This window comes from Actinoplanes sp. HUAS TT8 (assembly GCF_051380535.1).
Classification (GTDB): domain Bacteria; phylum Actinomycetota; class Actinomycetes; order Mycobacteriales; family Micromonosporaceae; genus Actinoplanes.
In genome coordinates, this window is record NZ_CP195646.1 from 6,545,344 (window position 1) to 6,603,014 (window position 57,671).

A 57,671-nucleotide genomic window follows, 5' to 3' on the forward strand; every position below is an offset into this window, starting at 1 on the left:
CGTCGCCGACACCAGGAAGATGATCAGCGACTCCCAGCGCGCCATGCGGTGCAGAACCCGCAGGTGGCCTCCGGCGAGCCGGAGCAGAGCGAACTCCCGCGTCCGGTTGGCGGTCGCCATCACCAGCGTGTTCACCGCGGCGATCACGGTGTAGAGGCCGATGACGGCGGCAAGCAGATAGTTCGTCCAGGCCTGCGACTGGGCGCGTTTGACGACCGCGTCGTAGACCACCGACTTGCTCTCCGGATGCACGCCCGGCCACCTGGTCGCCAGCCCGTTCACCGCGGCGGCGAGCTGACCGGCATCGGTCGCCGGCCCGGCCCGGACCAGCAGCTGATCGCCGCTGCCGGAGGCGAGGTGTCCTTCGAGGGCATCGCGGGGAAAGACCGCGTCCCCCAGGCCGGAGACCTGGTGATAGACGGCGCACACCGTGAACGTGACCGGTGTCCCGTCGCCCAGGCGCAGCGTCACCTGATCGCCGACCCCCCGGCCGATGACGGCGGCGTGCTTGTCGGACAGCGCGATGCCGTCGGCCGGCAGGCTTCCGTCGATGGTCCCGGAGCTGATCGGCAGGTGGAAGGTCGAGTTCAGCCCCGCGGCCGACACGGCCCGGGCGTCCCACACCTTGGACCGGCGCCGGTGCGGCCCGTCGAGATAGTCGGTCACGATCGACGTCCGCGTGATGACGGTGACGGTCTGCACGCCCGGCAGCTTCCGGGCGTCGTCGGCGGCGGCCAGAGGCATCCCGCCCGCGGAGGAGACCAGCACCTCGTCGGCGGTGATGACACCGGCGGCCTTGCGCGCGGTCGAGTCCACGTTCGTCGTCTGCATGAAGATCATGCTGAGCAGCACCCCGGCCGTCATCATCAACGGGACGCAGGCGGCCGCCAGCCGCGCGTTGTTGCGCCGCGAGTTGGTCACGGCCAGCCGGGCGGAACCGCCGAACCGCGTGATCAGACGACCGGACAGACCGGTGACGATCCGGCCGAAGTACGGCGTCAGCAGCACCCCGGTCATGATGGTGATCATCAAGAGGGCGATGGTGAGCTGGAACGTCTGATCCGGGCGCAGCCGGGCCAGCGCCACCGCCACGACCACGCCGAGGCCCGCGCACACGACACCCGCGGACAGACGGAGCCAGCCGACGCGGCGGGGTTCGACCGCGGCGGCCGACAGCGCCTCGATCGGGCTGGCCCTGGTGGTCGAGTGGGCGACGAGCAGGACCGTCAGCACCGGGACCAGGACGCAGACACCGAACGCGACGACAGCCGGCAACGGGCCGGACCGCAACTGCAGGTACTCGGGGACGACGGACAGCGACCGCAGGCCCGCGAACATGATCCGGGCGACCAGGAATCCGAAGCCGACACCGATCAGCGAGGCGGTCGCGGAGATCAGCACGGCCTCGCCGGCCACCATCCGGCGGATCCGGCTCGCCCGCGCGCCGATCACCCGGAGCAGCCCGATCTCGCGGCGCCGCTGGTTCAGCGAGAGCGCGAACGTCCCGACCACCACGATCATGGCGATCATCAGGGACAACCCGCCGAACACGGCGGCCAGCGGGATCAGCCGGGTGCCGGTGTCGGCGCCGGGGAACTCCAGGGAGCCGCGCGCCGGGCCGGTGACCGCCCGTACGGAAACCTCGTCGGCGATGCGGCCGGCGAGCTCCTCCGGATCCACGCCGCCCGCCGGTGACACGGCGAACAGGTCGGCCTTTCCGCCCTGGCCGGCCAGGCGGCTCGCCTCGTCCGAGGTGAAGAACAGCGCGTTCTGCTGCCGGAGATCACCGGTGACGATTCCGGCGACCTGGAACTGCTCGGTGGTGCCGGCGTGGTCGCGCACCCCGACGGCGTCGCCCGGACGCAGACCGCCGCGGGCCGCGGTGGCCGCGTCGACCACCACCTCCCGCGGCCCGGCGGGCTCGCGCCCGTCGGTCAGTCGCAGCGGAGCGAGGGCCGTCACCGGCCACGCGTGGCCCCAGGAGGCCGCGGTCGTCGCCAGCAGGCGGCCGTCCTTGACGGCGACCACCGGGAACCGGGTCTCGGCGACCACGGAACCGACCCCGGCGACCGCCTTGATCCGGTCGGCCACCGACGGGTCCAGCGGGACCGGCCCCGGCAGGTCGATCGCCTTCACGCGACCACCGGCCTCGGGCGGCGGCGGGGTGTACTGCTGCTTGTCGGTCACCAGGATGGGGGCGGCCGCGTACAGCTCCGGGGCCACCGAGCCGCGGATGCCGGTTTCGAGCAACACCCCGCACGCCGTGACCAGCGCGGATGAGATGAGGATGGCGGCGAGGGCGGCGACGAAGGCGCCCTTGCGATGGCGGATCGTGCGCCTGGCGAGCCCGATCACACTCCACTCTCCGCCCACGCGCCGAGGGTCATCATGCGTTCGGCCACCGCGTCCACGGTGGGTGCGGTCAGGCTTCCGGCCACCCGGCCGTCGGCCAGGAACACCACGGTGTCGGCGTAGGCCGCGGCCACCGGATCGTGGGTGACCATGATGACCGTCTGATTCGTGCTGTCGACGATGCTGCGGATCAGACCGAGAATCGTCCGGGCGGTGCGGCTGTCCAGCGCGCCGGTCGGCTCGTCGGCGAAGATCACCGACGGCTTGGTGACGAGGGCGCGGGCGATGGCCACCCGCTGCTGTTGCCCGCCGGAGAGCTGGCTGGGCCGGTGACGGACCCGGTCGGTCAGGCCGACCCGGGCCACCACCTCGGTGATCCACTGCCGGTCCAGCCGGCGACCGCCGAGCACCTCCGACAGCGTGATGTTCTCGGCGACGGTGAGCGAGTCGAGAAGATTGAGGCTCTGGAAGACGAACCCGATCCGGTCGAGCCGCAGATCCGTGAGGGCCCGTTCCTTGAGTGTCGTGAGGCTGATGCCGTCCAGTGCGACGTCGCCTGAAGTCGGATGTTCCAGGCCCGCGGCACAGTGCAGAAAAGTGCTCTTGCCGGAGCCCGACGGGCCCATCACCGCGGTGAATGTTCCCCGTTCGAAATCGGCACTCAGACCGTCCAGGGCAACGACCTGACCCCGCCCGGTGCCGTAGACCTTGCGAATATCTTTGAGCTCCACCGCGAACCGGCCGAGCCTTTCCCCGCGCTCAACCATCGCGAACCCCCCGGTCAAACATCACTCCCGGCCACGCTATCGAGGCCGGCTGCCGTTGACGATGGTGCAGACCCCCGAACCGGGCTGTACCTAGCTACAGGTACTCCGACCCCACGCGCCTGAACTGCCTGGTCACCGCACCTGATGGTCCCGGTCCTGGCCCTGGCCGTAGCTGCGGCGGAAGGCGGCCAGCCGCTCCTGCACGGACTCCTCGGCCAGCCGCTCGCGGGCGAACGAACGGACCAGCTGATGGAATACGTATCGGGCCAATGATTGTTCCTGCGGGCTCACGGCCTGCAGCAGACGCGCATCCACCAATTCGTCCAGAAGGTGCTGCGTCTCCACCAGACTCGCATCGAGGGTGACCGCGGCATTCCATAGAACGAAGTGCGAGGAATACGGCATCGCCAACAATCGCATTGCTTTGGCGGCCGGACTCGAAAGCGAGCGATAACTGCGCGCCAGACTGTTCCGTACACCATGGCCGGAATACGAGAGAAGGTCGAGCTTCTTTTGTTCCGTTCCCAGTTCCTCGGCGAATCGCGCGAGCGTCCAATGCGATTTGCCGGTCAATTGTGCGGCCGCGGCGCTGACCGCGAGGGGCAGGCTTCCGCAGAGCTCCACGATGCGGTCGGCCGACAGCGGATCCGTGCTGACCCGGGGCGCCCCGATCAGGTTGGACAGCATGCGCATGCCGTCCATGTGATCGAGCACGCCGAGGTCGATGGTCGGCAGGTTGCCGACCGACGCCAGCCGGGTCCGGCAGGTGACCAGGAGACCACCGTTGGCCGTGTTGGGCAGCAGGGGCCGGACCTGCTGCCAGGACTCGGCGTTGTCCAGGACCAGCAGCACCCGTTTGCCGGCCGACCAGCTCCGGTACAGCTTCTCCTTGTCGCCCAGCGCGGCCGGGATCCCGCGGGCCGGCGACAGGAGCGTCCGCAGCACCTCGGCCACGGCTTCGTCGGGCGTGACCTGGGCTTCGCCGTCGCCACGGAGGTTGACGTAGATCTGCCCGTCCGGGAAGTCGTCGCGGAGCCGATGCGCGGCGTGGATGGCCAGCGCGGACTTCCCGACCCCGGCCATACCGACGACCGCGATCGCCGGCCGCACGGTCTGCCCGGAGGTCCGCATCAGGGCCAGCACCTGCTCGACCTCCCGGCGCCGGCCGACCAGCTCGGCGACGTCGGGCGGGAGCTGGGCCGGCGTCGGCCCGGCGCCGGCGTCGTCGCCGGGTTCGTCCCGCGGTTCCGAGCGCAGGATCCGCTGGTGCAACTCCTGGAGTTCCCGGCCGGGTTCCAGGCCGAGCTCGTCGGCCAGCGTCCGGGTGTACTCGCGGTAGTTGGCCAGGGCATCGGCCAGCCGGCCGGCTCGGCTCAGCGCCACCATCAGATGGCCGCGCAGCCTCTCCCGCAGCGGGTTCTCGGCCACCAATCCGATCAGTTCCACGACCAGGGCGGGACCCCGGTCGAGCTGCAGGTCCAGGGCTATCCGCTCTTCGAGGACCTCCAGGCGGGCCTCTTCCAGCCGCCGAGCCTCGGCCAGCCGGAGCTGTTCGGTGACCCCGCCGAGGGCCGGCCCGCGCCACAGGCGCAGGGCGACCCGGAACTCCTCGGCCGCGCGGTCGATCTCCTTGTCGGCCGCGGCCTGCCGGGCCGACGCCGCACGCTGCTCGAACTCGTCCAGGTCGAGGGTGTCGGCGACCAGGTTGAGCAGGTAGCCGGGCCGTTGCCGGCGCAGCTCGATGCCGGGGAACTTGCCCCGGATCCGCGAGATGTAGGTCTGGATCTGCGCCTCGGAGGTCGCCGGTGGTTCGCCGTCCCAGAGCATCCGCGCGATGGCGGTGTCCGACACGATGCGACGCCGGGAGATGAGCAACATCGCCAACACGGTCCGCAGCTTGGTGGCGCCCAGGTCGACGTCCCCCTGCGCGCCACTGACCCGCACCGGCCCGAGGACCTCGAACCTCATCGCTGCGCGCCGACCGGGTCGACGATCCGGGCCGAGGGTGACCAGCACCGCAGTCGTGAGATCGGGTCGAGTTCCTCGTAGACGACGTCGAGCAGGGTCGCGGTGAAGAGCTCCCGGGTGAGGGCGGCGGTCAGCACCCCGCGGTGATCCTGCAGGCTGCCGGGTGACACGAAGACGACGCCGTTGAGCGCGACGCCCACCTTCATCTGCAGGTTGCGGCGGATCTCCAGGGCCAGTTCGGGCAGTCCGGCCGTGCCCCGGGACGGGGAGAAGACCTCGCTGACGACGATGGCACCGTCGTCGTCGTCCGACAGCGTGAACGCGGTCGCCGCGCTCCCGAGCAGCGGCGAGTCGAGCCCGCGGATCAGCGCGAGCACGCCGGACAGGGAGTAGATCCGCTTGCGGATGCAGAGCCGATCGGCGAGCGCCCCGTGGAAGACGAGCTCTCCGTCCTGCAGGGAGACCAGGTCGCCGGTCCGGCAGTAGCCCGGCCCGGCACCGTCGATCCGGGCGTCGAAGAAGGCGGCCGATTCCTGGGCCTTCCCCCAGTACGAGAACTTGAACGAGTCTCCCCGCACCCACAGCTCGCCGATGTCGCCCGGCTCGCACTCCCGCGAGGTGACCGGGTGGACGATCCGCCACTGGATCCGCGGGCCGGCCGGCAGGTCGACCAGGGGAACCGGCAGCTGGCTGGGGATGTGGAACGGGGTCGGTGCCCCGGCCGGGGCACCCCGGCGCACCAGCGCGCCGGCGACCTCCCGGAAGGATCCGCTCCAGTCGAGGACGCCGGCCCAGCGCAGCGACGTCAGGTCGGCGCCGTCACCGGCCGGGTGGCTCAGGTACTGCGGCAGCGAACCGACGCTCACGTCGATGCGGTGCCGGGCGACGTGTTCGGCCAGGCCGGCCGAGGCGTCCTCGTCCAGCAGGAACGCGGTGCACCCCTTGGACAGGGGCAGGAGCAGGTAGATGATCAGGCCGAACCCGCTGCGGCAGAACGCGCCGCCGAAACGGTCCCCGGCGCGCAGGGCCATCGATTCCGTCAGCTGGGCGCAGAGCCGCTCCAGCGTCTCATGATCGATCGTCACGCCCCGCGGCTCGTGCGCCCGGAGTCCCCGATAGCTGATCAGGGCCGTGGTGGGGGCTTCGGTCTCCGGGTCGGTCCACAGATCGGCGTCGTCCGGCAGGTCCTCGGTCAGCAGACAGGTGACCCTGGTCAGTCCGTCCTGGTGGGACCACGAGATCACGTCGGGCATGCTGGCGACATCGTGGAGCGCGATCGGGGCGTCGGCGTCCAGCACCACTCCGGTGGCCCAGCTCAGGTGGCTCCCGGCGCCGACCGGGACCTTGGCCGAGATGGGGACCATTCCTCCGTAGAGGCAGCCGAGAAATGCTTTGGCCAATTCGGCCCCGCTCGAATGGAGAAGGAGCACTCGACTGCCCACCGCGGCGTGACGCTGGAGAAGATTGGCGATGGCTCTCGCATCTCTGTCCAACTGGGCGTACGTGATGAGCCGCTCCGTATCGGAGGATCCCTCGGTGAATCTGATGGCGGTGCGATGTGGCTCGGTAACCGCCAGGTCTCGTAAGACGCGTACAATTCGATTCATTGTTCTCCCCGTGATCAATTCACCCGATCGGTTGGTGATGCGGTTCCACGACTCCCGCCGGCGTCGGTACTGTGCTAAACCTTTCGGATCGAGACATCCCGCTTTCGAGAACAGCGATGGATCAACGTCGGTAAAGCAGATCTACAGAGAACTCCCCACGCTCTTCGCCATCAGGCGGTGGACCGGACCGTGCTGAGAAGCCGCCGTCGGCCGTTCGCTTCCTTGCGACGGCCGGCCGCTCCGGAGGGCACGTGCTGAACGACGGTGTGACGCCTCGGGCGCCTGCGAGCCAGATGCTAAACGCCCCGGCCGACCTCAAGCTACCCCCCGCCGCAGCTACCAGCCGGTATGGAGTCGGTCGGTATCAGGCGGGCCGGGCATCGCGGAGCCATCGATCACACACCGTTGCCTTGGCGCCAAAAGACCAGGTCCTGGGCTTGACTCGCGAGTTTTCCACCTTGCACCGGGTCGATCCGGCCGGCGATTGACCGCAGCCGTGGCCGCAGCGGCGTTCGGGCGCCCATCCCTCGGGCCGGGCGAGCACGTCTCGGCTGGTCGCGCGTCCGGCCGCAGACCCGTCACACCACCGGCAACCTGCACAAACTGGTCGGCACCGACCGCGCCGAGCCGCTGCGGCGGCCATCCGGGCCACTCTCATCCACGTCCACATGGTGGGATGCGGCGGAACGAACCAGAACACCGAGGAAAAGTCATATTTCTGTCCCTCGGGCGCGCCGACTGTGGAGTGTGGACACTGAACGCCGCCTCAATCAGAGGCTCGCCGACGCCCCAATAGGCGGCAAGGCGAATAACATTCATCTCCCGGAACGGGGCGGGCGACACAACTGTGTCGAGGGCTGTTACCTTCGATCGGACACCATTGCGGTCGCCACCGAGGTGACCCGAAGTGAAATAAAAGATGGATAGACCCGGCCGCGATTGTTCACCAGATTTTCCTGCGGCCGACTGTCGCATCACGACTTTTTGTCCCCTCGGCGCCGGTGCACCACAAATCGTGCGAACGCGGGGAACGAATCGCGGCCGAGCCGGGAACCCACGGCGCGATCGGCGCACCCGGTGGCCGGGTGCGCCGATCGACGGTCGTCAGAAGAGCTTGGCGGCGGTGATGGCGGTCTGGATGATGCCGTAGCCGAGGAGGACGGCGACCAGGAGCCAGGACAGGGCGAGCCGGGCGTTCACGCGGCGGCCTCCTCGGGGACGGCGGCCCCGGTGGCCGCGGGCTCGTGGAGGGCCGGCGGGACCGGGCGGATGAGCAGGTTGGCGATGAAGCCGACGGCCAGGACGCCGACCATGGTGAGCAGGGCGGGCTGGTAGGCCGACGACGTCAGGGTGCCCGGCTTGCCCTGGGCGTCCAGGAAGCCGTTGACGATCAGCGGGCCGGCCACCCCGGCCGCCGACCACGCCGTCAGGAGGCGACCGTGGATGGCGCCGACCTGGTAGGTGCCGAACAGGTCGCGCAGGTAGGCCGGAACCGTGGCGAAGCCGCCGCCGTAGAACGACAGGATGACGCCGGCCAGCAGGACGAACAGCGGGATCGCGGAGTCACCGATAGTGGCCAGCAGCAGGTACAGGATCATGCCGACACCCAGGTAGACCATGTAGATCGGCTTGCGGCCGATCACGTCCGAGGTCGACGACCAGGCGAAGCGGCCGGCCATGTTGAACAGGGACAGGACGCCGACGAAACCGCCGGCCGCGGCGACGGCGACCGCGGAGGTGCCGTTCGAGCGGAAGAAGTCCTGGATCATCGGGCTGGCCTGTTCGAGGATGCCGATGCCGGCCGTGACGTTGCAGAACAGCACGATCCAGAGCAGCCAGAACGAGCGGGACCGGATCGCGTTGGCGGCCGACACGCTGGCCGTGGTGACCATCGGTTTCGCGGCGACGGCGGACGGGTCCCAGCCGGCCGGGCGCCAGCCGGGCGCGGGCACCCGGATGTTGGCGACCCCGAACATCATGATCAGGAAGTAACCGATACCCAGGGTGAGGAAGAGCAGCACCAGGGCGTGACCGTCGGCCACCGAGGTGGAGACGTTCGGGTTGTAGCCGGAGTCGTAGTACGACAGCAGCTGGCGCGACGCCGGGCTGGCGATCAGTGCGCCGCCGCCGAAGCCCATGATGGCCAGACCGGTGGCCAGACCGGGACGGTCCGGGAACCATTTGATCAGCGTGGAGACCGGCGAGATGTAGCCGATGCCGAGCCCGATGCCGCCCAGCACGCCGTACCCCAGATAGACCAGCCACAGCTGTCCGGTACCGATGCCCAGGGCGCTGACCAGGAAGCCGGCCGCCCAGAAGCAGGCCGAGACGAACATGGCCTTGCGCGGGCCGTTGCGTTCGACCCACGTGCCGCAGACCGCGGCGGAGAGGCCGAGCATCACGATCGCGATGCTGAAGATGATGCCGATCGAGGTCTGACTGCTGTCGAAGTGGGCGATGAACGAGTTCTTGTAGACGCTCGTGGCGTACGCCTGGCCGATGCAGAGGTGCACGGCGAGCGCGGCCGGTGGGATCAGCCACCGGCTGTAACCCTCGGGTGCCACGGTGTGTTTGTGATCGAGCGCGGATAACAGGGACATTTTTGACGCCTCCCCTCAGGCGCCCATCATCGAACGGGTTCGATCCCCGGTGCAACTATCCACGCGTCAAACTTCAAGAAACCGATCAAAATCGGTCCACAGTACGGGCGGGAGTGGCGAAAACCACACCTGTGAATATCTACCGTCCGCCGGGGCGCCGTGGGGCGGATATCCGCAGGTCGGCCTCGATCGCGGCGGCCGCGGCCAGCAGCGGAGGGAGCAGACGCGCCCGTATCGTCTCGACGGTCGCCCGGGCCGCGTGCACGGAGATGTTGAGCGCCCCGGCGGCGGCCCCGGAACGGTCACGAATCGGCGCCGCGATCGCCCGCAGTCCCTCCTCCAACTCCTGGTCGACGATCGCGTGCCCGTCCGCCCGTACGCGGGAAAGCTCTTCCCTCAAAGCATCGGGAGAGCTGATGGTCCGATCGGTGAGCGGCTTCAGCTCGGCCCGGTCCAGATACGCGTCGAGCTCGGGCCCGGGCAGCGCGGCCAGCAGCACCCGGCCCATCGACGTCGCGTAGGCCGGGAAGCGTGTGCCCACGTTGATGGCCACCCGCATGATCCGGCTGGTCGGCACCCGGCTCACGTAGACGATGTCGTCGCCGTCGAGAACGGACAGCGAGGAGGACTCCCGGACCTCGGCGACGAGGCGTTCCAGGTGCGGCTCGGCGACCTCGGGCAGGGTCAGGCCGCCCAGGAACGCATACCCCAGTTCGAGCACGCGGGGCGTCAGCGAGAACAGCCGGCCGTCGGTCCGCACGTAGCCGAGATCGGTCAGGGTCAGCAGAAACCGGCGGGCCGCGGCCCGGGTCAGTCCACATTGGCGGGCCACGTCGCTGAGTGTCAGTTCGCGGTGTTCCGCGTCAAATGCACGGATCACCGCGAGCCCTCGCTCCAAGGATTGGACGTAGTACGGTTCCCGCGTCATCGGATGATCGATCCAAATCGTTGACGTGACACGAGCCACATCTTAGCGTTCTCTCTGAGAACTTCCGTTCGTTATGCGCACAGATTTACGGAGGAATAGATATGCGGCGGCGTTTGATCGCGGGCCTGGCGCTGGCACTGGTGGCCGGCTCGGTCGCGGCCTGCGGCTCGGACAAGGACTCAGGCGGCTCCGGCACCTCGTCCGGCGGCGTGGACAACGTGACGGTCGGTGTCATCCCGATCATCGACGTCGCCCCGATCTACCTGGGCCAGTCGAAGGGCTTCTTCAAGTCCCGCAACATCGAGCTGAAGCTCGAAGCGGGTCAGGGCGGCGCGGCCATCGTCCCCGGTGTGGTCAGCAACCAGTTCCAGTTCGGGTTCTCCAACCTGACCTCGCTGATGATCGCCCAGACCAAGAACGTGCCGATCAAGGCGATCGCCGCCGGTGTCGCCTCGACCGGCGAGCAGGGCAAGGACTTCGGCGCCGTGGTGGTCAAGGGCGACAGCCCGATCAAGACGGCCAAGGACCTGTCCGGCAAGAAGGTCTCGGTCAACACCCTGAAGAACATCGGTGACACCGCGACCCGCAACTCGGTGCGGCTGGCCGGCGGCGACGACAAGACCGTCAACTTCGTCGAGATGCCGTTCCCGAACATGCAGGCCGCACTCGAGGGCGGGCAGATCGACGCCGCCTGGGTCGTCGAGCCGCAGCTCTCCGCGATCAAGGCGGCCGGTGGCCGGGAGATCGCCTCGACCTTCGTGGACGCGGCGCCGAACCTGACCATCGCGGCCTACTTCACCTCGCAGAAGCTGATCGCCGACAAGCCCGACCTGGTCAAGCGCTTCACCGACGCGATCAACGAGTCGCTGACCTACGCCGACGGGCACCCGGACGAGGTCCGGCAGATCCTGACCACGTACACCAAGATCGACGACAAGACGCGCGCCGCCGTGGTCCTGCCCAAGTGGCCGACCACGATCAACAAGGAGTCCGTGCAGAAGATCGCCGACCTCGGCACGCAGGACGGCATCTTCACCAGCGCTCCGGACCTGGGCAAGCTGCTGCCGTGACATCCGCTCGTCGTGGCAACCCGGTTCTGCTCGGCTCCGCCGGGCTGGCCGGGTTGCTTCTCATTCTCGAACTGGTGCCGCGGCTCGGGCTGGTGAACGAGCGGTTCCTGCCGCCCACCAGCCGGATCGCGGCCGCGCTGGCCGACGAGGTCAGCACCGCCGGGTTCTGGCAGTCGCTCGGCGACACCCTCTACGCCTGGGCCGTCGGCCTGCTCATCGCCGTGGTCGCCGGAGTGCTGGCCGGTCTCGTGATCGGCTCGGTGCCGGTGCTGCGGGCGCTCACCGCGTCGACCGTCGAATTCCTGCGGCCGATCCCGTCGGTCGCGCTGATCCCCCTCGCCGTGCTGCTCTACGGCACGGAGTTGGGCTCGACCCTCCTGCTGGTCTGCTACGCCTCGTTCTGGCAGGTCCTGGTCCAGGTCCTGTACGGCGTCGCCGACGTCGACCCGGTCGCCGAGGAGACCGCGCGCAGTTTCCGGTTCTCCGCCTGGGGCCGCGTGCGCTACGTCCTGTGGCCGACCGCCCTTCCGTACGTCTTCACCGGTTTCCGTCTGGCCGCCTCGGTCGCCCTGGTCCTGGCGATCACCGCCGAACTGGTGATCGGCGCGCCCGGGCTGGGCAAGGAGATCGCGACCGCGCAGGCCTCGGACGCCGTCCCGGCCATGTACGCGCTGATCGTGGTGACCGGCGCTCTCGGCGTGATCATCAATCTGCTGACCCGTACCGGCGAGCGCCGCCTGCTCGCCTGGCACCAGTCGGTTCGCGGCGAGGTGAGCCTGTGATGGCCGTACTGAAGAAATTGGGTTTTGTCCTGGCCCTTCCGATCGTGCTGTTCGCGGGCTGGTACCTGTTCAGCGACGGCAGCGAGAATTTCTACTCGCCGCCGCTGCGCACGATCCTGACCGCGTTCGGCGACACCTGGACCCTCGACCGGCTGCGCACCGACGTGGCGCCCAGCCTGCTCCGCCTGCTCGCCGGGTACCTGCTGGCCGCCCTGATAGGTATCGGACTCGGCGTGGCCATCGGTCTCGACCGGCGGCTGCGTGCGGTCCTCGAACCGGTCCTGGAGTTCTTCCGGGCCATCCCGCCGCCGGTGCTCGTCCCGGTGATCATGCTGTTCGCCGGGATCGGCGACGGCATGAAGGTGATCGTGATCGTGTTCGGCTGCATCTGGCCGATCCTGCTCAACACGGTGGAGGGGGTGCGCGCGACCGACAGCGTGGTGCTGGACACCGCCCGCGCCTACGGCGTGACCGGCCCGGCCCGGCTCACCCGGGTGATCCTGCCGTCGGCCTCACCGCAGATCGCGGCCGGCCTGCGTCAGGCGCTCTCCATCGCGATCATCCTGATGGTGATCAGCGAGATGTTCGCGTCCAGCAACGGTCTCGGCTTCACCATCGTGCAGTTCCAGCGCAGCTTCGCGATCCCGGAGATGTGGAGCGGGATCATCCTGCTCGGCCTCCTCGGCTTCGCGCTCTCGCTGCTGTTCCGGCTCGCCGAACGGTGGGCGCTGCGGTGGTACGAGGGGCTGCGCGCGGCGCAGCGCCGGGCCGGTTAGGAGGGCCACGATGCTTGAAGTCAAAGGACTGCGGAAGGTCTACAGTTCCGGCAGCCGGGAAGTCGAAGCGCTTCGCGACCTCACGTTCACGGTCGACAACGGCGACCTGGTCTGCCTGGTCGGCCCGTCCGGCTGCGGCAAGACCACCCTGCTGCGCTGCATCTCCGGCCTGCTCACGCCGACCTCCGGCGAGGTCAAGGTCGGCGGCCAGGCCGTCACCGGGCCGCCGCCGGGCATGGCCGTCGTCTTCCAGGAGTACGGGCGCAGCCTGTTCCCCTGGATGAGCGTGCGCGACAACGTGGAGCTGCCGCTCAAACAGAAGAAGGTGGACCGCGCCCGCCGCAAGGAACTTGTCGACACGGCACTGGACGCGGTGGGACTCAGCGGCACCGCGTCGGCGTACCCGTGGCAGCTCTCCGGCGGCATGCAGCAGCGCGTGGCGATCGCCCGCGCGGTCGCCTACGAGCCGTCCACGCTGCTCATGGACGAGCCGTTCGCGGCCGTCGATGCGCAGACCCGGGCCGATCTGGAGGACCTGGTCCGGTCGCTGTGGCAGCGGCTCAAGGTGACCGTACTGTTCGTGACCCACGACATCGACGAAGCGGTCTACTTGGGCCGGCGCGTGGTCATGCTGTCGTCGTCGCCCACCGTCGTGCAGGACGAGTTGGTGGTGGACCTGCCGGCCGAGCGGGACCAGCTGCACACCCGGGCCGACCCGAAGTTCGTGGAGTTGCGGACCCGGGTCTACGAGCAGATCCAGCTCGCGAAGAAGGCCGCGGCGCGCTGACCGGCCGCAGGCGAGGGCGGCCCGGACCATCTCGGTCCGGGCCGCCTTTTACTTGATCGGCTCGGCGGCCGGCGTCAGCGTGCGACGGCGGCCCGGATGACGTCCCGGGCGCTCTCGCCGGTGCCGGCCTTCTTGCTCAGCGTGCTGAGCGCGGTCGGGTCCGGCTGCGGGACGGGCGCGCACTGCTTGTCGGAGCGGTTCCCACCGACCCGCTTGGGCAGCGCACCGGTCGCGAGGTAGTTCGCGATCGTGTCGTCGGTGCAGGCCACGCCGCTGAGCGAGCCGGCGTGGGTGGTGCCGCCGACGCCCTCGATGAGCACCGACCGGCCGAAGCGCTTACGGACTTCCAGGGCTCCGGCGTACGGCGTGGCGGCGTCGTTCGTCTCGCTGATCAGCAGGATCGACGGCGCCTTCCGGCCGTTCACGGTCACCGGGGTGCCCGGCTTGGCGCCCCAGTTGATGCAGGGCGCATTGTACCAGGCGTTGTTCCAGGTGATGAACGGGTACTTGGCGTAGGTCTTCCAGTTGTCCCGCTGCCACGTGGACCAGTTGGTCGGCCACTTCACGTCGGTGCACTGGGTGGCCAGGTACATCGCGTAGTTGTTGTCGGCGCCGACGGCACCCGGCTCGGCGTAGTTGGCCAGCAGCAGCGTGGCGTCCTTGTCGTTCACCCACGCGGCGAACGCGTCGGCCACGTCCTGCCAGCCGTAGACGTAGTAGCCGGCCGAGACGAAGATGTCGTTCCACTCGTCCGGGCCGATCTTGCCGGCCGCCGGGGACTTCCGGAGCTGGGCCAGCGTCGCGTAGTACTTGGCCTTCACCGACTTACCGGTCGTGCCGAGGTGGTAGACCGCGTCGTACTTGGCGATCCAGGCGAAGTAGACGTCCATGTTCTTGTCGAACTGGACGTCCTGGTCGAGGTTGGCGTCGTACCAGACGCGCCGCGGGTCGACCACGCCGTCAAAGATCGCCCGGCGCACCCGGTCCGGGTGCAGGGTGGCGTAGACCTGGCCGAGGTACGTCCCGTACGAGAAGCCGTAGTAGTTGATCTTGTCGGCGCCGAGCGCCTTGCGGATGCTCTCCATGTCGTTGACCGAGTCGGTGGTCTTGACGTGGTCGAGCAGGGCGCCGCCGGCCTTGTCGCACTTCCTGGCGTAGTCGGCGGCCTTCTTCAGCCAGGTCCTCTCCAGCGACCTGGAGACCGGGACGTAGTACGGCCGGTCGTAGCCGGCGTAGTTCACGTCGCAGGACAGGGCGGGCACGCTGGAACCGACGCCACGCGGGTCGAAGCCGATCCAGTCGTAGTAGTCGCCGGCACCGTCGGGCACCGTCTCGCCGATCACCGGCAGGCCGAGGCCGGAGCCGCCCGGGCCGCCCGGGTTGGTCAGCATGACGCCCTGGTACTTGTCGGCGGTGGACTTGTGGTTGATCCGGGACACCGCGATCTTGATCTTGGTGCCGCTCGGCTTCGCGTAGTCCAGCGGGACGACCAGGAAACCGCACTGGGCGTTACGGGCCTTGAGGCTCGCCCGGGTGCAGGTGCCCCAGTCGATGGGTGGTGGCGTGTAACCGCCACCGTTCGGGGAGGTGTGGGCCGACGCGGCCACCGGGATCGTACCGGCGCCGAGGAGCAGACCCACCGAGGCGGCGAAGGTGGCCGCCAGGATTTTGCGCATCCCTTGCCTTCCGTTGTCGAGACGCCCGACCGGCCTTTGGGCCCGGGGCGATCTTTCGCAGACTAGCCATTCAGACATGGAGATGCGGCACATCCGTTACGACAAATTTCCGGCCGGATCAGACCCATGACAAACGTCATGCCCGTCAATACTGATTCGTCATCGGCGTACGTGGTCGGCGCGCAGGATCGAGTACAGCAGGACGTCCCGCCACTCCCCCTGACGGAACTGGGCGGCCCGGACCCGGCCCTCCCGGGTGAAGCCGCACTTCTCCAGCGCCCGCTGCTCGGCGTGGTTGTCGACGTCGGTGTGCGCCTCGATGCGCCCGACCGCGTCCGTGGCGAACAGGTACGTGACCAGCAGTTGCTGCGCCGCGGTGCCGATGCCCTGGCCACGGAGTTCGGGCAGCAGCGAGATGCCGAGGTTCCAGCACCACCAGGAGTCGACCCCGTAGGTGACCCTCCGCCAGCTGACGTCACCGGCGGTCCGGTCGTCGGCGATCACAACAAGGCGCCCGCCGGACGCGTCGATCTTTCCCCACCGATCCAGTTGCGCGTCATTTTCCATGATCAATTTGAAGCCCGACCAGTTGAACGAACCGCCCACTTCCGGATCGGCCGCCCTTCGCCGCGCCAGCCAGAGATCATCGACAATGGCCGGGCGAAGACGAACCCGGCCGCCCGCTGCATCCGCATTCATGTCGGCATTGTGTCGAATTCCTGGATTTCGGCCAAGGGAGGTCCCCTTCCGGAAAACGGCGATCGGCGCGCATTGCCAGGAAAACGCATTCCGGCGGCCGGTGGCCGCCCCCGGGCTCCGGCGCGCGACCATGGACACCGAGGACGTGACCACGGAAGAGGTGCGGGGATGCGGCGTGGCGTAATGGTGGCCGGCGCTCTGGTGGCCGGGGCGGCGGGCGCGGCCTGGCTGTGGCGCAACCAGGCCGAGATCCTGACCAGGCGGCCGGTCAACGAGTGGACGTTCACCCACATCTCGACCGTGCTCCCGCACGAGCCGGTCCCCCGCCCGCCGATCCCCCGCCCGCTTCCGCTGCGGCCTCGGGAACTGACCTTCACCTACGAGTACGGGGGTGCCCGGCGCACCCTGGCCGACCTGCACCGGCGCACGTTCACCACCGGGTTCGCGGTGCTGCACCGGGGCGCGCTGGTGCACGAGTCCTATCCCGGGCGGTTCGCCTCGCCGCGGGCCCGCTTCCAGCTGTTCTCCTTGACGAAATCGGTCACCTCGATCCTGGTCGGGATCGCCGTCGAGGAGGGCGCGCTCGCGCTCGGCGAGCCGGCCGTCACGTGCTGCCCGGAGCTGGCCGGCAGCGCCTACGACGGGGCGACGATCGATGACCTGCTGCAGATGAGCAGCGGCGCCGCGTTCTCCGAGGACTACGACGACCCGGATTCGTCCATCGGGCAGTTCGAGCGGGCGGTCACGGCCGGCGGGTCGCTGCTCGACATGGCCCGGTCGATGCCGCGGGCCGCCCCGCCCGGCACCCGGTTCAACTACTCGACGATGGACAGTCAGGTGCTCGGCTGGGCCCTGGAGGCGGCGACCGGGATGTCGCTGGCCACGTACACCGCGAGCCGGCTGTGGGCGCCGATCGGGGCCGAGTACGACGCGTACCACCTGCTCACCCGGCGGCCACGGGTCGCGCTGGGCGGGGCGTCCCTGAACGCGACGGTGCGCGACGCCGCCCGGGTCGGCCTGCTCATGGCGCGTGGCGGCGAGGTCGACGGGGTTCAGGTCGTACCGCGGAAGTGGGTTGATCGTGCTCGGGCGAGCACACCCGGGAGCCTCGGTGCGGACTATCCCGGGCACTACGGGTACGCCGACCACTGGTGGACGCTCGACGGCGGCGCCTTCACCGGGCTCGGTATGCACGGCCAGATCCTGTGGGTGGATCCGGACGCCGACGTGGTGGTGGTCAAGACCAGCGCCTGGCCGACCGGCGACGATCCGGATCTGGACGAGGAGACGGTGACCGCACTGTCGGCTCTCGTCGCGTACCTTGCCTCCTCGCACTCGGGTGCGTAATACTCGTTCACGAACATTCGGCGACGATCGGACGGGTGGCATGGCCAAGCGGCGCAAGGTGGGCAACCTGCTCGGGCTGCACATCATGGCGACGCTGAGCATCCAGCCCATGCATCCGTACGAGATGGCGGCGCGGCTCAAGGCGTTCGGCAAGGATCAGGACATCAAGATCCAGTGGGGTTCGCTCTACACGGTCGTGCAGAACCTGGAGAAGCACGGTTTCATCGAGGCGTCGGAGACGGTCCGGGAAGGCCGTCGGCCCGAGCGCACGGTGTACCGGTTGACCCCGGCCGGCCGCGAGGAGCTGACCGACTGGATGCGCGAGCTGGTCGGTGTCCCCCAGGCGGAGTTCCCGCGGCTGCAGGCCGCCCTCTCCGTCCTCGGCGTGCTGCCGCCCGACGAGGTGATCGAGCTGCTGCAGCAGCGCCTCGAGATCCTCGCCCTGGAGAACGAACGGATGCGCTTCGACCTGGAGGGCGCCCGGCACGAGGTGCCGCGGCTCTTCCTGGTCGAGGGGGAGTACCGGATGGCGATCCGGGCGGCCGAGGTCGCCTGGATCACCGGACTGCTCACCGAACTACGCGAGGGCACCATGGCCGGGGTCGACGCCTGGCGGCGGATCCACGAGACCGGCGAGATGCCACCCGACCTCTCCGAGTTCATGACGGAGACGTAAGAAAAAACGCCTCGGCCGGTGCGGGAACACCGGCCGAGGCCATGCCCCATCAACCGGCCGCGGGAACGGCCCGGCTCATCCGAGGCGTGTAGCAGCAACAAGGATAACCGGGACACGGACCGTGGCGATCTGGAGAAGGATCACCATGAGTGATGCCGTGACGGCAGAAGAACTGCGAAAGACCTACCCCGGCGGGGTACGGGCCCTGGACGGCCTCAGCCTCACCGTCCGCGCCGGCGAGGTGTTCGGCCTGCTCGGGCCGAACGGCGCCGGCAAGTCCAGCACCGTCAAGATCCTGACCACGCTGGCCCGTCCCGACTCCGGCCGGGCCACCGTGGCCGGCCACGACGTGCTGCGTCACCCCGATCGGGTGCGTCGCGAGATCGGCGTCGTTCCCCAGCGCTCCGCGCTGGATCCGATGGCCAGCGGTCGCGACAATCTCACGCTTCAGGCAAGAATTTTCGGCGTACGGGGTAAAGAGCTCACCCGTCGCGTCGACGAGCTGCTGGAACGCTTCGACCTGACCGCGGCCGCCGGACGCGTCGTGCGCGGCTGGTCGGGCGGCATGCAGCGCCGCCTCGACGTGGCCCTCGCCCTGGTCCACAAGCCCGGCGTGCTGTTCCTGGACGAGCCGACCACCGGGCTCGACCCCGAGGGCCGGGCCGAGATGTGGACCGAGATCGGCCGGCTGGCCGACGACGAGTCGATCGCCATCCTGCTCACCACCCACTACCTGGACGAGGCCGACCGGCTGGCCGATCGCCTGGCCATCGTGGACGGCGGGCGGATCGTCGCCGAGGGGACACCGGCGCAGCTCAAAGGGGAGTTGCGGGGTGATGCCGTACATCTGGAACTGCATCAGCCACCGGACGGGCCGAAGGCGCGGCAGGCGATCTCGCACGTCGCCGGCCTGCGGGACGTGGCCCTGGACGGGCGCACCCTGAGCGCACGGGCCGACGACGGCGCGGCGGCCGTGCCCGCGACCCTGGCCGCCCTGGAGTCGGCCGGCATCGGCGTGGCCACCGTGACCGTTGCCCGGCCGTCGCTGGACGACGTCTACCTGCGCCACGCGGGACGGAGGTTCGCGGCATGACCGACTGCACCGAGCGGCACCCAGCCGCAGCGAACCGGCAAGGCCGCAGGCGAGGGCCGGGAGGGCATGCCCAAGGAGGCACAGCATGACCACGCTCGTCGAGCACACCTTCTGGATGACCAACCGGCGGCTGAAGGTGCTGATCAAGCAGCCGGCCTTCGTCGTCATCATGCTCGTGCAGCCGGCCATCTGGCTGTTCCTGTTCGGCAACCTGTTCCGCAAGGTCGTCGAACTCCCCGGGTTCGGGGGCGGCTCGTACATCGACTACATCATCCCCGGCGTGGTCGCGATGACCGCGGTCTCGTCGAACATGTGGTCCGGCATGGGCGTGCTCGAGGAGATCGAACGCGGCACGATGAACCGGCTGCTCACCACCCCGATCGCGCGGGGCGCGATCATGAACGCGCTCGTCGCCGAGCAGGCGCTGTCGACGGCCGTCCAGGTGGTGGCCATCTATCTGCTGGGGCTGACCGCCGGGGCCTCCTACCCCGGCGGGGCGGTCGGGCTGATCGTGCTGCTCGTGGCCGCGCTGCTGCTGGGGACGATCTTCAGCGCGCTGTCCAACACCGTCGGGATGCTGGCCCGGCAGCGGGAGACGATCATCGGGATCAACACGTTGCTGCTGCTGCCGCTGACGTTCCTGTCGTCCGCGTTCATGGCGTCGACGCTGATGCCGGGGTGGATGCGGCGGATCGCCGAGTTCAACCCGGTGAACTGGGCCCTGGACGCCGGCCGGGCCGCCCTGCGCGACGATCCGGACTGGGGGGTGGCGCTCAGCCGGGGCGGGTGGCTGGTCGCGCTCGCGGCGGTGATGCTGGTGCTGTCGACGCGGACGTTCCGGGCCTACCAGAAGTCCGTCTGACCAAAGGGGGTCGCCGGGTCCTCTCCGGGACCCGGCGCCCCCCTTCGGTGCTTCGTGATCCAGGCGACAAGGTCTAAAGGCGGGGCGGGGCGGTCCGATGGTGCGGCCGTCCCTGGACCGGATCGGAAACGGAGACCCCGCTGATGACGAGCCCCGCGCAGCCTGCCGGCTGGTATGCCGACCCGAGCGGCCTGCCCGCGACCCGCTGGTGGGACGGGCGGCAGTGGACCGACCACCTCCAGCCCGGCGCGGCCGTGCTGCCGCCGACCGCCGGGCTGGGTGGCTACTACCCGCAGGCCGCCCCGTCCGGGCCGCTCGTGCCCGGCGCGCACACCGTGGTCCCCTCCGACCCGGAGTCGGCCGAGATCTTCGCGACCCAGTCGACCGGGATGGGCGGCGGACTGGCGACCGGCGGACTTCCCGGTGGCGGCCTCCTGGGTGGCCGGCCCACCGGCGGCGGGCTGCCGGCACCGGCCGCGGAACAGCTCGACTACGCCATGCCCCCGGTCGACGGGCCGCCGATCGCCATGTCCCTGACCAACGATCACCCGGCGCTGGCCTCGGCCGACGCGCTGTCGGCGTTCGGGAGCACCCCACCGGTGCCGGACAAGCGCCCGGACGCCCGCCACGCGACCGGTCTGCTGACCCATCCCCTGCTGCTGGCCACCCTGGCCGCGGTGATCCTGGCCGCGCTGGTGGTCTACGCCCTCCTGCTGCGGTGACCGGCTGTCGGCAACCGGACCGGAACCGGTGGTGGACGACGCATTGAAAACCGTTCCGATGGGGTACGTGAGGGCCATCGACGGAAGCGGCTGGGCAGTGACCGATCATGGATAGAACGGCGCGGCCCGGGGCGGGCGGCCGGTAGCGTAGCGATCCCACTGCCCGGCCCGGCGTCCCGGGAGGTCCACGATGGCCGAGCACGCGGCGGAGGAACGACGCCGGAACTGGCTGATCGCGCTGGGCGCGGCGGCCCTGCTGCTGATTCTGCTGGCCCTGACGCTGTCGTTCTGCGACAACGCGAGCAACGACGACACCAAGGCGGCGCCGGCCACGACGGCGTCGGCCGAGACCCTGCCGCCGGTGTCCGGGCCCGGGTCGCCGGGGACGCTGTCGCCGAGGACGAGTTCGCCCACGTCCGGAAATGATCCGGGGGTGGCCCCGGCGGTGACCACGCCGCTGGCGACGAAGTCGGTCCGGCCCGGTGCGAGTCCGAGCGCCAGGAGCAGCACCCGGCCCAGCTCAAAACCGGTCACGACCCGGGCCACTCCGGCGGGCGGGGTGGATGCGGGCGGGGGCGGCGGGCTGAGCGGGCGGCGGGCATCGCTGATCGTGGCGGGCGTGTTCCTGCTGCTGGCGGCGCTGGTGACCGCTCGGTTCGCGGTCGGCCGGGCCACGCGCGGCTGACGGCCGTACGCGCAGATGGTTTTGATCTTGAATCGGCGCCTGGCGGTCTTCTCCGCGGTGCTGGCCGCGCTCGGCGTGACGCTCACCGCCCTGGGCCTGGTCACCGACGACGCCCTGCCGCCCCCCGAGACGACCGAAGCCGCGGCTCTGACCTGGGAGAACGTCCCGGCGCCGGCGCCCTCGGCGACGAGACCGAACCCGCGCCGGTCGACGCCGGCACGTCTGGACATCGCGGCCATCGGTGTGCACACGGCGGTCAGCCCGATCGGGCTGCGGCCGGACGGCACCCTGGACACGCCGCCGCTGCGCTCCGACTCCCCGGCCGGCTGGTATCGGAACTCGTCGACGCCCGGGGAGACCGGCCCGGCGATCATCGTCGGTCACGTGGACACCGCGCGGGACGGGCCCGCGGTCTTCTTCCGGCTGCGGGAGCTCAGGACCGGCGACACGATCTCGGTACGGCGTTCCGACCGTACCGTCGCGAATTTCCGTGTCGTCAAGGTCGCGAGCTATCTCAAGAAGGCGTTCCCGAGCGAGGAGGTCTACGGCGCGACGCCCGGGCCGTCGCTGCGGCTGATCACCTGCGGCGGCTCGTTCGACCGGGACCGTGGCAGCTATCGGAGCAACATCGTCGTGTTCGCCACGGCGACGCCGTGAGTGTCGGATAGAGAGCGCTCTCGGTACCGGTTCCGGCCCGTTCGGGCAATGAAGTTCCGGAACCTGGGCGGCTTGCCCGCATTGACGCGTGTATGCGCTCGGCCCCCTCTTGACATGGAGGCAGGCCGATTGCTTCCGTGACGTGGATCATTGCGATCTTGTTTCCGGAAGGGACTCCTCCGCATGACGAGAATCCGCCGGCGCGCCATTCTGCGCCGGACCACCGCCGGAGCGTTCGCGCTCGGCCTGGCCCTCACGGCGGTCACGGCGCAGGCCGCGCCCGCCGCCGCGCACACCAAGACCACCTCGCCCGACCTGGGCGCCAACGTCACCGTCTTCGACCCGAGCCAGCCGGTCAGCGAGATCCAGGCCACCCTGGACGCCGCGAACGCCAAGCAGGTCGACAACGAGATGGGCACCGACCGCTACGCGTTCCTGTTCAAGCCGGGCACCTACGGCACGGCCGAACACCCGCTGCAGATCAAGGTCGGCTACTACACCGAGCTCGCCGGCCTGGGCGCCGACCCGGGTGACGTCGTCATCAACGGCAAGGTCGAGGTCTACAACCGCTGCCTGGCCGACGGCGGCACCAGCAACTGCCTGGCCCTGGTCAACTTCTGGCGGACCGTGGGCAACCTGACCGTCAACATCAACGGCGCCGGCCAGGACGGCTGCCGGCAGACGGCCAACTTCTGGGGCGTCTCGCAGGCGGTCTCGCTGCGCCGCACCCAGTTCACCGGCGGCACCCTGTCGCTGATGGACTACTGCACCGCCGGCCCGCAGTACGCCTCGGGCGGCTTCATCGCCGACTCGAAGCTGCCGGCCACCGTGAACGGCTCGCAGCAGCAGTGGCTGACCCGCAACAGCGAGGTCGCGAGCTGGTCCAACGGTGTGTGGAACCAGGTGTTCTCGGGTGTCGTGGGCGCTCCCGACGACTCGGCGTTCCCGAACCCGCCGTACACCACCGTGGCCAAGACCCCGGTCAGCCGGGAGAAGCCGTACCTGTTCGTCGACGCCAAGGGCAAGTACCAGGTCCACGTCGCCGCCGCGCAGCGCAACACCGCCGGGGTCACCTGGAACTCCCCCGGCAAGAACATCCCGCTGAGCGACTTCTACGTCGCGAAGCCCGGCGACACCGCCGCGAAGATCAACCTGGCCGCCGCGCTCGGCAAGAACATCCTGTTCACGCCCGGCGTCTACAACATCGACCGGACCATCGACGTGTGGCGGCCGAACACCGTGGTGCTGGGTCTGGGTCACGCGACGCTGACCGCGGTCAAGGGCGCCACCCCGCTGCAGATCGAGGACGTCCCCGGCGTCGTCGTCGCCGGCCTCACCATCGACGCCGGCACGCAGAAGTCGTCCGCGCTGCTGCGCGTCGGCCGCGGCGGCTACAGCGTCCTCACCTCGCCGAACAACCCGACCACGCTGCAGGACGTGTACTTCCGCGTCGGCGGCCCGCACGTCGGCAAGACCACCACGGCGCTGGAGGTCAACAGCGACGACGTGCTGATCGACCACACCTGGGTGTGGCGGGCCGACCACGGCGTCGAGGGCTTCACCGGCGGCGACACCGAGCGGTGGAACACCAACACCGGCACGTACGGGGCGGTCATCAACGGTGACGACGTCACCGCGACCGGCCTGTTCGTCGAGCACTTCCAGAAGTACAACACCGTCTGGAACGGCAACGGCGGCACGACCGTGCTGTACCAGAACGAGCTGCCGTACGACCCGCCGACGCAGGCCGACTGGATGAACGGCAAGGTCGAGGGCTACGCCGGTTACAAGGTCGGGGACAAGGTCAAGACCCATCAGCTGTACGGGGCGGGCGTCTACGTCTTCAACCAGAACAACCCGTCGATCCACACCGAGAACGGCTTCGAGGCGCCGCAGCGTCCCGGCGTCCAGTTGCACCACATCATGACGGTGAACCTGAGCGCCGGCGTCATCGACCACGTCGTCAACGGCGTGGGCGACGCGGCCGACACCACCAAGGTCGGCGTTCCGGTCTACGTGAACCAGTACCCCGCAGCTCCGTAATCCTGCGGAAAGGCGCGGTGGTCACCCTCTCCGGAGAGTGACCACCGCGTTACTTTTTGACCAGGCAGCGGGTATTCGGGAGTGATGACCACCACCACCGAACCCACACTCAATCGGGTGATCGGGCCCGGCCTCCTGCTGCTCTTCGTGATCGGGGACATCCTCGGCACCGGCGTCTACGCCCTCACCGGGAAAGTCGCCAACCAGGTCGGCGGCGCGGTCTGGCTGCCGTTCCTGCTGGCCTTCGTGGTCGCGCTGCTCACCGCGTTCAGCTACCTCGAACTGGTGACCAAGTACCCGCGGGCGGCCGGCGCCGCGCTCTACACCCACAAGGCGTTCGGCCTGCACTTCCTCACGTTCATGGTGGCCTACGCGGTGATGTGCTCCGGGCTGACGTCGGCGTCCAGCGCGGCCAAGGCGTTCGCCGGGAACTTCGACACGGCCCTGCACACCGGCATCTACCCGACCCTGGTCGCGCTCGGATTCATCACCCTGGTCGCGCTGGTCAACTTCCGCGGCGTCGGCGAGAGCGTCAAGGCCAACGTGGTCCTGACCTGCGTGGAACTGACCGGACTGCTGATCGTCATCGGCGTCGGGGCGTGGGCGCTCGGCGCCGGCCAGGGCGACCTGTCCCGGCTCGGCGACTTCAACACCCCGCCCGGCGACAGCGTGATCCTGTCCGTGACGGCCGGAACCGCCCTGGCCTTCTTCGCGATGGTCGGCTTCGAGGACTCGGTGAACATGGCCGAGGAGACCCGCGACCCGGGACGCACATTCCCGAAGGTGATGCTCACCGGGATCTGCGTCACCGGCGTCATCTACGTGCTGGTGGCGATCTCGGCGGTCGCGCTGGTCCCGCCGGCCCAGCTCGGGCAGGGCGAGACGCCACTGCTCAAAGTGGTGCAGGCCGGGGCGCCCGGGTTCCCGCTGTCGGTGTTCGCCTGGATCACCATGTTCGCGGTGGCCAACAGCGCGCTCATCAACATGATGATGGCCAGCCGCCTGCTGTACGGGATGGCCAACGAAGGCGTACTGCCACGCATCCTCGGACGGGTGCACCCGACCCGGCGTACCCCATGGGTGGGGATCGTCTTCACGACGCTCATCGCCTTCGGGCTGATCTGGCTGGCCGACCTGACCGCGCTCGGCGGGACCACCGCGCTGCTGCTGCTCTGCGTGTTCACCGTGGTCAACGTGGCGGTGCTGGTGCTGCGGCGCGACCGGGTGGAACACCGGCACTTCCGGGCACCCACCGTGATCCCGGTCCTCGGGGCGGTGGCCTGCGCGTTCCTGGCCAGCCCGCTCAGTGGACGGGCGGCCGCGGACTACCGGGTGGCCGGCGTGCTGCTGCTGATCGGGGTGGTGCTGTGGGTGATCACGTACGCCGTGGGTCGCCGTAGTGTGCACCCTGCTCACGGCTACTGAAGGTGATGTGCGAAGCTGCCCGCTACCACATGCACCCTCATCTCCTGCTCGGAGGCCCGATATGGCAGAAATTCTCTCCCTTGTGGCCGGGCTCGTGATCGGTCTGATAGCCGGATGGTTCTTTCGTGGTCGCCGCGCCGGGGCTGAGGCTCCCGCGACGACCGCGCCGGCTGTGACCAGCGAGACCGCTCCCCCCGCCGAGGCGGCTTCGTCGGTTGCGGACACCGCGCCGGTCGCGGCTTCCTCGTCCTCAACCTCATCCTCGGACGCTGCGACCGAGCCGATCGCCGTGGTGGATTCGCCGGCCGCGGAGACCGTCGTCATCGAGACGTCCGAGACCACCGCGATCATCGAGCCCGAGCCGGTTGTCGCCGCCGAGCCCGAGGCCGTCGAGCCTGAGGCTGTCGCGCCCGCCGCCGAGCCTGAGGCTGTCGAGCCGGAGGTTGTCGAGCCCGCTGTCGAGCCTGAGGTTGTCGAGCCGGCTGCCGCTGCCGCTCTGCCCGAGCCCGAGCCGGAGGTGGCCGAGCCCGTCCTCGCAGCCGAGCCGGTCGTCGCGCCCGAGCCCGTCGTGGCCGCCGAGCCCGTCCTCGCACCCGAGCCGGTTGTCGCCGCCGAGCCCGTCGAGTCTCCCGCCGCCGCCGAGCCGGTCGGTGCCGAGGTCATCGAGGAGCCCGTGGCCGAGGAGGCCGAGGAGGCGTCCCCGATCATCGAGCCGGTCGCCGAGCCGGCCCCGGTCGACGAGCCCGTCCCCGCGGGCGACCCCGTCCCGGCCGACGTCCACCAGCCGGACGACCTGACCAGGATCCCCGGCATCGGCCCGAAGGTCGCGATGGCGCTGGCCGCGGCCGGCATCACCACGTACGCGAAGCTGGCCGAGACCGACACGGCCGCCCTCAAGCAGGCGATCGCCGCATCCGGCATGCGCGGCTCGGCGAGCCTGGTCACCTGGCCGGAGAAGGCCCGCGAACTGGCCGCCACGGCCGGCTGACCGGATGGTTCCGGCCTCCTCCGGGAGGCCGGATCCGCGGAAACACGGAACTTGATCCGGGAGAAGTAGCAAGTCAGGAGCGTCCCCGCCGATGTGAGGGGCTGTCCGGTTGCCACCACGTTCTCCAGGAGGTCCCGATGACCACGATCACCGCCATTGCGTCGTCGACCGACACCCAGGCCGCCTGGGCGCGGCTGCAGACCTACCGCCGCCAGCTGGCCCAGGATCTGATCCCGGTGCAGGCCGACGCGCAGACCATCACCGCCGACCGGGCCGCCGTCGCGGCCGCCGAGACCGAACTGGCCCGCCTCCAGGGCGGCCGGGACGTCGTCACCGGCAAGGTCGCCGCCACCGCGGTGCAGGCCGAGAGCGCCGCGATCGCGCAGGCGCAGACCGTTCAGGCCACGCAGACCAAGAAGGACCTGCCGTTCGGCCGGTCCCTCGACGTGACCGTCTGACGGATCCCCGACATGCCGGATCCGGTGAAATCGGCACGTCACCCCGGATCCGCCCGGAGCCGCGTCCAAGAGCACATCGGACCAGCTAGATCGCCGCACAACGGCCGGAACCCGACAAAGATCAACAACGCAAGGTCATCGTCCGTGGACATTTAGTAATCAACCAGGGGTTCCGGCTCGGCGACAAACATCGCACCATGGACCAAGGGTGATGCGATGAGCGGGCGACGGCTGGCAGTTGTGGTGACGGTCGAACACCACGACGATCCGGTCCTGCGCAGATATTCGGTGCCGTCGGCGGACGTCCGATCCCTGGGCGCGGCGCTGGGCGATCCCGGTCTGGGCGGGTTCGAGGTGGAGTTCCTCCAGGACCCGGAGACCTGGGACGTCTACCAACGGTTGCAGGCACTGTGCGACGGCCGGACCGGTGACGACTGCCTGCTGGTCTACTTCCGCGGCATCCTGCTCACCGGCCCCAGCGGCGGCCTCTACCTGGCCACCCCCGACACCGTCATGCAACGCCCGGCCGACACCGCGGTCGACGTGACCCGGCTCGACGCGCTCATGCACCGCAGCCTGGCCGGCCAGGTCGTCATCGTCCTCGACGGCCGCACCGGCGGACCGGTCGACGCGGGCGCCTACTTCCCGGCCGCACGCGCCGCCGAAGCCCGCAGCCGCGTCGTGATCACCGCGGCGGCCCGGCCCGAACCGCCCACGTTCGCCGGCCTGCTCGCCGACGGCATCCGCGGCGGCGCGGCCGACCGGGACCGCGACGGCTACATCGGCATCGACGAGGTCTTCGACCATTTGCGGGAACGCGACCCGTCCGTACGCCATTGGGTCTTCGGATCCGGCCGCCAGCCGTACGTTTCCAAGGTCCGCAAGCCCGGAAGCGACCAGATGGGCCTGATCGCCGAACTCGCCGCCGCCGCGGCCGGCACCGACCTGGACCAGGCCGCCCAGGCCCGGACCACCCTGGGCCGGATGGCCACCGGCAACGACCGCGTCGCCGCCGCCGCCTCCGCGGCGCTGCGCCGAACCTCCCTGCGCCTCACCCGATCCACGATCGATTTCGGCCGCGTCGCTCCCCAAACCCAAGAATTGACAGTACGGGTGCAGCTCACCGGCCCTCCCCTCGTGGCGGCCTCGTCCGTGACGACGTCGACGGAGGCCCTGCGGGCGGCGGTCGAGGGCGACCAGTTGCGGGTGTCCTGGGTTCCTACAGCCGGACGCCTCACGGGTGCGGTGACCGTGGCGGGGCCGGCGGGTTCCGGCCGGCTCGTGGTGACGGGAGAGGTTTCCGCTGACGCGTCGCCGCCTCCCTCTTCTTCTGCGCCCTCCACCCAGGAGCCGCCCGCGGCCTCCTCTGCACCGCCCACCTACGCGCCATCCACTTCCACGCCTTCTTCTGCGGCCTCTCCCTCAGCGCCCACTTCTGCGGCTTCTTCTGCGGCCTCCTCTTCCGCGCCTTCTATCTCCGCGGCCGCGCCGCACTCTTCGCCGGCTCAGGCGCCGCTGCCTCCCTCGGTGGCCCCGCTGTTGCGGCCTTCGTCGTCGCCCACGGGTACGGAGGGTCATCCGGGATCACCCGCTCAGCCGGAATCCCCCGCCGCACCGGGCCCGCAGACCGAAGCCCCAGGCTGGGCCGACACACCCACCGCCACCCACCCGGTCTGGCGAGGCGCCCCCACCGGCCCCCAGCCGAACTGGCCCGGAACCCGGCCCACCCAACCCTCAGCCCAGCCCGCGCCGCCCGGCCAGCCGTTGACCCCACCCCCGGCGTCCGGCCAACCGGTAGCCCCGCCTCGACCCCCTGGCCAGCCCTTCGTCCCGCCGCGAACCCCCAGCCAGGCCCCCGCACCGCCGGGCCAGCCCTTCGAGGTGCCGACCCCGGTCTCCGGCGTCCCTTCGCCGAACACGCCCGTCTCGGGCATTCCCGCCCCGGCGAGACCCGTCTCAGGCGTTCCTTCCCCGAGCACGCCCGCCTCGGGCGTTCCTTCCCCGACGAGACCCGTCTCGGGTGTTCCTTCCTCGGGCGAGCCGGTCTCCGAAGTCCCGACCGCCAGTAGCCCGGTCTCTGGCCTCTCGTCCTCGGACGCGACGAACTCCGGCGCATCTCAGCCACCGGCCCAGCCGGAGCCGAAGGCGCAGACCCCCAGGGGCCCCTGGTCAGGCACCCCACAACGCCCCGGAACATCCGGCTTGTCCCAACCGAGCGGCACTTGGTGGGCCCAGTCCCCGGAAGCCGGCCAGCAGTCCACCCCGGCGATCGCCGCCGCCAGCCCGGCATGGCCGTCCACGCAGCCCCCAGCCCAGCCGAACCCTGTTCACGAAACCACCCTCGCCGAACCCAGGGCCGACCAGGAACCCACCGCGCCCGTCTCCGGTCACCCCATCGCCGTGCCCCACACCCCAATCCCGACCCATCCGGAACCCCACCCCGGCAGCGCCGGCATCCAGGATTCCGCGTCTTTCACTCCGACCACCGAGCCCAGCCCGGCCGAAGCCCGCCCGGAGACCGCTCCGATCAGTGACGCGCCCACCGAGCAGATCGGCACCGCATCCGCCGAGCCGCCCAACCGAGCACCCGCCGAGCCAGCCGGTGAAACCTTCGCCGAGCCGGCCGGTGAAGCCTTCGCCGAGCCGGCCGGTGGCCCCTTTGCCGAGCCGAGCCCGGTAGAGGTCACGACGGGAACCGCCCCCGCAGACATCTGGCCTGGCTCTCCGGCCGAGCCCTCCACCAGCACGGAAAGCTCCGCGCCGTGGCCCACGTCGCCCAAGCACCCCACCCCCGAGCCGACCCCAACCTCCGAACCCGAACCCGAACCCGAACCGGCAACGGCAACGGCAACGGCAACGGCAACCAACACTGCCTCCGATCCCAGCTCTGACGCCGATCCCAGCCCTCGCGCCGATGCCGGCCCTGCCGCCGAAGGCGATCCGAACCTGACGGCTCGACCGGACCGACCCGACTCGGCCGAGGACCCGCAAGCAGAACAGGGCTCCCAGCCACCGAACGGCGCCCAACCGCCATCCGAGCCCGCTCCTGCATGGTCGACCGTGGCCCCGGCGTGGTCAGACGCCGCCACCAGCGGACCGTCCACACAACCCGGCAGCGAGAACGGACAGCCGGCCCCCACGTCCAGCCCGGACGCCGCCGGCCTCCAGCCCGAGAATGCTCAGCCCGAGAGCCCGCAGCCCACCAGCGCAACCAGCGCAACCAGCGCCGAGCCTGACAACCAGCAGCCCATCGCTGCTCCGGAAGCCGGCTCCCGCAAAGGCACCGGCGAAGACCCGAGCCCGAGCGTGGCCGCCGCGGCTGCGGCCGGAGGTTTCGTCGGCAGTTGGCTGGCCACGCAAGCGACGCCGAGTCGCCCGAACGGCCAGGAGCACCCCACCGCTCCTGAACCCGCCGACGCCCAGAACACCGGCCAGTCCGCCGACGTACCCGTATCCGGCAGCCCGGCTGCCCCGGCGAGAGCCGCCGAAGCCGGCACCACGTCATCTCCCGCAGGACCGTGGCCCGGGGATCAGGTCACCGGACGAGGCCTGTTCGGCCAGGACCAGCCCGGTTTCGGATGGCTACCGGGCAGCGCCGGACCCCCTTGGCCGGACACTGCCGCCCAGGTGCCGTCGTCACCCACTCCCGCTCCCGTTGAGACCACCCCCGATCCCACCCAACAGTGGCCGGAACCCGCCGCGCCCGAATCCACATCCCGGGTCGCAGGGTCCTCGGACCAATGGCCCGAACCCGCCGCGCCTGAGCCCACGTCCCTGGACGCAGGGTCCTCGGACCAGTGGCCCGAGCCCGCGGCGCCCACCGCTGCGCCTCAAAGCACAGCGCCGAGTGTGAACATCCCCCGGCAGCGGTCGGAACACACCGAGCCGCCGACCACCGCTCTCCCGGAAGAGCGGACAGAAGCCACGACCCAGCAGCACCCCGGTTACGCCATGCAGTGGCCGGGAACTGCCGGCGGGCCGGAGGCTGCCACCGCCTCGGGCGCCGCTCTCGCCCCTGGCGTCGACCCGTGGCCGGGCGCGCCCACCTCCGGCGAGCCCTGGCACGGTCAGCCCAGTGGCCAGGACCCGAACGGACGCCCGGCAATCACGTGGGAAGCGGGCTCGGCGGCAGCCGCGGCCGGCTGGGCCCACCCGTCGCAGCAGCGTGACGAGACAACCGTCGCCGAGGCCACGGCCGACTTCAACGGCGCCGGCAACGCCTCCGTCGGCGCCGGCGAACCGAGCGGCGGCCCGGTAGGTGTGAGCGGCCCGGTAGGTACGAGCGGCCCGGCGGTCGTGAGCGGACCCAGCAATGCGCCCACCAGCATGGGCGGACCGAGCGGCGGACCTGTCGGCCCGAGCGGACCCGGCAACGGGCCGACCGGACCGGCCGGACCGGCCGGAAGAGGCGCAGCAGGTGGCTCCAGCCGAGTTTCGTGGAGCGGCCCGGATGACTGGCCTCAAGGCGCCGGTCTCGCCGGAACCCCCGGGGCTCCCGGCTGGACGCCCACCGAGCAGGGCGGATGGCAGCAGGGCGCGGGCGGCAACACGGCCTGGCCCACCTCCCCCGCCGGCTGGCCCGCCTCGCCGAGCTGGCAGCAACAGCCGCCCGGAGGCCCGCCCGGGACCGGCGCTGACACCCCGTACGAGAAAAAGCCGCATGGCCGGAGTCGCCTCCGTGTGGCCGGGATTCTCGCGCTCGCGTTGATTCTCGCGGCGGGCGCCTACCTGGGGATCCGGTGGAAGGCCGCGCAGAACGGCCCCGGCCCGACGGCCGCGCCGACCCAGACCGCGACGGCTCAGCAGCCCACTACGTCGGCCGCGCCCAGCGAGGCGCCTCAGGCGCCCCCGGTGACGAGCCTGGCCGTCCCGGTCGTGGTCGACACGATCAAGGGCGTCGGGCAGGAACCGGAGGGCATCGCCGTCGCCCCGGACAACAAGACCGTCTACGTCGCCGACCAGGGCGCGAAGGCGTTGTTCTTCGTCGATGCGGAGAGCAAGAAGGTCGCCTCGATCGCGCTGCCGAACACGCCCCGGTTCCTCGCGTTGTCCCGGGACGGCTCCCGGCTCTACGTGTCGATGTTCGAGGACGACTTCAGCGCGAACGGGATGGCGGTGATCGACACCGCGAAGCGCAGCGTGATCACGTCGGTGAAGACCGGGCCGCGCCCGTTCGAACCGGCGGTCGCGCAGGACGGGCGGGTCTGGCTGCCGATCCACAACGGCGCGCGGGTGGAGATCTACGACGGCGAGACGCTGGCCAAGCAGTCGCAGATCAGCGTCCCGCCGAACCCGCACTGGATCGACTTCACGCCGGACGGCACGCATGCGTTCACCTCCGACCACGAGTCCAGCAAGATGTCGGTGATCGACACGACGAGCCTGAAGGTGCTCGCCAACATCTCGGTCGGACAATCGCCGCACAGCGTGGCCGTCACGCCGGACGGCAAGACCGTCGTGGTCACGAATTACGACGTCAACACCGTCGAGACGTACGACACCACGACGCTCAAACTCACGCAGCGTTACACGGTCGGCAAGTTGCCGCAGGCGGTCATGGTTTCCACCGACGGCGTCCACGCGTACGTGGTGAACGAGGGCTCGGACACTCTGTCGGTGCTGAACCTGAAGGACCGGAAGCTGGCGGCCACGATCAAGGTCGGTGACAGCCCGCGGGTGGTCGCGCTCTCGCCGGACGGCCTGCGGCTTTACGTGACCGCGGGACGGGACGGCGCGATCACGGTGCTGAAGGCGGCGGAGTGATCGGTACGCTCCGCGGATGCGTCTGCTGACCTTCAACACCCTGTTCACGGGGGACGTCCGGCTGAGGCTGCGGGCGCTCGGCCAGATCCTTCGCGAGTCCGATTTCGACATCGTCTGCCTCCAGGAGGTCATGTACCGGCGCAATGCGGAGCTGCTCCGGCGGCACTTTCCGCACTGGGCGTGCGTGGGCACGGTCGTACTGAAAGGGGGTCTTGTCCTTCTCTCTCGTCGGCCGATCAAGCGCCGGCGTTTCGTCCGGTTCCCGCTGGCCGGGCCGGTCCGCCCGGAGTTCCTCATGCGCAAGGGCGCGCTGATCGCGGAGATCGGTGGGCTGGTCGTGGTGAACACTCACCTGTCGGCGAACCGGGACGACGACTGGTCGCCGGAGAACCGGTACACGATCGTCGAGCGTGGTGAGCTCGACGTGTTGGCCCGTGAACTGGCCGCGATCGATCAGGACCGCCCGGTGGTGGTCACCGGGGACCTCAACCTGCCCCGGACCGCCCGGGTGCTCGCCGATTTCCGGGAGCGCGCCGGGCTCGTGGACGCGATGGCCGGTGACACGCGCCCGACCTATCGCCCTCTGCCGGAATGGCCGCATCCGCCGGCATTTGATCATCTCCTCGTTCGTAACGCCGGGACCGCGCACGCCGATCTGGCCCTGCGGGACGAGGTGACCCTGCCCGGTGGGCGGCGTGCGCACCTATCCGACCACTTCGGAGTCGCGGCGGAAATAGTTCTTTAGAAGGGTCTTCGCTCGCAGGATCTGGTTCTCCAGAGGGAGTTTCTCGCGAGGAATCCCTGGTAACTTCGCCGCATGGCAACGGAATCCGGCGTCGACCGCGGAAAACTCAGCAAGCTCGCCGAGCGGGAGCGGGCCGCTTTCGCCGAGCGTCACCCTCGCTCAGCGGCGGCCTACGGGCGTGCCGATCATCTGTTCGGGCGCGTCCCGATGACGTGGATGAACAAGACCGCGGCCGGCTTTCCGGTATATCTGAAGACCGCCCGCGGCAACCGGCTGACCGACCTCGACGGCAACGAGTTCATCGACTTCTGCCTGGGCGACACCGGCGCCATGGCCGGCCACTCCCCCGCGCCGGTGGTCGCCGCGGTCACCCGGCGACTCGGTGAGCTGGGCGGCGCCACCACGATGCTGCCGACCGAGGACGCTGCGGTCGTCGGCGCCGAGCTGGCGAGCCGGTTCGGGCTGCCGCTCTGGAGTTTCGCGCTGACCGCGACCGACGCCAACCGCTGGGCGATCCGGCTGCTACGGGCCGTCACCGGTCGGTCGAAGATCCTCTTCCACAGCTACTGCTATCACGGCTCGGTCGACGAGTCGCTGATCGTTGTCGGTCAGGATGGGCACGGTCGCAGCCGCGAGGGCAACGTCGGCGCGCCGGTCGACGTGACCGAGACGAGCCGGGTCGCCGAGTTCAACGACCTGGCGATGCTGGAGCGCGAGCTCGCGCACGGCGACGTGGCCGCGGTGCTGATGGAGCCGGCACTGACCAACATCGGCATCGTGCTGCCCGAGCCGGGCTATCTGGCCGGCGTCCGCGAGCTGACCAGGAAATACGGGACCTATCTGATCAACGATGAGACGCACACGTTCTCGGCCGGGCCGGGCGGCGCGACCAGGTTCTGGGACCTGGATCCCGACGTGCTGACCATCGGCAAGGCGATCGGCGGCGGCGTGCCGGTCGGCGCCTACGGGCTCTCGGCCGAGCTGGCCGACGCGCTGACCGGCCGCGGCGATCTCGATCTGGTCGACATGGGCGGCGTCGGCGGCACCCTCGCCGGCAACCCGGTGTCGATGGCCGCGACCCGCGCGACCCTCCAGGAGGTGCTCACCGAGGGCGCGTTCGCCACGATGACCACGACGGCGACGGCTTTCGCCGAGGGCATTCAAAAGATCATTTCGACGTACGGCGTTCCGTGGTCGGTGAGTCGTCTCGGCGCCCGCGTCGAATACCGCTTCGCCGACCCGGCCCCGCGCAACGGCACCGAGTCCGCGGCCTCCGCGGACGCCGAATTGGAAGACTTCCTGCACGTCTACCTGGCGAACCGCGGGGTGCTGCTGACCCCGTTCCACAACATGGCCCTGATGTGCCCGGAGACCACCCTCGACGACGTCGCCCGCCACCACGAGATCTTCGACGCCGCGCTCACGGAGCTGACCACCGGCTAGGCAAACCGCCGAACGCGACCTGGCCGCTCGTGACCGTGCCTGCCGAACTGGCAGGCGCGGCAGGCGCGGCAGGCGCGGCAGGCGCGGCAGGCGCGGCAGGCGCGGCAAGCGCGGCAAGCGCGGCAAGCGCGGCAAGCGCGGCAAGCGCGGCAAGCGCGGCAAGCGCGGCAAGCGCGGCAAGCGCGGCAAGCGCGGCAAGCGCGGCAAGCGCGGCAAGCGCGGCAAGCGCGGCAAGCGCGGCAAGCGCGGCAAGCGCGGCAAGCGCGGCAAGCGCGGCAAGCGCGGCAGGCGCGGCAGGCGCGGCAGGCGCGGCAGTGTCAGGGTCGGCGGGCGCGGCGGCGTTCGGTGAGGCGGCGGGATTTGGCGTGGGTGCCGCAGTCCTCCATGGCGCACCAGCGGCGGGTGGCGTTGCGGCTGCGGTCCAGGAACAGCCAGCCGCAACCGCCCTGATCGAGGGGGCAAGTTCGCAGGCGGCGGCGGTCCGCTGTGCGCACCAGGTCGACCAGGGCGTCGGCCAGCCGGTCCGGGATCATCCAGGCCGGGTCCGCCCCTACCTGCAGTTCTGCCGTGCCGCCGGCCGCGGGACCTGCTGAGGCACGGCCCGGCGAGGCGAGGCCGGGCGAAACAGAGCCCGGCGAGACAAGGTCGGACGAGACAAGGCCCGGCGAAACAAGGCCCGGCGAGACGAGGTCGGGCGAGTCAGTGCCCGGCGAGACAGCGCCGGGCGAGACAGCGCCGGGTGGGTCGGCGGGGGGAAGGGCTGGGCTGGGCTTGGGGTTTGGGGTGGGGATCAGCTTTGCGCGGGCGATGGCCTGCGACCAGCGCTGGATCAGCGTGTCGAGTTCGGTGCCGGCCAGGGTCGGGTCGATCAGGGCGCGCAGCGTGAGGGTGTCGGCCAGGGCGGCTTCGGCGGTGCCGGGAGAGGCGATCCAGGCCCTGGAGACGAGAGATGCCTCGGCGTCGGTGACGATTCCGGCGCGGGTGGCCCAGCGTAGGAGGGCGACCGGCGAGTCCAGGTGGTCGGTTTCGACGTGGCCGGGCAGGCGGGGTTCGACCGTGTTGGCCAGGTCGAGCGCGTGGTGGCCGCCGACGATTCGCATGATTCCACCATAGCCCTGAACGGTGGTAGCGTCAGAGACAGCTACCACCGAACCAGCGGCAAGGGGGAAGCACATGCGAGCATGGATCACCATCGCGGCTCTGGCGCTCTCGACCTTTCTCTACGTGACGATCGAGAACCTTCCGATCGGGTTGCTCCCGCAACTGGCCCACGGGCTCGGTGTCAGTGATGGGGCGGCCGGGCTGCTGGTCACGGCGTACGGACTGGTCGTCGTGATCACCACGGTGCCGCTGACCCGGGTCTCGCACCGTTTCGGGCGCCGGCGGCTGATCACGTTCCTGCTGGTCGTGGCCGTGGGCGGGACCGTGGTGTCGGCGCTGGCCCCGACCTATCCGGTGCTGCTCGGGTCACGGATCGCGGTGGCCATGAGCCAGGCCGTGTTCTGGGCGGTCATCACCCCGGCGGCCGCGGCGATGGTGGAGCCGGCGCAACGGGGGCGGGCCCTGTCGGTGCTCTACGGTGGCAGTTCTCTCGCGCCGCTGCTGGGGATCCCGGCCGGCACCTGGCTGGGGCAGCAGACGAGCTGGCGGGTGGCGTTCTTCGCGCTGGCCGGGATCGGGCTGGCCGTCCTGGTCGTGGTGGCCGCGCTGATGCCGGAGGTGCCGCCGGGCGGGAGTGACGCCGACCGCGGGACCGCTCCGGATCGGGCGCGGTTCCGGGTTCTGCTGGTCACGGTGGCGCTGCTGGTGACCGGCTCGTTCACCGCGTTCACGTATGTGAATCAGTTCCTGACCGAGGTGAGCGGGGTCGGCGAGGCCGCGATCGGGCCGGTGCTGTTCGTGCGGGGTGTGGCCGGGCTGGCCGGGGTGCTGCTGGCCGGCTGGGTCGCGGCCCGGTACACCTGGGTCGCCCTGATCACGGTGGTTGCCGTTCAGGCGGTGGCGCTGGCCGGGCAGTTCCTGTTCGGCGGCGACACCGCGGTGGCGGTCGTCGCGGTGTCGCTGGCCGGGGCCGCGCTGGCCGGGTCGACGGTGTTGCAGGCCGGGCTGATTCTGCGGATCGCGCCGGGTCGCACCGATGCGGCGTCGGCGGCCAACTCCACCGCGTTCAACGTCGGCATCACGGCGGGTGCCGCGCTCGCCAGTGTCCTGGTGGGCGGCACCGGCGCCCGCGGCCCGGTCCTGGCCGGCGCCGCGGTGACCGCACTGGCACTGGTCAGCGCCGTGATCAGAACCGGACATGGCGGCAGCGAGCCGAGGCCGGCCGCCCCTGTGAGGGCAGCCAAGGCGCAGGCCGACGCAACCAGAGCACGAGGCGGACGCGATCAGAGCGAAAGCCAGGGCGATCAGGACGAAGGCCGGGGTGGGCGGAACGTGAACGCGTACAACCCCCTACGCCCGGCCGCATAGAGATCGAATCCCCCCGGCACCCACACCGATTCGAAGATCGGACCGTCCACCCGCATGGCCGCCACCGGCTCCCACGACCCCCCGACCCCGCCCAGTGGCCAGATCCGGAGCTCCCCGGACGAGCTGCTGGTGGCCAGCCATTCCCCGTCCCCCGAGATCGACCCGTGGGTGACTCCGGCGTCCGTGAACGTGCCGGCCCCCAGCACCCGCAGGGTCCGTACGTCAAGAATCGCCAAGCCTGACCCGCTGATCACCGCGAGGTGATCAGCGGCCTGATGGATCGTCTGGATCTCGCCCGGAAGCTCCAGCGGGACCGGACGCACCCGCCCCTTGGCGTAGTGCCAGGTCACGAGCCCACCGCCGGCCTCCGCGATGATCATCCGTCCGCGGGGCAGGAGGGCCGCGGCCCGGATCGGGTGCTCGTGGGCCCGCCGGTACACGTCCGGCCCGGTCACCGACCGGATCTCCACCGTGCCGTCGGCGTCCCAGCGGGCGAACAGGTCGGCCGAGACCACGCAGTCCACCGCGCCCGGGTGCACGGTGTCGGCCCAGCCGTCGCCGACGTCGCGCAGCAGCGCCGTCCCGGTCGCGCAGGCCGCGACCAGCCAGGTCCCGTCGGGCCCGAACGCACACCGCCGGACCGGATCGGCCCAGCTCCAGATGGGTTGGCCGGCCGCCCCGGACCAGAGCCGCACCACGCCGTCGTGACCCCCGGTCACCAACGAGGTGCCGAAGGTCGCCGACGGAGAACCGACGGCCGGCGACGGTCCGACGCTGCACGTGGTGACCCAGTCGACCGGCCCGCCGACGGTCTCCTGCACCAGCCGCGGCAGATCCCAGATCCGGATCGACCCGTCACTCCCCGTGGTCACGAGCGTCCGCCGATCGGGCGCGACCACGCACCCGGTCACCCAGCTCGGATGCGCGCGGACGGTGGCGACCTCGGCCCCGTACCGGTCGAAGACCCGGATCATCCCGTCCTCGCCCCCGGAGATGATCCGATCGCCGAAGGCGGCCAGCGCGCTCACGCACCCCCGATGACCACCGAGTGTCACCGGTGCCTCGCTCCCCCGCAGCGGATGCACCCGGATCTCCCCGTCGATCCCGCCGACCGCGACCCAGGTCGCGTCCAGGGCGAACTCGGTGACCCCGGCCTTACCGGCCGCGACCAGGGATTTCCGCCGTCCGCTGCGCAGTTCGTGACCGGTCACGGCGCCTTCCTCGGTCACCGTCAGCACCCGGTCGTCGTCCAGGAACGCGCACCCGACCAGCTTCTCGGCGGCCCGGTGGCCGAGGATCCGCCAGTTCCCCGCGGCGTCGACCACGATCAGCTCCCCGGACGCGCTGACCGCGGCGATCCGGTGGCTGACCAGCGACGCCGCGCATCCGAGGATCTCGCCGCCGGCGGTCCACAGCACCCGTTCCTGGCGCCGCGCCACATCCCAGGCTCGTAACGTTCCGTCACTGCCGGCCGACACCAGATAGGCGCCGTCGTAGGTCGCGGCGAGCGATGTGACCGCCCCCGTGTGCCCGGTGAGCCGGGCCAGCACGGTCCCGTCGGCCCAGTCGTGCAGCGTGATCACTCCGGTGTCGCCGCCGGCCGCGACCCACTGCGCGGTCGGCGCGACCGCCACGCAGTCCAGCCAGCCCGCATCACCGGCGATCACCCGGGTCAGGCTGTCCGGTCCGACGTCGGGCAGCGGGCGGCGGGCGGTCAGCCCGGCCCGGGAGCGCTGGGCGGCGACCAGGGCGGCGACGTCGGCGGCCAGTTCGGGGGCGCCGCCGAGGCGCGAGAGCAGCACGTCGGTCAGCGCGTCGGCCGGGCGGGTCGGGTGCAACAGGTGGGCGCTGCGGGACAGGCGGGCGCGCAGGGCGGTGGCGCGCGGATCCGGCATCCGCGACAGGTCGGCGACCGCGGCCGCGACCCCGAACAGCGGGATCTGCACGACGAGGCGCCGCAGGTCGGTGACGGCCGCGAACAGCTCGTCCCACCAGCGCGCTTCCTGCAGGTGGAAGGCGAGGTGGCGCCAAAGATAGCGGTCGGCCGGCGGCATCGTCCACCACGGCCCGCCGCTTCGCGGACGGGACATTTCCACCAGCCTGCGGTTCACTTGCGCGATCTCGTGGTCGGGCAGGCGATGGCGGACGTACGTCCGGAGCACGTCACTCATCCACAGACCGGCGCTGTCCCTCTGGACGAGGCCGAGCCGCGCGAACGCCGTACGCAAATCGTCTGCGTCCTTGGCCGTTGATCCTCCCGTCCCGGACCACAGCGAGTCGATCACCGGGTCCGGCACCGGCCCGCCCCCGGCGAAGATCCCGAGTTCCAGGAACCGTCGCCGATCCGCCTCCGGCAGACGGTCCAGAGCAGCGCTGACCAGGCCGTCCACGGCTCGTTCACGCTCACCCGGCACGCTCAGGTCGAGCGCCACCCAGCCGCCCGCCCCCAACTGATCGATCAGCTGGTGCGCGGTCACGCCGTCGCGCAGCACCCCGTTGGCCAGCGCGACGAGCAGCGGCCAGCGCCCGGTCAGCGCGAGCAGCGCGCTCAGATCGGGCAGCGCCAGCCCGGGCCGGTCGCGGGTGAGCAGCGCGGTCGCGTCGTCGTGGGTCATCGCGCCGACGTCGATCCGGGTCACGCCGGCCGGGAGCAGGCCGCTCACCCGGGTGGTGATCAGCAGCCGGCAGCCCGCCTCCAGGAACGGTGCCAGCTGCTCGACGGTCCACACGTCGTCGACGACCAGCAGGACCGGCGGGCGGGACTCCAGTTCGGCGGCGAGTCGCTCGCCGGCCTGGACCGGGGTGACCACGCCGGGCGGCTCGCCGGTGAGGTGCGTGATCAGGTCGGAGATGACGGCGGCGAGCGCCGGGCCGGTGGCCTCCTGGCCGATCGCGGCCCAGAGGACCCCGCCCGGGAAGCGTCCGCGCAGGTCACCGGTGACCTGCCGGGCCAGCGTGGACTTGCCGATGCCGCCGAGGCCGTGCAGCGCGACGCTCCCGGCGAGCAGGCGTTCCCGCAGGCGGGCCTGCAGGGCGGTGCGTTCCACCAGGTCGTCCCCGGGCCCGGCGGCCATCCAGGGCGCCTCGCGGGGACGCGGAACCGAGACCGGGGTCACCGCGGGGTTGCGCAGGCGGCCGGCCCATCGCCGCCACCGTAAGCCGTCTGTCACAGATGGACCAACGGCGTGGCGACGGGCAGGTCACTCTTTTACTTGGTGACCAGGCTCTTCAGTGTGCTGACCACGGTGTGGTCGCTGACCTCGGCATAGATCTTCTTGTCCGGTCCGACCAGCACGGTGTACGGACAGGTGGTCTCGTTCCCGGCCAGTTTCTTGTCCAGCAGCTGGCGGTGGGTGGCCACCTCGTAGACGCGCAGCCGCCAGTTCGCGCGGTAGAGCGTGACCGTCTCCGGCGACGGATCGTCGTACTCGCAGCTGCGCACCTTCGAGCCCGCGCTGGTCCGGTCCAGGCAGGCGGCCATCTGCACCTTCTCCGGGCCGGCCGGCCCCCAGGTGTTCTCGTCCGCCTTGCCGGTGCCGATGTCCTCCATGTAGTACGTCCGGTTGTTCCAGCGCACGTCGCCGTCGCCGTCCCGGATCAGCAGCGCCACCGGGTGCGGGGCCTTGCCGGCACGCTTCGGGGCGGACGGGAAGTACGCGTTCTCGTCGCAGACCGCGTTCAGGTCGTACATGTCCTTGGCCGGGCTCGCCGCCGGGTGCGGACCGGTCGACTCCGGGGTCGGCGTGCCCGGCGGCACCAGCGAGGGCAGCGGGAGGTCGGACGGCCAGACGAACGGTTGCTCCTGGCCGAAATCGCTGCTCGCCGAGCTGTCCGAACCGCCGTCGGCCAGCATGTAGATGCTGCCGGTGCAGAGCAGCCCGATGACCGCGACGGCGACGACGATCGTCGCGGCGAGGACGCCGCCGCGGCGACGGGCGGCCGGGGAGGCCGGGGGCGGCGGCCAGCCGGGCTGGGCGTACTGCGGCGGATAGGGATGGGCACCGGGCTGAGGCGGCGGGTAGGCGCCGGTCTGCGGTGGTGGGTAGCCGCCGGTCTGCGGGGGCGGGTAGGCGCCCGGGTACGCCGCCGGCGGGGCACCGAAAGTCGGCGGCGGCTGCGGAAACGGGAACAGCGGCGCGGGCACGTCGTCGGGCGGCGGAACGGGCGGATTCCACGCCTCGACCGGCGGCGGTGTCGCCGGCCCGTCGACCGGCCGCGCCCACTCGGAAACCGGCGCGGCCGCGGCCGGCGGCTCGGGGACCGCGGCCGGCGGCGCAGTCGGATCCGGCGGCGGACCGGCCGACGGTTGCGAAGCCGAATCCGGCGTGCCGCCCTCGCCGGGCGTTGCCCCCGTGCCGCTCACTGCTGTTCCTCCCGTGTCCGATGCCGGCCCAATGTATCGAGAAACGTCACATCGGACGCGGCCGGGTGGTCCCTCCGGGACGTCTCGCCGCCGGAGGGACCGGCTGGTCACGGACGTGTGCCGGACTGGCTGCCCGCGGTCACCGTGGTCACCTGGGTGCCGGAGAGGGTACCGCCGGTGTACAGGTCGCCGCCAACGGCCGTGCCCGAGACCGAGCCGCCGGTGTAGACCGCATACGTCGTTCCCCGGGTGATCTGGCCGGACGAGAAGACCACGCCCTTGAACGCCTTGGCCGACCGGTAGGCCGCGATCTGGGTCCCGGACGTGGTGGCCAGGTGCACGATCGTGCCGGCGGCCTGGTTGGCGCCGAACGTGACCGACACCCAGCCCTGGCCCGAGGTGGGCAGCGTGCTGGTGCTGGCGCTGATCCCGGTGGAGATCAGGGTGCCGCCGGTGATGGTGAGCGCCCCGTTCGAGTCGAGCCCGCCCTCCCCGCCGCCGCGGGTGGCCGACCCGCTGACCACCACGGTGCCACCGCCGATGCTGAGCGCGCCGTTGGAGTCCAGGCCGTCGGTGCCGCCGCTGACCACGACGGTCCCGCCGGTGATCGAGATCAGCGCGTTGGGCGAGTTCTGCATCTCCCCGTAGGCCGGGTCGGACGCGTTGAACGCGTCGTCGGAGGCGGTCGCGCTGACCGAGCCGCCGGTCACGTAGACCTTCAGGCCCTCGACCCCCTCGTACGACTTGGTGACGGTCACCGTGCCCGCGCTGACGGTCACGGCCGCTTCCGCGTGCACGCCGTCGTCGCCGGTGGCGACCGTGGTGGCGCCGCCGTCGACGGTGACCGCCCCGTCCGAGTGGACCCCGTCGTCGGACGCGTCGATGCTCGCGGTGCCGCCGCTGATCGCCACCAGGACACCGGCCTTGAGCCCCTTGGCCGACGTGTCGCCCGGGGTGACCGTGCTACCGCCACCGGACTTCGCGGTGATCGTGCCGCCGGCCAGGAGCACGTCGGTCTCGGCGGTGACCGCGTCGCCGCCCGCGGTCACCGCGGCCGTGCCCGCGCCCACGTAGACGTAGCCGCGGGTGGCGTCCTCGTCGTTGTCCGATTTCAATCCGTCGCCGCCGGCGGTCGCGGTGATCGCGCCGCCGTTGACGATCACGTAGTCCTTGCCGCGGATCGCGTCGTCGCCGGCCGTCACGGTGATCGTCCCGGCGTCGATGACCAGGCCGTCGGCGCTGTTGATGCCGTCGGCCGCGGTGCTGGTCAGGATCAGCGCGCCGGCGCCGTCGACGGTGAGGTCGGCCGCCGAGTCGAGCGCGTTGCCGGCCGACGAGGTGAGCCGGTTGGTCGTGCCGGACTGCAGGTAGACCAGGGCCTCGTCGGCCGCGACGACGTTCACCGCGGCCGCGCTGCCGCTGACGGTGACGCCGTTGAGCAGGATCCGGACGATGCCGGTGCCGGTGCTGTTGACGACGATCTGTCCGTTGGTGAGCGTGCCGGAGAACCGGTACGTTCCGGCCGCCGTGACCGTCACCGTGCTGCCCGAGACCGTCACGTTCGGGCTGGTGGTGGTCGCGCCGCTGCCGGTCAGGCTGACCGCGGCGACGTCCGACTCGTTCCAGACGCGGTCGGCCGCGCTGTCGTGGCCGGCCTGGTTCGCGGCCAGGGCGGTGGCGGCCGCGGTGCCGGCCGCCTGGGCCGGGGCGGCCAGCAGCGCGAGGGCGGTCGCGGCGACCGCGACCGGCGTGACCAGCCGGGGAATGCTGGGCATGGTGAATCCTTCCGTTGGGGACGGGTATTCAAAACAAGATCAACTTCAAGATCTTGATGTCCTATCTCCGCTGTGGTCCGGATCGTCGCTCCCGCGGGGACCCTTCCGGTCCGAGCAGGGCGCTGGCGCGCCCAGAACGCTCAGCCCGAAAGGGCGATCTGGGCGGGTGGTCCCGGTCAAACCACAAAGGCCCGTTAACGGGTTTGGAGCTCTTTTTATCCGTGGGTGGGACGGCCGGAGCAACAAACCCGGGTGGACCGTTCAGCAGATGAAGTGGCGGCGCAGCGTGCGGCGCCAGGGCACGGCGGGCAGGTCCGGACGCAGTGCGGCCAGCCCGGTGGCGTACTTGGAGATCCGGGCCGGCCGGTGCCCGTGCGCCCAGAGCAGCCGGTCCACCGGGGAGGCGGCCGCGCCGGTCTTGGTCTCGATCACCGCGAGGTGCGGCACGTGCAGCTCGGCGCCGTCCGGGCCGATCCAGCTCAGGCCGGTGTCGAGAGTGGCCCGGGAGTCGCCCATGGGCTGGTAGAACGTGGTTCGCCGGTAACACGTGGTCAGGGTCGGCGCGAGGTGGGCGCCGGCCCGGTCGCCGAGCACGCTCTCCACGAACCAGCGGCCCGGGTCGACGGTGTCCTGGTCCACGACGTCGTACGGAAGCCGGCTCTTGACCGTCCCGCCCCGGCTGCCCTCGGTCTTGACCTCGAGCCAGCACTGCGCCGTGTCCACGTACGTCCGAGTTCTGATCTTGAATCGACGCCGGCGACGCTGGGCCGTGAGCCGGAAGCTGGCCAGATCCGGGGTGTCGAAGTAGACCGAGCGGTAGCGGAACGTCCGGAGGCCGTCGATCTCCAGGACCCGGGTGGCCGGGTCGAGCCGGGGCAGCAGGGCGAGCGCGTCGTCGAGGCCGAGCACGTACTTGCGGTCGATCCGGGTCTGCAGCCCGGCCTTCTCCAGCAGTTCGGGGAGTGCGATCGCGCCGAGGCCGGCCGGCGCGTTCATCGCGCGGCCCCGACCAGCGCGCCGGCCCTGGAGTAGCGGACCTCGACCACCGTCGTCTCGTTGACCAGGTCGACCCGTTCCACCGCGACCGCGTGGATCCGCGCGCCGAGGACCCGCTCGACCTGGGCGACGAGCGCGGTCCGGTCGGTGTAGGCGGCGTCGAGCACGAGCACCTGCCGCTCGTAGGAGCGGAACAGCCGCGGGTGGTCGCCCAGGTAGATGACGACCAGGATGAGGGCCATCAGCCCTGGGCCGAGCCAGAAGGCGCCGTCGGTGAGCGGTCCGAGAATGCCCAGCGCGAGCGCGGAGAAGTAGTACGCCACCTCGTGCTGATCGAGTTCGGTCGAGCGCAGCCGGATGATCGACAGCACGCCGAACAGTCCGAGGCCGAGGCCGGCGCCGGCCGTGCTGTTGCTGAGCGAACCGGCCACCGCGAGCACGCCGACGTTGACGCCGAGGTAGGCGACGACCAGGTCGCGGCGCCGGTGCCGGGGGAAGTAGAGTCCGAAGACGAGCAGGCACACCGCCAGAAGATCGAATCCGAACAGCGCGATCCGGTGCATGGTGGAGCGACCTCCCGAGGGTTCCCGGCCGGCCCGCCTGAACGGGACCCGACCGCGGGGTTACGTATCGGTGAACTTCGATGGACACGGTAAGCGCTTTCCCCTGCCCCGGTCACCGGCACGTACCTGAGAAACGTCTCAAAGAGTGCTGTGCATAAGCTGTCAAATCCGGGCGATAGTGCGCTCTTCCAGGAACGACAGATCCGGCGTCCAGCCCATTCCGGAAACCTCAGGAACCGTTACAAATCCGGATCTACACACCACGGGCTCGGTCGTCACGTCCCGGGCGTAGTACTTGTCCGACCCGGAGACGTCCGACGGCAGCGTGAACCCGGGCAGCGAACTGAGCGCCACGTTGGCCGCCCGGCCGATCCCGAACTCGTGCATGCCGCCGCACCAGACCGGCATGCCCTCGGCGACGGCCAGATCGTGGGCCCGGACCGCCGGGGTGAGCCCGCCCATCCGGGACACCTTGATGTTGAGCACCCGCCCGGCCCCCAACCGCAGCGCCGTGACCAGGTCGTCCACCTCTTCCACGGACTCGTCCAGGCAGATCGGCGTTTCCAGGACCTCCTGCAGGGCGGCGTGCCCCACGAAATCTCGCGGCGCGAACGGCTGCTCGATCATGAGCAGTCCGAGTGTGTCCAGTTCACGGAAGACGTCCCGTTCGGACGACGAGTAGGCACCGTTCGCATCCACGTGAATCGGAATTGCCGGAAATATCGACCGGACCGCCCGCACCGGCTCCACGTCCCAACCGGGAGCGATCTTCAGCTTGACCCGCTGATACCCCTCCCGCACCCGCAACGCCACCTGTTCCACCAGCGCGTCAACGGAAGGCTCGATCCCGAGCGACACCCCGGCCGCCACCCGCTCCCGCGTCCCGCCGAGCGCCCGCGCCAGCGACGTCCCGTTCCGCAACGACCACAACGCCCACGCCGCCATGTCGAACCCGGCCCGCGCGAACTGATTCCCCCGCACTTTCCCCAATAGAAGAGCCAGCTCGCCCGGATGCTCCCACTCCGCCCCCAGGACCAGCGGTTTCAGGTGATCCCGGGCCACCGCCCAGCAGCTTTCCACGGTCTCGGCCGAGTAGAACGGCCCGCTCGGCGACGCGATCTCCCCCCACCCGGTCACCCCGTCCTGATCGGTCACCGCGACCAGGATGTGCTCCAGCTCCCGCTTGGCGTGCGAACTGGTCCGGAACTCGTGGACCAGGGGCAGCCGCACCCGCCGCAGCTCGACCTGTCCGATCCGGATCATGCGCCCTCCTCGGGTTCGCCGACGTAGAGGCCGAGCTCGGCGGCGAGCGCGTCCCGGTCCCGCAGGCGGCGCCCGGCCCCCTTGGCGCTGGCGATGGTCAGCGTCGCCAGCAGGTGCAGGGCCAGGACGACCGAGGTCGGCGAGTTCACGTACGACGCGCTGCCGCGGCCGACCACGATCCGCGCGGTGGCGATCCCGGCCAGCGGGGCGTCCTCGGCATCGGTGATCAGGACCAGGTCACCACCATGACGTACGTATGCGGAAGCGACCTCGACCGTCTCCCGCCGATACCGCTCCAGGGAGACCGCGACCAGCAGATCGCCCTGCCGGATGTCGCTGAGCACGTCGAGCGCCCGCAGCGGCACCCCGTCGACCAGGTGCACCCCGGAGAGCCCGGCGCTCAGGTCGGACGCGAGCAGCGACGCGTAGCTCAACGATTTTCCGTAACCGATCAGGTACCGCCGCCGCGCCGACACGATCAGCGCGGCCGCGTGCTCGATCGACTCGTGCTCGGCGGCCCACTCCAGGGCCTGATCGAACTCGGTCCGCTGCTGTTCCAGCACCCGCTGTTTGAGCACCCGCGCCGAGCGGCGCTGGACGTTGCGGTCGAAGCGGTCGGCCGGTGTCGCTCGTGCGGTCACGCCACATCCTCGAACAGATAATCCGCGCGGCCCGGATGCCGGACCACGTCGACCAGGCATTTCCCGGCCGCGAACTGGGTCAGCAACTCCCGCCGCAGCCAGGCCCGGTCGGCCGGCTCGGGGGCCGCGACCCGTTCCCCCGCGACGACGGGGACAACCGATTTCCCGGTACGGCGTGTGGCCCGACCCGCATCGGTCAGGTCCCAGCTGACGAGGACCCGGTCGGTGCCCGGGTCGCGGTAGTAGTCGGGCAGGAAGCGGATCCCGGTCGCGCCGAGCACCGCGAAGTTGAAGTGCGCGTTGCGTAACGCGTAGGGGTCGAACGTCCACCGCATCGTGCGAGCGCCGGTGCGACGGGCGACGGCGGCCTGCCCGTACTTCAGCAATCGTCCTAAGCCGGCGCCCTGAGCGCCCACCTTGACCACCGCCGCCTGCGAGTAGTGGTAGACCTCGCCGCCCTCGATCCCGGTGAAGCCGTAGCAGAAGCCGGTGAGCGTGCCGTCGCCGTCGAGCGCGCCGATCACCGTGCCGCCGTTCTCCCCGAGGGCCGCGAGCAGGCGCGGGCTGAGCCCCCACTCGGGCGCGACATACCCGAAAACCTCCCGGTAGAGCGCCGCCGCGGCGGTCCACTCGGCCATCCCGTCCAGCTCGCGCACCACGACGTCCATCCGCACTCCTGGATAAGATAGCGAACGTATATCCGTCATCCTGGCCCCATGAAGGCTCGTTGACAACGAATGTGGCACAACTTAGCGTTCGGATATGACGGTCGAGGCGCTGCACCGGTACACCCTCGCGGAGTCACCCACCGGCGATCCGCGGTCCCTGGCCGCCCTGGCCGAGATCCTCGACGCGGACGCGACCGCGGCCGGTTTCGGCACCGATCGGGAGCGTCACCCGACCGGCGACCACCTGATCTGGAGCCTGGGGGCGAGCGGCGGCGCCCCCGGGACGCTGCTGTTCCTGACCCACTACGACACGGTCTGGCCGGTCGGCACGCTGCGCGCGATGCCGTGGGCCGTGGACGGTGACGTGATCCGCGGCCCGGGCGTCTACGACACCAAGTCCGGCATCGCCGCCCTGCTCACGGCCGTCGCCGCGGTCCGCGCGCCGCATCCGGAGATCCGGGTGGTCGTGGTCGCCGACGAGGAGGTCGGCTCGCCCACCGCCACCGGGCTGGTCGAGTCCGAGGCCCGGCGGGCCGAGGCGGTGCTCGGGCTGGAACCGCCGCACCCGGGCGGGGACCTGAAGACGGGACGCCGCGGCAGCACCCGGGCGCGCATCGAGGTGACCGGCGTCGAGGCGCACGCCGCGCTCGACCCGGACGCCGGGGCCAGCGCCATCGACGAACTGGTGGACCAGCTGATCCGGGTCCGGGCGATCGGCCGCGGGCGACCGGTGCTGGTCAACACCGGGACGATCGCCGGCGGCGGCCGCACCAACGTGGTCGCCGGGAGCGCGCACGCCGACCTGGGCCTGCGCTTCGCCGACCCCGAGGACGAGCGGGCGGTGCTCGGCGAGCTGACCGCGCTGCGGCCGGTCCGGGACCGCGCGACGGTCGGCACCCGGTTGCTCTCGCACCGCCCGACCTGGCGGCCGAGCCCGGCCGGGGACCGGCTGCTGGCCCGGATCGTGGCGGTCGCGGCCGGCCTCGGTCAGCCGCTGGACGGACGGCCGGCCGACGGCGCGGCCGACACCAACACCACGGGGGCGCTCGGCCGGCCGACCGTCGACGGGCTCGCGCCCCGGGGCGGCGGCGCGCATGCTCGGACGGAATGGGTGTCGGCGGCCGGGATCACCGAGCGAGTTGCCCTCATAACCGCGCTTCTGAGCGGTTTGTGAGAATGGGCAACACTGTTTCATCACGGATGGCGACGGGGTAACCACGGGGAGGCCAATGGACCTCCCGGGGGTGACTTCGACCATGAACGAGCACGAACGCCGTACCCTGGCCGATCTGGAACGCCACCTGGAGCACGACCCGGACTTCGCCGCCCGGATCAATCAGCTGGCCGGGGTGCCCGGTCCGGAGCTTGCGTTCCCGATCGTCCCGGTCCTGTGCGCGCTGCTGTTCATCGCCCTGCCGCTGGTCATGATGTTCTTCGGCTGGGCCGGCGTGATCGTCCTGGTCGACCTGTTCATGGCCGTCGTCGCGGTCATCCTGATCCGCCGCTACGCCACCGCCGACTGACCGGGCGCCGGCCGCCCGGGCACGACGGGGTCAGGCGCTGACGTCGAGCAGGTCGCCGCTCTGGTTGAGCACGTTACGGAGCTGGGCGAAGTCGACGCCCTTGTCCTGCAGCAGGCTGACCAGGCTGGACGCGCTGGTGGCGGCGCTCGTGACGTCGGCCGAGTCCATGTCGAGCAGGTCGCTGACCTGCTTGAGCTTCTCCGGGTCCTGAAGGCCGGCGTTCTCCCCGCGGGGACCGCTCGGCGGGGGCGGGGGCGGCGCGTCCCGCTGCGCCTGCTGGGCGGCGATCTTCTCGGCGACGTCGTCGGTGATCGCGGTCGACGACGGCATGCCGGACTTGATGGCCGCGATCAGGTCGTCGTGCGAGGTGCCCTGGCCGGACGCCACGTCGTTCAGGCTCTTGCCGTTGGAGAGCTGATCCTTGAGCGCGTCCGGGCTCAGCCCCATCGCCTCGGCCAGCTTGGCCATCGGCTCGTCCTGCGGCTTCTTCTGCGAGCCGTAGGCCGACTGCGCCTGCGTCACCTGGTAGTTCGTCGAGTTGCTGATGCTGCTGATCGAGGTCACCGTGACTCCCCGGGCCTTCCGGGACGCCTGCCGTCCCGGACGGGGAAAGACATCGGCCACCGACCGGGCAAGCTCTGGGTTTGCAACTCGATCCACAGGAAGCCGGTCAGCTCGCGGTGATCGCGGTCGCGGTGACGACGCCCTCCGAGTCGGCGACGCCCTGGACGGTGATCTTCAGACCGGCGGTCAGCTCGGACACTTTCATGGTGGTGCTCCGGGTGACCGTGGTGGTGTCCGCGGCCCGGACCGTGACCGTCGCGCCGGCGTCGGTCGTGACGTACACCGTGCTCCCGTCGACCTTGCTGATCGTCCCGGCGGTCGCGCTGCCGGGGGTGCCTTGCCGGTTCTGCCCGAATCCGCCCATGCCGCTGGGCATCCCGGCCCCGGTCGGGGCGCCGCCCTGCGCCGACCCGGACGGGGCGCTCGCGGTCGTGCCCGACGTGCCCCAGTGCTTCTGCACCTGGGCGCCGCCGGCGAAACCGCCGACCAGCAGGACCACGCCCGCCAGCACCAGGGTGGTGCGGTTCCACCAGCGCTTGGGCGCCGCGTGGGCGATGGCGCTGTTGAGGTCCTCGTGCTCCAGCTCGGTCGGGGTGCGCGGCAGCACCTCGGTGTCGTCGTTCATGAATGTCCTTACTCGTATCGCAGAGCATCGATGGGCCGCAGCCGGGCCGCGCGGGCCGCCGGCAGGCCGCCGAAGAAGAGGCCGATCAGGACGGAGACGCCCAGGGCGAGCGCGACCGAACTGGGCACGACCACCGGGGTGACGCCGACGATCTGGAACTTGCTGCCGATCAGCGCGGCAGCCACCCCGAGACCGCCGCCGATGACGCTGAGCAGCGTCGCCTCGATCAGGAACTGGCTCAGCACGACCCGCCGGGGTGCGCCGAGCGCCTTGCGGATGCCGATCTCCCGGGTCCGCTCGGTGACCGTGACCAGCATGATGTTGGTGATCCCGATGCCGCCGACCAGGAGGCTGATCGCGGCCACGGCGCCGAGCAGCGTGGTGAACGTGTCCGCGGTCTCGGTCTGCGTCGCCAGCAGCTGGGAGGCGTTCTGGATCCGGTACGTCGTGGTTCCGTCGCTGCCGGCCGGCATCTTCTGGTCGAGGATCGTGGTGATCTGACTCTCCACGGTGTCGACCTGGTCGGAGTTCCGGGCCTCGACCAGGATCGAGCTGAGCGTCCCGTACCCGGCCAGGACCTGCCGGACCGCGGAGATCGGCGCGACCGCGGTGTCGTTGGAGTCGCTGAAGCCGCTGGAGCTCTTCGAGTCCAGCACCCCGACGATGGTGAACAGCGCGCCGCCGACGGTGACCTGCTCGCCGACCGGGTCCACGTCGGAGAACAGCTCGTCGGCCACGGTCTGCCCGATCACCACGACCCGGCGGGCCTGGGCCTGGTCGTCGTCGGTGAACAGGGCCCCGGCCTTGACCGGGAAGTTGGAGGCGCCGAACCAGTCCGGAGTGGTCCCGACGAACGAGCTGACGTCGTGGTCGCTGCCCTCGTAGGTGAGCGTGGCCGACGTGCTGACCACCGGCGACACCGACTTCACGTCCGGGGCCAGCGCCGGGTCGTCCAGCGCGTCGGAGACCTTCATGGTCAGGCCGCCGCTGCTGGTGCCCCGGCTGGTGCTCATCACGGTCAGCGTGTTCGTGCCGAGTGCGGAGATCCGGTCGGCGATCGCCTGGGCCGACCCGTTGCCGACCGCGACCAGCAGGATCACGGCGGCAACACCGATCAGGATGCCCAACATGGTGAGCATCGACCGCAGCTTGTTGGCCGACAGACCTCTCAGGGCAAACCTGAAGATTTCGGACACATTCATGCCGCGTGCCGCCCCACGGTTTCCTCACCGGGCCGGGAGCCGGGCGCGGCGTCCCGCCGGGAGTCCTGCCGGACGTCCGAGCTGACCCGCCCGTCGAAGAGCTTGACGAGCCGATCGGCGCGGGCGCCGACCTCCTCCTCGTGCGTGATCAGCACGATCGTGCGCCCGACCGCGTGCAGGTCGTCGAACACGGTGAGCACCTCCTCGGTGGCGTGGCTGTCCAGGTTTCCGGTCGGCTCGTCGGCCAGCAGCAACGCCGGCTCGGTGACCAGCGCGCGGGCCACCGCGACCCGCTGCTGCTGGCCACCGGAGAGCTGATTGGGCTCGTGGTCGGCCCGATCGGCCAGACCGACCACGTCGAGCGCGAACATGGCCCGGCGGCGGCGCTCGGGCGCCCGCATCCCCGAATAGGCCAGCGGCAATTCCACATTGGCCACCGCGGACGTACGGGGAATGAGGTTGAAGGATTGGAAGACGAACCCGATGAGCCGGTTCCGCACCAGCGCGAGCTGGCTGTCGCTGAGCGAACTCACGTCCACGCCGTCGAGCCGGTACTGCCCCGTGCTGGGGATGTCGAGGCAGCCCAGGATGTTCATCAGGGTGGACTTGCCGGACCCGGACGACCCCATGACGGCCACGTAGTCGCCGCGGTCCACCTGCAGTGACACGCCGTCGAGGGCGCGCACCGTGGTCTCGCCGACGCCGTACACCTTGCGTACGTCGCGGACGTCCAGAACCGGCCGGGTCCTCGCCATGACTCAGCGACCACCGGGCGGGGCACCGCCACCGCTGAAGCCGCCACCACCGGTTCCGGTGCCGAAGCCGGTGCCCGAGCGCGTCCCGCTGTTGCTGGTCGTGGTGCTGCTGGTCGGGACGACGACCTTCTCCCCCGCAGTCAGGCCGGAGGTGATCTGGTAGGCGTCGTCACCCTCCAGACCGACCTCGACCTGCCGCACCTCCTGCGTGCCGGTGCTGGTCAGGACCGTGGCGGTGGAGCGCCGTCCGGTCACCGTGACCGCGGCCGAGTTGACCCGCACGGCGTTGTCGACGCTGCCGGTGACCACCGAGACGCTGACGGTCTGGCCGGGCTTGGCGCCGTCCGGCGGATCGGGCAGGCTGATCGTCACGCCGTACGTCACGACGCTGTTGCTGGTCGTCGCGGTCGGGTCGATCGAGACCACCTTGCCCGTGGTCTCCGCGCTCTCCAGCGCGTTCCACGTGATGGTGGCCGACTGCCCGGTCTTGAGCGCGGTGGTGTCGGACTCGGAGAACGCGGCGGTGATCTGCAGCTGACTCAGGTCGGCGATGTCGATGAAGCCGCCCGAACCGGTGCTGCTCGACGACGCGCCGCTGCCGCCGGTGCCCGAGGACGAGCCCGAGGAGGAGGACGACGAGCCGGAGGACGAGCCGCCCAGCGAGCCGTTGACCGCCGTGACCGTGCCGGCCATCGGGGCCTTCAGCTTGGTGCCGGCCACCGAGGCGGCGGCGTCCTCCACGGTCAGCTTGGCCGAGGTGACCTCGTTCTCCGCGGTGGTGGTGTCGGTGCCGGCCGACTCGGCCCGGTCCAGCGCATCGTTCGCGGCGTCCAGGTTCGCGTCGGCCAGGTCCAGGTCGCGTTGCGCGTCGGTCGTGTCGACCTGGGCCAGCACCTGACCCTTGGTGACCTTGTCGCCGACCTTGACCTTGATGCTGGTGACAGTTCCGGAGGTGGTGAACGTCGCGGCGGCGGTCGACCCGCTCGCGACGGTGCCGTCCGCGCTCACGGTCTTCGTGACCGTGCCCTGCGAGACGGTGACGGTGCGGACGTCGGTGGCTTTCGCCTCGTTGCCGGAGGAGGTGCTCCGGATCAGATTGACGCCCCAGATCGCGGCGCCGACGATCAGTAGGGCCAGCAGGGCGTTGATCGCCGTGCTCGGCGTGCGAAGGGCTTTCACCATGCCATCATGTCCGCTGCGACCGGTTCGTGGTGGGGTGTTGGCCGGTATTCCCGATCACCAAGAACGTACTACCTGGTCCCCGGCGGTCAGCCCGTCGGTGACCACCGTGTACTGGTCACCCCGCAGGCCGACGGTGACCGTCCGGCGCGTGCTGCCCGACCCGTTGCGCACCAGCACCGTGCCCGAGCCACCGGAGATGTCGTGCACCGCCGTGGACGGCACGCGCAGCACGTCGGTGGCGCTGCCGACGCGGACCTGCACCTGGGCCGACTGCCCGACCAGCAGGTCGCTGGGTGGTGAGGCGAAGGAGAGCACCACGCCGTAGCGGACCAGCGTGCCGTCCGAGGTGCCGACCGGGTCGACCTGCACGACCGTCGCGTCCAGGGCGTCGTCGTGGTCGGCCAGCGTGACCGTGCCGGTCTGGCCGACCTTCAGCGAACCGGCGTCGGCCTCCGGGAAGTCGGCCTCGATCTGCATGTCGTACGTGTCGGCCAGGGTGAGGAACGTCTTTCCGCTGCTCACCGTGTCGCCGACGCTGCCCGAGACGGAGACCACGGTGCCCGCGATCGGGGCCGTGATGACCGTGCCGCTCAGCGCCGCCTCGGCCTTGTCCACGGCCTGCTGCGCCTTGTTGACCGCCTGGCGGGCGTTGAGGATCGAGTCGTTGCCGGTGTCGGGGTAACCCCGGGTGGTGCAGGCGGCCGCCGCCACCTGCGGTTCCGGGCTCTCCGCGGCCGGGCTCTCCCCGGTCATGTGGCCCCGGGTCGCGGTGGCGGTGGCGCACGCGGTCGCCGAGGCGGTGACCGCGGCGGCCTGGTCCTCGGCGTCACCGAGACGGTCCTCGGCGTCGCTCAGGTTGTCCTCGGCGCTGTCCACGTCCCCGGTCGCGTCGGTGTCGTCGACCGTGGCGAGGGTCTGCCCGGCCTTGACCTTGGTGCCGGCCCGCACCTTGATCGCCTCGACGGTGCCGTTGACCGCGAACGACAACTCCCGGGTGGTGGCCGGCTCGACCGTACCGGTGGTGGCCACGTCCAGCGTGACCTCGCCCTTGGCCACGGCCACGGCGACGATCTCGGCGGACTTCTTGCTGCCCGAACGCTGGTGCACCACACCGAGGACCACGCCGGTGGCCACGCCCACGACGACGATCCCGGCGCCTATCCACCGAATGCGTCGTTTAGACCGGTTTTGCCCCGACAGGTTGGTCATATTCGTAGATTGTGGCTGTTCATGTACGCGAACGGACGAGATTCCCGGGAGCACCCTTGCCGAGCACGCACCTCCGTCGCACCGTGGTCGCCCTGGCCACAGCCCTCCTGATCACCGCGTGCGGCAATTCGTCCGACGACAAGGACACCACTCCCACCGACACCGGCACCTCGCCGTCGGCCTGCCCGCCCGGTGGCGGAATGCCGTCCGGCGGGATGCCGTCGGGCCCGGGAGCACCCGGGGGCGGCGGCCCGTCCGGGATGGGGCCGGGCGGTCCGTCGGGTGGTCCCGGCGGGGGCGGACCGGGCGGGGACTGCGGCGGGGCGCGTCCCTCCGGGGCCGGCGGTGGCGCCGGCACCGATCAGCTCGAACCGGAGGAGCCGCCGACGGCGTTCACGCCGCGCGGCACCGACCTGGGCGGGGCCGGACGAGGCGAGGTCGGCGCACCCGGCGACGTGCTCGCACCGACGTCCTCGCCGACGCCCGGGGACATCATGGCGCCGGCCAGCTTCCTCCCGGGCGAGTGACGACCGACGTGACGAGCGATCTCCGGCCGGCGGACCCGCGGCGAGTCAGCGGGCGCCGGTGACCAGCGAACACACCGCGAGCGACGGCCGGGCCCTCAGCGACGAACCGCCCGGCGGCGGCGACACCGCCGCGAGCGTCGAAGCGCAGATGCGCCGCCGGCTGCGCCGCCACAACCGGGCCCTGGCCGAACTCGCCGCCACCAAGACCGAACTGGTCAGCGCCCTGCTGCACGAACTGCGCACGCCGCTGACGGCCGCCCTCGGCATGCTCGACATGCTGCCCGAGAGCACCGGCGACCCGCTCCTCGACGAGGCACTCCCGCTGATCACCCGCAACCTGCGCCGGATCGAACGCTGCACCAACGAGATCGCCACGATCAGCGGCATCGAGAGCGGCACCATCCCGATGGACCGCACTGAGTTCGACCTGCCGGCGATGCTGATCGACGTCGCCGGGGCGGCCGGCGCGGAGTGCGCCACCGCCCCGGCGAGCGGCCTGCTGCTGGCCGACCGGGAGCGATTGCGCGAGGTTTTCACCCGATTGCTTTCCGCAGTACGGGCGTTGAGCGGCACCGCCGAGATCGAAGCCGAACTCGTCGGCGACCAGTGGCGGGTGTCCTTCCCGCTCCCCGAGGAACAGGCCACCGACCGGCTGTTCACCTCGGCCGGGGCCGGCGGGAACGCGATGGCGCTGATCCTCGCGCGGGCCGTCGTGGGACGGCACGACGGCAGCGTCGGCGTGCACAGCTCGGGCGGAACGGCGTACCTCAGGGTGATCCTGCCGGTCTAGAAATGCGGAGCCGTGAGCCCGGAGAGGCCGCGCCGCGCGCTCAGAAATGCTGCGCCGTCAACGCCTCGACCCGGGTCAGCAGGTCCTGCGCGGTGAACGGCTTGACCAGGTAGTCGTCGGCGCCCGCGTCGAACCCGGACGCCACGTCGAGCCACTGGCCGCGCCCGGTGAGCAGGATGATCGGGACGTTCGCGGTCTCGGCGTCGTCGCGCAGCGCCCGGCACATCTCCAGGCCGGTCATGTCCGGCATGGTGACGTCGAGGACGGCGATGTCGGGCACGTGCTCGTGCGCCGCGCGCAGCCCGTCCCGCCCGTTCCGGCTGGTCGCCACGTCGAGCCCGCCGGACCGCAGCACGGTTTCCACGATCTCCAGCACGGTGGGATCGTCGTCCACGACCAGAACCCATGTCACGTTACTTAGAGTAGTTCTCATGACAGAACGCGGTGACCGGATCACCCGGTGGACCGTGGGGCGGATGCTGTCGGTCGGCTTCCTGCTCGCGCTCCTGGCGCTCGGCGTCGTCGGGACCAGCGCGTACGTCCGGATCGGGGACCTGAAGCAGGGCCAGAAACTGCTCCAGGACACGAACTCGGTGTACGGCCAGACCGGCGGGCTTCTCGACGCGTTGTGGACCCTGGACCGGGCCGGTGGGAGCTCGGCGGTGGACCGGGTCAACCTGCGACTCGATCAGCTGAGCGGGAACCATGCGCTCGACGACGACGATCGGGACACCCTCCGGCAGCTGCGGCCGCTCATCCGGGCCCGGATAGCCGGCCCCACCCCGCCGAGCAGCGAGAACGCGCAGATCGTCACCCTCGTCTCGGCCATGCACGCCCGCAAGGGCGAACAGATCAAGGCCCAGATGAAAGCCGCCCGCGACAGCGCCCGGAAGACGCAGGTCCTGATCTGCTGGGTTGCGGGGGCCACGGCCGCGCTGGTCGCGATCGGGGCCCGCTGGATCACCCTGCGGATCACCGCACCGGCCCGGAAGGTCACCGCCGCCGCGCAACGGGTGCTGGAGGGCGACCTGACCCGGCGGGCCGAGGTGACCGGGCCGCAGGAACTGGCCCAGATGGCGCGGGCGGTCAACGCGTCGATGAGCACGATGGTCGCGGCCCGGGACGAGGCGCTCGCGGCGACCGCGGCCAAGTCGGCGTTCCTGGCGACGATGAGCCACGAGATCCGTACGCCGATGAACGCCGTCATCGGCATGACCGGTCTGCTGCTCGACACCGACCTCGACGCCCGCCAGCGCGAACTGGTCGAGACCGTGCACGCCAGCGGCGGTTCCCTGCTCGTGATCATCAACGACGTCCTGGACTTCTCCAAGATCGAAGCCCGGGAACTGACCCTCGACGTACGGCCGTTCGACCTCCCCTCCTGCGTGCAGCAGGCGCTGAGCCTGGTGGCGCTGACCGCCGACGCCAAAGGCCTGCACCTGTCCAGCCACTTCACACCCGAATGCCCGGAAGTGGTGGCCGGGGACGCCGCCCGCATCCGTCAGATCCTGGTCAACCTGCTCGGCAACGCGGTCAAGTTCACCGACCACGGCGCGATCACCGTGCACGTCTCGGCCGACGGCCCCCGGACCCGGATCGCCGTCCGGGACACCGGCATCGGCATCCCGGCCGACCGG

Annotated in this window: 49 protein-coding genes (2 of these 49 only partly in view); 24 read left to right on the forward strand and 25 right to left on the reverse strand. The window is 70.8% G+C overall.

Features of this window, described 5'->3' with window-relative positions; translation table 11 throughout:
* From ACSHV8_RS29185 to ACSHV8_RS29215, 7 genes are all read right to left on the reverse strand, one after another.
* A protein-coding gene (locus ACSHV8_RS29185) for an FtsX-like permease family protein (RefSeq protein WP_436520743.1) crosses the window boundary here: on the reverse strand, nucleotides 1–2,373 show its 5' portion. Its footprint begins 198 nt before the window's first position; 2,373 of the gene's 2,571 nt are visible here — the first part of the coding sequence; it begins with the start codon at nucleotides 2,371–2,373; the stop codon falls past the left edge of the window.
* The gene (locus ACSHV8_RS29190; protein ID WP_436520745.1) at nucleotides 2,352–3,119 is read right to left on the reverse strand and encodes an ABC transporter ATP-binding protein; all 768 of its coding nucleotides are present in this window, start codon (nucleotides 3,117–3,119) and stop codon (nucleotides 2,352–2,354) included. The genes ACSHV8_RS29185 and ACSHV8_RS29190 overlap by 22 nt, the downstream gene beginning before the upstream one ends.
* 132 nt (nucleotides 3,120–3,251) lie before the next feature.
* Nucleotides 3,252–5,087 (reverse strand): BTAD domain-containing putative transcriptional regulator, encoded by a 1,836-nt coding sequence (locus ACSHV8_RS29195; protein ID WP_436520747.1) that lies wholly within the window; start codon nucleotides 5,085–5,087, stop codon nucleotides 3,252–3,254.
* On the reverse strand, nucleotides 5,084–6,694 hold the full coding sequence (locus tag ACSHV8_RS29200; RefSeq protein WP_436520749.1) for an AMP-binding protein: 1,611 nt from the start codon (nucleotides 6,692–6,694) through the stop codon (nucleotides 5,084–5,086). Before ACSHV8_RS29200 ends, ACSHV8_RS29195 begins: the two co-directional genes overlap by 4 nt.
* A 1,104-nt stretch (nucleotides 6,695–7,798) precedes the next feature.
* Complete coding sequence (locus tag ACSHV8_RS29205; protein ID WP_436520751.1) at nucleotides 7,799–7,894, reverse strand: MFS transporter small subunit; 96 nt, start codon at nucleotides 7,892–7,894, stop codon at nucleotides 7,799–7,801.
* On the reverse strand, nucleotides 7,891–9,288 hold the full coding sequence (locus ACSHV8_RS29210; RefSeq protein ID WP_436536942.1) for an OFA family MFS transporter: 1,398 nt from the start codon (nucleotides 9,286–9,288) through the stop codon (nucleotides 7,891–7,893). Before ACSHV8_RS29210 ends, ACSHV8_RS29205 begins: the two co-directional genes overlap by 4 nt.
* A 145-nt stretch (nucleotides 9,289–9,433) precedes the next feature.
* Entirely contained in the window at nucleotides 9,434–10,222 is a 789-nt protein-coding gene (locus ACSHV8_RS29215) for an IclR family transcriptional regulator domain-containing protein (RefSeq protein WP_436520753.1), read from the reverse strand.
* A 101-nt stretch (nucleotides 10,223–10,323) separates the two neighbouring features.
* Between ACSHV8_RS29215 and ACSHV8_RS29220 the strand changes: the two genes are divergently transcribed.
* The 4 genes from ACSHV8_RS29220 to ACSHV8_RS29235 are packed head-to-tail and all read left to right on the forward strand — an operon-like array spanning nucleotide 10,324 to nucleotide 13,637.
* Nucleotides 10,324–11,292, forward strand: a complete 969-nt coding sequence (locus ACSHV8_RS29220; RefSeq protein ID WP_436520755.1) for an ABC transporter substrate-binding protein — start codon at nucleotides 10,324–10,326, stop codon at nucleotides 11,290–11,292.
* On the forward strand, nucleotides 11,289–12,074 hold the full coding sequence (locus ACSHV8_RS29225) for an ABC transporter permease (protein ID WP_436520757.1): 786 nt from the start codon (nucleotides 11,289–11,291) through the stop codon (nucleotides 12,072–12,074). Before ACSHV8_RS29220 ends, ACSHV8_RS29225 begins: the two co-directional genes overlap by 4 nt.
* Nucleotides 12,074–12,850 carry an ABC transporter permease gene (locus tag ACSHV8_RS29230; RefSeq protein ID WP_436520759.1) on the forward strand — a complete coding sequence of 259 codons (777 nt, stop codon included), beginning with the start codon at nucleotides 12,074–12,076 and terminating at the stop codon, nucleotides 12,848–12,850. Before ACSHV8_RS29225 ends, ACSHV8_RS29230 begins: the two co-directional genes overlap by 1 nt.
* A gap of 10 nt (nucleotides 12,851–12,860) precedes the next feature.
* Nucleotides 12,861–13,637 carry an ABC transporter ATP-binding protein gene (locus ACSHV8_RS29235; protein WP_436520761.1) on the forward strand — a complete coding sequence of 259 codons (777 nt, stop codon included), beginning with the start codon at nucleotides 12,861–12,863 and terminating at the stop codon, nucleotides 13,635–13,637.
* A gap of 74 nt (nucleotides 13,638–13,711) precedes the next feature.
* Here the strand turns inward: ACSHV8_RS29235 and ACSHV8_RS29240 are convergent, their stop codons facing one another.
* Together ACSHV8_RS29240 and ACSHV8_RS29245 are read right to left on the reverse strand one after the other, a co-directional pair.
* A complete protein-coding gene (locus ACSHV8_RS29240) occupies nucleotides 13,712–15,313 on the reverse strand; it encodes an alpha/beta hydrolase (RefSeq protein ID WP_436520763.1) in 1,602 nt (533 codons plus the stop codon).
* 159 nt (nucleotides 15,314–15,472) lie between these two features.
* The gene (locus ACSHV8_RS29245) at nucleotides 15,473–16,012 is read right to left on the reverse strand and encodes a GNAT family N-acetyltransferase (RefSeq protein WP_436520765.1); all 540 of its coding nucleotides are present in this window, start codon (nucleotides 16,010–16,012) and stop codon (nucleotides 15,473–15,475) included.
* Nucleotides 16,013–16,180: 168 nt separating this feature from the next.
* Between ACSHV8_RS29245 and ACSHV8_RS29250 the strand changes: the two genes are divergently transcribed.
* The 14 genes from ACSHV8_RS29250 (at nucleotide 16,181) to ACSHV8_RS29315 (ending at nucleotide 34,919) form a co-directional block, all read left to right on the forward strand.
* On the forward strand, nucleotides 16,181–17,359 hold the full coding sequence (locus ACSHV8_RS29250; protein WP_436520767.1) for a serine hydrolase domain-containing protein: 1,179 nt from the start codon (nucleotides 16,181–16,183) through the stop codon (nucleotides 17,357–17,359).
* 40 nt (nucleotides 17,360–17,399) lie between these two features.
* Nucleotides 17,400–18,035, forward strand: coding sequence for a PadR family transcriptional regulator (locus ACSHV8_RS29255; RefSeq protein WP_436520769.1), 636 nt, complete (start codon nucleotides 17,400–17,402; stop codon nucleotides 18,033–18,035).
* A gap of 145 nt (nucleotides 18,036–18,180) precedes the next feature.
* Nucleotides 18,181–19,128, forward strand: coding sequence for an ABC transporter ATP-binding protein (locus ACSHV8_RS29260; RefSeq protein WP_436520771.1), 948 nt, complete (start codon nucleotides 18,181–18,183; stop codon nucleotides 19,126–19,128).
* Between the two features lie 85 nt (nucleotides 19,129–19,213).
* A complete protein-coding gene (locus tag ACSHV8_RS29265) occupies nucleotides 19,214–19,990 on the forward strand; it encodes an ABC transporter permease (protein WP_436520773.1) in 777 nt (258 codons plus the stop codon).
* A 143-nt stretch (nucleotides 19,991–20,133) separates the two neighbouring features.
* Nucleotides 20,134–20,712 carry a DUF2510 domain-containing protein gene (locus ACSHV8_RS29270; protein WP_436520775.1) on the forward strand — a complete coding sequence of 193 codons (579 nt, stop codon included), beginning with the start codon at nucleotides 20,134–20,136 and terminating at the stop codon, nucleotides 20,710–20,712.
* Between the two features lie 190 nt (nucleotides 20,713–20,902).
* Complete coding sequence (locus ACSHV8_RS29275) at nucleotides 20,903–21,397, forward strand: hypothetical protein (protein ID WP_436520777.1); 495 nt, start codon at nucleotides 20,903–20,905, stop codon at nucleotides 21,395–21,397.
* 27 nt (nucleotides 21,398–21,424) lie between these two features.
* Nucleotides 21,425–22,054, forward strand: coding sequence for a class F sortase (locus tag ACSHV8_RS29280; protein WP_436520778.1), 630 nt, complete (start codon nucleotides 21,425–21,427; stop codon nucleotides 22,052–22,054).
* Nucleotides 22,055–22,237: 183 nt separating this feature from the next.
* Nucleotides 22,238–24,097, forward strand: coding sequence for an adenylyl cyclase (locus ACSHV8_RS29285; protein ID WP_436520780.1), 1,860 nt, complete (start codon nucleotides 22,238–22,240; stop codon nucleotides 24,095–24,097).
* Nucleotides 24,098–24,181: 84 nt separating this feature from the next.
* Nucleotides 24,182–25,522, forward strand: a complete 1,341-nt coding sequence (locus tag ACSHV8_RS29290; RefSeq protein ID WP_436520782.1) for an APC family permease — start codon at nucleotides 24,182–24,184, stop codon at nucleotides 25,520–25,522.
* Between the two features lie 289 nt (nucleotides 25,523–25,811).
* The gene (locus ACSHV8_RS29295; RefSeq protein WP_436520784.1) at nucleotides 25,812–26,510 is read left to right on the forward strand and encodes a DUF4332 domain-containing protein; all 699 of its coding nucleotides are present in this window, start codon (nucleotides 25,812–25,814) and stop codon (nucleotides 26,508–26,510) included.
* Between the two features lie 137 nt (nucleotides 26,511–26,647).
* Entirely contained in the window at nucleotides 26,648–26,968 is a 321-nt protein-coding gene (locus ACSHV8_RS29300; protein ID WP_436520786.1) for a hypothetical protein, read from the forward strand.
* A 216-nt stretch (nucleotides 26,969–27,184) separates the two neighbouring features.
* Entirely contained in the window at nucleotides 27,185–32,731 is a 5,547-nt protein-coding gene (locus tag ACSHV8_RS29305) for a hypothetical protein (protein WP_436520788.1), read from the forward strand.
* A 16-nt stretch (nucleotides 32,732–32,747) separates the two neighbouring features.
* On the forward strand, nucleotides 32,748–33,476 hold the full coding sequence (locus ACSHV8_RS29310; RefSeq protein WP_436520790.1) for an endonuclease/exonuclease/phosphatase family protein: 729 nt from the start codon (nucleotides 32,748–32,750) through the stop codon (nucleotides 33,474–33,476).
* Nucleotides 33,477–33,548: 72 nt separating this feature from the next.
* Entirely contained in the window at nucleotides 33,549–34,919 is a 1,371-nt protein-coding gene (locus tag ACSHV8_RS29315; protein WP_436520792.1) for a transaminase, read from the forward strand.
* A 317-nt stretch (nucleotides 34,920–35,236) separates the two neighbouring features.
* Here the strand turns inward: ACSHV8_RS29315 and ACSHV8_RS29320 are convergent, their stop codons facing one another.
* Nucleotides 35,237–36,019: a CGNR zinc finger domain-containing protein gene (locus tag ACSHV8_RS29320; RefSeq protein WP_436520794.1), complete on the reverse strand. Its 783-nt coding sequence runs from the start codon at nucleotides 36,017–36,019 to the stop codon at nucleotides 35,237–35,239.
* A gap of 73 nt (nucleotides 36,020–36,092) precedes the next feature.
* Here ACSHV8_RS29320 and ACSHV8_RS29325 point away from each other — a divergent pair, with 73 nt between their 5' ends.
* On the forward strand, nucleotides 36,093–37,388 hold the full coding sequence (locus tag ACSHV8_RS29325; protein WP_436520796.1) for an MFS transporter: 1,296 nt from the start codon (nucleotides 36,093–36,095) through the stop codon (nucleotides 37,386–37,388).
* On the opposite strand, the gene ACSHV8_RS29330 is transcribed toward ACSHV8_RS29325, so the two are convergent.
* The 8 genes from ACSHV8_RS29330 to ACSHV8_RS29365 form a co-directional block, all read right to left on the reverse strand.
* Nucleotides 37,325–40,558, reverse strand: coding sequence for an NB-ARC domain-containing protein (locus tag ACSHV8_RS29330; protein ID WP_436520798.1), 3,234 nt, complete (start codon nucleotides 40,556–40,558; stop codon nucleotides 37,325–37,327). The two genes, ACSHV8_RS29325 and ACSHV8_RS29330, sit on opposite strands and share 64 nt — an antisense overlap.
* Nucleotides 40,559–40,596: 38 nt before the next feature.
* Nucleotides 40,597–41,751 carry a hypothetical protein gene (locus ACSHV8_RS29335; protein WP_436520800.1) on the reverse strand — a complete coding sequence of 385 codons (1,155 nt, stop codon included), beginning with the start codon at nucleotides 41,749–41,751 and terminating at the stop codon, nucleotides 40,597–40,599.
* Between the two features lie 107 nt (nucleotides 41,752–41,858).
* The gene (locus ACSHV8_RS29340; RefSeq protein ID WP_436520802.1) at nucleotides 41,859–43,526 is read right to left on the reverse strand and encodes a carbohydrate-binding domain-containing protein; all 1,668 of its coding nucleotides are present in this window, start codon (nucleotides 43,524–43,526) and stop codon (nucleotides 41,859–41,861) included.
* A gap of 261 nt (nucleotides 43,527–43,787) precedes the next feature.
* The gene (locus ACSHV8_RS29345; RefSeq protein ID WP_436520804.1) at nucleotides 43,788–44,522 is read right to left on the reverse strand and encodes a polyphosphate polymerase domain-containing protein; all 735 of its coding nucleotides are present in this window, start codon (nucleotides 44,520–44,522) and stop codon (nucleotides 43,788–43,790) included.
* Nucleotides 44,519–45,085, reverse strand: a complete 567-nt coding sequence (locus tag ACSHV8_RS29350) for a DUF4956 domain-containing protein (RefSeq protein WP_436520806.1) — start codon at nucleotides 45,083–45,085, stop codon at nucleotides 44,519–44,521. Before ACSHV8_RS29350 ends, ACSHV8_RS29345 begins: the two co-directional genes overlap by 4 nt.
* Nucleotides 45,086–45,247: 162 nt before the next feature.
* The gene (gene menC, locus ACSHV8_RS29355) at nucleotides 45,248–46,348 is read right to left on the reverse strand and encodes an o-succinylbenzoate synthase (RefSeq protein WP_436520808.1); all 1,101 of its coding nucleotides are present in this window, start codon (nucleotides 46,346–46,348) and stop codon (nucleotides 45,248–45,250) included.
* Nucleotides 46,345–46,989: a MurR/RpiR family transcriptional regulator gene (locus tag ACSHV8_RS29360; RefSeq protein WP_436520810.1), complete on the reverse strand. Its 645-nt coding sequence runs from the start codon at nucleotides 46,987–46,989 to the stop codon at nucleotides 46,345–46,347. The genes menC and ACSHV8_RS29360 overlap by 4 nt, the downstream gene beginning before the upstream one ends.
* Complete coding sequence (locus ACSHV8_RS29365; RefSeq protein ID WP_436520812.1) at nucleotides 46,986–47,657, reverse strand: GNAT family N-acetyltransferase; 672 nt, start codon at nucleotides 47,655–47,657, stop codon at nucleotides 46,986–46,988. Before ACSHV8_RS29365 ends, ACSHV8_RS29360 begins: the two co-directional genes overlap by 4 nt.
* A 94-nt stretch (nucleotides 47,658–47,751) precedes the next feature.
* Here ACSHV8_RS29365 and ACSHV8_RS29370 point away from each other — a divergent pair, with 94 nt between their 5' ends.
* Entirely contained in the window at nucleotides 47,752–48,831 is a 1,080-nt protein-coding gene (locus ACSHV8_RS29370) for a M20/M25/M40 family metallo-hydrolase (protein WP_436520814.1), read from the forward strand.
* Between the two features lie 82 nt (nucleotides 48,832–48,913).
* Nucleotides 48,914–49,180, forward strand: a complete 267-nt coding sequence (locus tag ACSHV8_RS29375) for a DUF3040 domain-containing protein (RefSeq protein WP_436520816.1) — start codon at nucleotides 48,914–48,916, stop codon at nucleotides 49,178–49,180.
* A gap of 30 nt (nucleotides 49,181–49,210) precedes the next feature.
* Here the strand turns inward: ACSHV8_RS29375 and ACSHV8_RS29380 are convergent, their stop codons facing one another.
* From ACSHV8_RS29380 to ACSHV8_RS29405, 6 genes are all read right to left on the reverse strand, one after another.
* The gene (locus ACSHV8_RS29380; protein ID WP_436520818.1) at nucleotides 49,211–49,744 is read right to left on the reverse strand and encodes a hypothetical protein; all 534 of its coding nucleotides are present in this window, start codon (nucleotides 49,742–49,744) and stop codon (nucleotides 49,211–49,213) included.
* Nucleotides 49,745–49,850: 106 nt separating this feature from the next.
* Nucleotides 49,851–50,369, reverse strand: coding sequence for a hypothetical protein (locus ACSHV8_RS29385; protein WP_436520820.1), 519 nt, complete (start codon nucleotides 50,367–50,369; stop codon nucleotides 49,851–49,853).
* A gap of 8 nt (nucleotides 50,370–50,377) precedes the next feature.
* Complete coding sequence (locus tag ACSHV8_RS29390; RefSeq protein ID WP_436520822.1) at nucleotides 50,378–51,571, reverse strand: ABC transporter permease; 1,194 nt, start codon at nucleotides 51,569–51,571, stop codon at nucleotides 50,378–50,380.
* Nucleotides 51,568–52,326, reverse strand: coding sequence for an ABC transporter ATP-binding protein (locus tag ACSHV8_RS29395; RefSeq protein WP_436520824.1), 759 nt, complete (start codon nucleotides 52,324–52,326; stop codon nucleotides 51,568–51,570). Before ACSHV8_RS29395 ends, ACSHV8_RS29390 begins: the two co-directional genes overlap by 4 nt.
* Before the next feature lie 3 nt (nucleotides 52,327–52,329).
* Nucleotides 52,330–53,505, reverse strand: coding sequence for an efflux RND transporter periplasmic adaptor subunit (locus tag ACSHV8_RS29400; protein ID WP_436520826.1), 1,176 nt, complete (start codon nucleotides 53,503–53,505; stop codon nucleotides 52,330–52,332).
* Nucleotides 53,506–53,562: 57 nt separating this feature from the next.
* Nucleotides 53,563–54,648, reverse strand: coding sequence for an efflux RND transporter periplasmic adaptor subunit (locus ACSHV8_RS29405; protein WP_436520828.1), 1,086 nt, complete (start codon nucleotides 54,646–54,648; stop codon nucleotides 53,563–53,565).
* 125 nt (nucleotides 54,649–54,773) lie between these two features.
* Between ACSHV8_RS29405 and ACSHV8_RS29410 the strand changes: the two genes are divergently transcribed.
* On the forward strand, nucleotides 54,774–55,244 hold the full coding sequence (locus ACSHV8_RS29410; RefSeq protein ID WP_436520829.1) for a hypothetical protein: 471 nt from the start codon (nucleotides 54,774–54,776) through the stop codon (nucleotides 55,242–55,244).
* Between the two features lie 58 nt (nucleotides 55,245–55,302).
* Nucleotides 55,303–56,034, forward strand: a complete 732-nt coding sequence (locus ACSHV8_RS29415) for a sensor histidine kinase (protein WP_436520831.1) — start codon at nucleotides 55,303–55,305, stop codon at nucleotides 56,032–56,034.
* Between the two features lie 40 nt (nucleotides 56,035–56,074).
* On the opposite strand, the gene ACSHV8_RS29420 is transcribed toward ACSHV8_RS29415, so the two are convergent.
* Complete coding sequence (locus ACSHV8_RS29420; RefSeq protein ID WP_436520833.1) at nucleotides 56,075–56,446, reverse strand: response regulator transcription factor; 372 nt, start codon at nucleotides 56,444–56,446, stop codon at nucleotides 56,075–56,077.
* A gap of 19 nt (nucleotides 56,447–56,465) precedes the next feature.
* On the opposite strand from ACSHV8_RS29420, the gene ACSHV8_RS29425 reads away from it, so the two are divergent.
* Nucleotides 56,466–57,671, forward strand: the 5' portion of a protein-coding gene (locus ACSHV8_RS29425; protein ID WP_436520835.1) for an ATP-binding protein. The gene runs 1,056 nt beyond the window's last position; the window shows 1,206 of its 2,262 coding nt (coding positions 1–1,206); the start codon lies at nucleotides 56,466–56,468; its stop codon lies off the right edge, out of view.

Bases quoted from the DNA above. Each gene is read 5' to 3' on its own strand.
- ACSHV8_RS29265 (WP_436520773.1), top strand. From the start codon at position 19,214: ATGACCACGCTCGTCGAGCACACCTTCTGGATGACCAACCGGCGGCTG.
- ACSHV8_RS29285 (WP_436520780.1), top strand. From the start codon at position 22,238: ATGACGAGAATCCGCCGGCGCGCCATTCTGCGCCGGACCACCGCCGGA.
- ACSHV8_RS29200 (WP_436520749.1), bottom strand. From the start codon at position 6,694: ATGAATCGAATTGTACGCGTCTTACGAGACCTGGCGGTTACCGAGCCA.
- ACSHV8_RS29255 (WP_436520769.1), top strand. From the start codon at position 17,400: ATGGCCAAGCGGCGCAAGGTGGGCAACCTGCTCGGGCTGCACATCATG.
- ACSHV8_RS29365 (WP_436520812.1), bottom strand. From the start codon at position 47,657: ATGGACGTCGTGGTGCGCGAGCTGGACGGGATGGCCGAGTGGACCGCC.
- ACSHV8_RS29230 (WP_436520759.1), top strand. From the start codon at position 12,074: ATGGCCGTACTGAAGAAATTGGGTTTTGTCCTGGCCCTTCCGATCGTG.
- ACSHV8_RS29220 (WP_436520755.1), top strand. From the start codon at position 10,324: ATGCGGCGGCGTTTGATCGCGGGCCTGGCGCTGGCACTGGTGGCCGGC.
- ACSHV8_RS29315 (WP_436520792.1), top strand. From the start codon at position 33,549: ATGGCAACGGAATCCGGCGTCGACCGCGGAAAACTCAGCAAGCTCGCC.
- ACSHV8_RS29215 (WP_436520753.1), bottom strand. From the start codon at position 10,222: ATGACGCGGGAACCGTACTACGTCCAATCCTTGGAGCGAGGGCTCGCG.
- ACSHV8_RS29275 (WP_436520777.1), top strand. From the start codon at position 20,903: ATGGCCGAGCACGCGGCGGAGGAACGACGCCGGAACTGGCTGATCGCG.
- ACSHV8_RS29270 (WP_436520775.1), top strand. From the start codon at position 20,134: ATGACGAGCCCCGCGCAGCCTGCCGGCTGGTATGCCGACCCGAGCGGC.
- ACSHV8_RS29350 (WP_436520806.1), bottom strand. From the start codon at position 45,085: ATGCACCGGATCGCGCTGTTCGGATTCGATCTTCTGGCGGTGTGCCTG.
- menC (WP_436520808.1), bottom strand. From the start codon at position 46,348: ATGATCCGGATCGGACAGGTCGAGCTGCGGCGGGTGCGGCTGCCCCTG.
- ACSHV8_RS29195 (WP_436520747.1), bottom strand. From the start codon at position 5,087: ATGAGGTTCGAGGTCCTCGGGCCGGTGCGGGTCAGTGGCGCGCAGGGG.
- ACSHV8_RS29345 (WP_436520804.1), bottom strand. From the start codon at position 44,522: ATGAACGCGCCGGCCGGCCTCGGCGCGATCGCACTCCCCGAACTGCTG.
- ACSHV8_RS29375 (WP_436520816.1), top strand. From the start codon at position 48,914: ATGAACGAGCACGAACGCCGTACCCTGGCCGATCTGGAACGCCACCTG.
- ACSHV8_RS29290 (WP_436520782.1), top strand. From the start codon at position 24,182: ATGACCACCACCACCGAACCCACACTCAATCGGGTGATCGGGCCCGGC.
- ACSHV8_RS29390 (WP_436520822.1), bottom strand. From the start codon at position 51,571: ATGAATGTGTCCGAAATCTTCAGGTTTGCCCTGAGAGGTCTGTCGGCC.
- ACSHV8_RS29240 (WP_436520763.1), bottom strand. From the start codon at position 15,313: ATGCGCAAAATCCTGGCGGCCACCTTCGCCGCCTCGGTGGGTCTGCTC.
- ACSHV8_RS29250 (WP_436520767.1), top strand. From the start codon at position 16,181: ATGCGGCGTGGCGTAATGGTGGCCGGCGCTCTGGTGGCCGGGGCGGCG.
- ACSHV8_RS29325 (WP_436520796.1), top strand. From the start codon at position 36,093: ATGCGAGCATGGATCACCATCGCGGCTCTGGCGCTCTCGACCTTTCTC.
- ACSHV8_RS29300 (WP_436520786.1), top strand. From the start codon at position 26,648: ATGACCACGATCACCGCCATTGCGTCGTCGACCGACACCCAGGCCGCC.
- ACSHV8_RS29245 (WP_436520765.1), bottom strand. From the start codon at position 16,012: ATGAATGCGGATGCAGCGGGCGGCCGGGTTCGTCTTCGCCCGGCCATT.
- ACSHV8_RS29395 (WP_436520824.1), bottom strand. From the start codon at position 52,326: ATGGCGAGGACCCGGCCGGTTCTGGACGTCCGCGACGTACGCAAGGTG.
- ACSHV8_RS29190 (WP_436520745.1), bottom strand. From the start codon at position 3,119: ATGGTTGAGCGCGGGGAAAGGCTCGGCCGGTTCGCGGTGGAGCTCAAA.
- ACSHV8_RS29370 (WP_436520814.1), top strand. From the start codon at position 47,752: ATGACGGTCGAGGCGCTGCACCGGTACACCCTCGCGGAGTCACCCACC.
- ACSHV8_RS29340 (WP_436520802.1), bottom strand. From the start codon at position 43,526: ATGCCCAGCATTCCCCGGCTGGTCACGCCGGTCGCGGTCGCCGCGACC.
- ACSHV8_RS29385 (WP_436520820.1), bottom strand. From the start codon at position 50,369: ATGAACGACGACACCGAGGTGCTGCCGCGCACCCCGACCGAGCTGGAG.
- ACSHV8_RS29260 (WP_436520771.1), top strand. From the start codon at position 18,181: ATGAGTGATGCCGTGACGGCAGAAGAACTGCGAAAGACCTACCCCGGC.
- ACSHV8_RS29305 (WP_436520788.1), top strand. From the start codon at position 27,185: ATGAGCGGGCGACGGCTGGCAGTTGTGGTGACGGTCGAACACCACGAC.
- ACSHV8_RS29310 (WP_436520790.1), top strand. From the start codon at position 32,748: ATGCGTCTGCTGACCTTCAACACCCTGTTCACGGGGGACGTCCGGCTG.
- ACSHV8_RS29235 (WP_436520761.1), top strand. From the start codon at position 12,861: ATGCTTGAAGTCAAAGGACTGCGGAAGGTCTACAGTTCCGGCAGCCGG.
- ACSHV8_RS29320 (WP_436520794.1), bottom strand. From the start codon at position 36,019: ATGCGAATCGTCGGCGGCCACCACGCGCTCGACCTGGCCAACACGGTC.